Annotated in this window: 50 protein-coding genes (1 of these 50 only partly in view); 28 read left to right on the forward strand and 22 right to left on the reverse strand. The window is 72.8% G+C overall.

Annotated elements, in window-relative coordinates:
• Positions 1-2,304: PBP1A family penicillin-binding protein (locus ACLBYE_RS05900; protein WP_447693432.1), on the forward strand; the 2,304-nt coding region annotated here is incomplete at its 5' end.
• Positions 2,305-2,481: 177 nt separating this feature from the next.
• On the opposite strand, the gene ACLBYE_RS05905 is transcribed toward ACLBYE_RS05900, so the two are convergent.
• The gene (locus ACLBYE_RS05905; protein ID WP_447693433.1) at positions 2,482-2,910 is read right to left on the reverse strand and encodes a DUF1810 domain-containing protein; all 429 of its coding nucleotides are present in this window, start codon (positions 2,908-2,910) and stop codon (positions 2,482-2,484) included.
• 114 nt (positions 2,911-3,024) lie between these two features.
• Here ACLBYE_RS05905 and ACLBYE_RS05910 point away from each other — a divergent pair, with 114 nt between their 5' ends.
• Positions 3,025-3,405: a hypothetical protein gene (locus ACLBYE_RS05910; RefSeq protein WP_447693434.1), complete on the forward strand. Its 381-nt coding sequence runs from the start codon at positions 3,025-3,027 to the stop codon at positions 3,403-3,405.
• On the opposite strand, the gene ACLBYE_RS05915 is transcribed toward ACLBYE_RS05910, so the two are convergent.
• Positions 3,392-3,661 (reverse strand): hypothetical protein, encoded by a 270-nt coding sequence (locus ACLBYE_RS05915; RefSeq protein ID WP_447693435.1) that lies wholly within the window; start codon positions 3,659-3,661, stop codon positions 3,392-3,394. The genes ACLBYE_RS05910 and ACLBYE_RS05915 overlap by 14 nt on opposite strands.
• 207 nt (positions 3,662-3,868) lie before the next feature.
• Between ACLBYE_RS05915 and ACLBYE_RS05920 the strand changes: the two genes are divergently transcribed.
• Both ACLBYE_RS05920 and pcaD read left to right on the forward strand, forming a co-directional pair.
• Positions 3,869-4,117, forward strand: a complete 249-nt coding sequence (locus ACLBYE_RS05920) for a DUF2061 domain-containing protein (protein WP_447693436.1) — start codon at positions 3,869-3,871, stop codon at positions 4,115-4,117.
• 89 nt (positions 4,118-4,206) lie between these two features.
• Positions 4,207-5,004 (forward strand): 3-oxoadipate enol-lactonase, encoded by a 798-nt coding sequence (gene pcaD / locus ACLBYE_RS05925; RefSeq protein ID WP_447693437.1) that lies wholly within the window; start codon positions 4,207-4,209, stop codon positions 5,002-5,004.
• Between the two features lie 58 nt (positions 5,005-5,062).
• On the opposite strand, the gene ACLBYE_RS05930 is transcribed toward pcaD, so the two are convergent.
• The 7 genes from ACLBYE_RS05930 to ACLBYE_RS05960 all read right to left on the reverse strand — a co-directional run bounded on the left by ACLBYE_RS05930 (position 5,063) and on the right by ACLBYE_RS05960 (position 11,394).
• Entirely contained in the window at positions 5,063-5,377 is a 315-nt protein-coding gene (locus tag ACLBYE_RS05930; protein ID WP_447693438.1) for a hypothetical protein, read from the reverse strand.
• A gap of 313 nt (positions 5,378-5,690) precedes the next feature.
• A complete protein-coding gene (locus ACLBYE_RS05935) occupies positions 5,691-6,104 on the reverse strand; it encodes an EF-hand domain-containing protein (RefSeq protein WP_447693439.1) in 414 nt (137 codons plus the stop codon).
• A gap of 194 nt (positions 6,105-6,298) precedes the next feature.
• A complete protein-coding gene (locus ACLBYE_RS05940) occupies positions 6,299-6,544 on the reverse strand; it encodes a hypothetical protein (protein WP_091926210.1) in 246 nt (81 codons plus the stop codon).
• A gap of 98 nt (positions 6,545-6,642) precedes the next feature.
• The gene (locus tag ACLBYE_RS05945) at positions 6,643-8,262 is read right to left on the reverse strand and encodes an ABC transporter substrate-binding protein (protein WP_447693440.1); all 1,620 of its coding nucleotides are present in this window, start codon (positions 8,260-8,262) and stop codon (positions 6,643-6,645) included.
• Between the two features lie 154 nt (positions 8,263-8,416).
• Positions 8,417-9,478, reverse strand: coding sequence for an MBL fold metallo-hydrolase (locus ACLBYE_RS05950; protein WP_447693441.1), 1,062 nt, complete (start codon positions 9,476-9,478; stop codon positions 8,417-8,419).
• 128 nt (positions 9,479-9,606) lie between these two features.
• Entirely contained in the window at positions 9,607-9,843 is a 237-nt protein-coding gene (locus ACLBYE_RS05955; protein ID WP_020092591.1) for a DUF6894 family protein, read from the reverse strand.
• A gap of 294 nt (positions 9,844-10,137) precedes the next feature.
• Positions 10,138-11,394, reverse strand: a complete 1,257-nt coding sequence (locus ACLBYE_RS05960) for a transglycosylase SLT domain-containing protein (protein WP_447693475.1) — start codon at positions 11,392-11,394, stop codon at positions 10,138-10,140.
• A 339-nt stretch (positions 11,395-11,733) separates the two neighbouring features.
• On the opposite strand from ACLBYE_RS05960, the gene ACLBYE_RS05965 reads away from it, so the two are divergent.
• From ACLBYE_RS05965 to ACLBYE_RS06015, 11 genes are all read left to right on the forward strand, one after another.
• The gene (locus ACLBYE_RS05965) at positions 11,734-12,924 is read left to right on the forward strand and encodes an inositol-3-phosphate synthase (RefSeq protein WP_056526026.1); all 1,191 of its coding nucleotides are present in this window, start codon (positions 11,734-11,736) and stop codon (positions 12,922-12,924) included.
• A 245-nt stretch (positions 12,925-13,169) separates the two neighbouring features.
• Positions 13,170-14,099, forward strand: coding sequence for a hypothetical protein (locus ACLBYE_RS05970; RefSeq protein ID WP_447693442.1), 930 nt, complete (start codon positions 13,170-13,172; stop codon positions 14,097-14,099).
• 44 nt (positions 14,100-14,143) lie between these two features.
• Entirely contained in the window at positions 14,144-15,325 is a 1,182-nt protein-coding gene (locus ACLBYE_RS05975; protein WP_447693443.1) for a class I SAM-dependent methyltransferase, read from the forward strand.
• Positions 15,325-16,320, forward strand: coding sequence for a Gfo/Idh/MocA family protein (locus ACLBYE_RS05980; protein ID WP_447693444.1), 996 nt, complete (start codon positions 15,325-15,327; stop codon positions 16,318-16,320). Before ACLBYE_RS05975 ends, ACLBYE_RS05980 begins: the two co-directional genes overlap by 1 nt.
• A 219-nt stretch (positions 16,321-16,539) precedes the next feature.
• Entirely contained in the window at positions 16,540-18,141 is a 1,602-nt protein-coding gene (locus ACLBYE_RS05985) for a YcaO-like family protein (protein WP_447693445.1), read from the forward strand.
• Positions 18,138-19,010: a sugar phosphate isomerase/epimerase family protein gene (locus tag ACLBYE_RS05990; protein ID WP_447693446.1), complete on the forward strand. Its 873-nt coding sequence runs from the start codon at positions 18,138-18,140 to the stop codon at positions 19,008-19,010. The genes ACLBYE_RS05985 and ACLBYE_RS05990 overlap by 4 nt, the downstream gene beginning before the upstream one ends.
• 310 nt (positions 19,011-19,320) lie before the next feature.
• Positions 19,321-20,559 (forward strand): glycosyltransferase family 4 protein, encoded by a 1,239-nt coding sequence (locus ACLBYE_RS05995; protein ID WP_447693447.1) that lies wholly within the window; start codon positions 19,321-19,323, stop codon positions 20,557-20,559.
• A 42-nt stretch (positions 20,560-20,601) separates the two neighbouring features.
• The gene (locus ACLBYE_RS06000; RefSeq protein ID WP_447693448.1) at positions 20,602-21,360 is read left to right on the forward strand and encodes a PIG-L deacetylase family protein; all 759 of its coding nucleotides are present in this window, start codon (positions 20,602-20,604) and stop codon (positions 21,358-21,360) included.
• On the forward strand, positions 21,350-21,979 hold the full coding sequence (locus ACLBYE_RS06005) for a uracil-DNA glycosylase (protein ID WP_447693449.1): 630 nt from the start codon (positions 21,350-21,352) through the stop codon (positions 21,977-21,979). Before ACLBYE_RS06000 ends, ACLBYE_RS06005 begins: the two co-directional genes overlap by 11 nt.
• A gap of 152 nt (positions 21,980-22,131) precedes the next feature.
• Complete coding sequence (locus ACLBYE_RS06010; protein ID WP_447693450.1) at positions 22,132-23,220, forward strand: lysylphosphatidylglycerol synthase domain-containing protein; 1,089 nt, start codon at positions 22,132-22,134, stop codon at positions 23,218-23,220.
• A gap of 19 nt (positions 23,221-23,239) precedes the next feature.
• Complete coding sequence (locus ACLBYE_RS06015; protein WP_447693451.1) at positions 23,240-24,511, forward strand: ATP-binding protein; 1,272 nt, start codon at positions 23,240-23,242, stop codon at positions 24,509-24,511.
• Here ACLBYE_RS06015 and ACLBYE_RS06020 read toward each other — a convergent pair.
• Complete coding sequence (locus ACLBYE_RS06020) at positions 24,493-25,104, reverse strand: glutathione S-transferase family protein (RefSeq protein WP_447693452.1); 612 nt, start codon at positions 25,102-25,104, stop codon at positions 24,493-24,495. The two genes, ACLBYE_RS06015 and ACLBYE_RS06020, sit on opposite strands and share 19 nt — an antisense overlap.
• A gap of 174 nt (positions 25,105-25,278) precedes the next feature.
• On the opposite strand from ACLBYE_RS06020, the gene ACLBYE_RS06025 reads away from it, so the two are divergent.
• The 3 genes from ACLBYE_RS06025 (at position 25,279) to ACLBYE_RS06035 (ending at position 29,484) form a co-directional block, all read left to right on the forward strand.
• The gene (locus tag ACLBYE_RS06025) at positions 25,279-27,753 is read left to right on the forward strand and encodes a heavy metal translocating P-type ATPase (protein WP_447693453.1); all 2,475 of its coding nucleotides are present in this window, start codon (positions 25,279-25,281) and stop codon (positions 27,751-27,753) included.
• Positions 27,750-28,211 carry a Cu(I)-responsive transcriptional regulator gene (cueR, locus tag ACLBYE_RS06030; protein WP_056526064.1) on the forward strand — a complete coding sequence of 154 codons (462 nt, stop codon included), beginning with the start codon at positions 27,750-27,752 and terminating at the stop codon, positions 28,209-28,211. The genes ACLBYE_RS06025 and cueR overlap by 4 nt, the downstream gene beginning before the upstream one ends.
• Positions 28,212-28,311: 100 nt before the next feature.
• Positions 28,312-29,484 (forward strand): M20 aminoacylase family protein, encoded by a 1,173-nt coding sequence (locus ACLBYE_RS06035; RefSeq protein ID WP_020092575.1) that lies wholly within the window; start codon positions 28,312-28,314, stop codon positions 29,482-29,484.
• Positions 29,485-29,601: 117 nt separating this feature from the next.
• Here the strand turns inward: ACLBYE_RS06035 and ACLBYE_RS06040 are convergent, their stop codons facing one another.
• Positions 29,602-31,002, reverse strand: coding sequence for a leucyl aminopeptidase family protein (locus ACLBYE_RS06040; protein ID WP_447693454.1), 1,401 nt, complete (start codon positions 31,000-31,002; stop codon positions 29,602-29,604).
• 129 nt (positions 31,003-31,131) lie between these two features.
• Here ACLBYE_RS06040 and ACLBYE_RS06045 point away from each other — a divergent pair, with 129 nt between their 5' ends.
• The 5 genes from ACLBYE_RS06045 to ACLBYE_RS06065 all read left to right on the forward strand — a co-directional run bounded on the left by ACLBYE_RS06045 (position 31,132) and on the right by ACLBYE_RS06065 (position 38,800).
• Entirely contained in the window at positions 31,132-31,950 is an 819-nt protein-coding gene (locus ACLBYE_RS06045) for a hypothetical protein (protein WP_447693476.1), read from the forward strand.
• A 437-nt stretch (positions 31,951-32,387) separates the two neighbouring features.
• Positions 32,388-35,087, forward strand: coding sequence for an aconitate hydratase AcnA (gene acnA / locus ACLBYE_RS06050; RefSeq protein WP_447693455.1), 2,700 nt, complete (start codon positions 32,388-32,390; stop codon positions 35,085-35,087).
• A gap of 161 nt (positions 35,088-35,248) precedes the next feature.
• Positions 35,249-35,935, forward strand: a complete 687-nt coding sequence (locus ACLBYE_RS06055; protein ID WP_331298666.1) for a metal ABC transporter permease — start codon at positions 35,249-35,251, stop codon at positions 35,933-35,935.
• A gap of 209 nt (positions 35,936-36,144) precedes the next feature.
• Positions 36,145-37,806 carry an OFA family MFS transporter gene (locus ACLBYE_RS06060; protein WP_447693456.1) on the forward strand — a complete coding sequence of 554 codons (1,662 nt, stop codon included), beginning with the start codon at positions 36,145-36,147 and terminating at the stop codon, positions 37,804-37,806.
• Between the two features lie 76 nt (positions 37,807-37,882).
• Entirely contained in the window at positions 37,883-38,800 is a 918-nt protein-coding gene (locus tag ACLBYE_RS06065; protein WP_447693457.1) for a LysR family transcriptional regulator, read from the forward strand.
• A 390-nt stretch (positions 38,801-39,190) separates the two neighbouring features.
• Here ACLBYE_RS06065 and rpmG read toward each other — a convergent pair whose 3' ends face one another.
• From rpmG to ACLBYE_RS06095, 6 genes are all read right to left on the reverse strand, one after another.
• A complete protein-coding gene (rpmG, locus tag ACLBYE_RS06070; protein ID WP_020092568.1) occupies positions 39,191-39,358 on the reverse strand; it encodes a 50S ribosomal protein L33 in 168 nt (55 codons plus the stop codon).
• A 106-nt stretch (positions 39,359-39,464) separates the two neighbouring features.
• The gene (locus ACLBYE_RS06075) at positions 39,465-40,595 is read right to left on the reverse strand and encodes an MFS transporter (protein ID WP_447693458.1); all 1,131 of its coding nucleotides are present in this window, start codon (positions 40,593-40,595) and stop codon (positions 39,465-39,467) included.
• A gap of 50 nt (positions 40,596-40,645) precedes the next feature.
• Positions 40,646-41,389 (reverse strand): NUDIX hydrolase, encoded by a 744-nt coding sequence (locus ACLBYE_RS06080; protein ID WP_447693459.1) that lies wholly within the window; start codon positions 41,387-41,389, stop codon positions 40,646-40,648.
• Positions 41,346-41,810 carry a DUF983 domain-containing protein gene (locus tag ACLBYE_RS06085; protein ID WP_020092565.1) on the reverse strand — a complete coding sequence of 155 codons (465 nt, stop codon included), beginning with the start codon at positions 41,808-41,810 and terminating at the stop codon, positions 41,346-41,348. Before ACLBYE_RS06085 ends, ACLBYE_RS06080 begins: the two co-directional genes overlap by 44 nt.
• A gap of 23 nt (positions 41,811-41,833) precedes the next feature.
• The gene (gene rnr, locus ACLBYE_RS06090) at positions 41,834-44,155 is read right to left on the reverse strand and encodes a ribonuclease R (RefSeq protein ID WP_447693460.1); all 2,322 of its coding nucleotides are present in this window, start codon (positions 44,153-44,155) and stop codon (positions 41,834-41,836) included.
• A gap of 137 nt (positions 44,156-44,292) precedes the next feature.
• The gene (locus tag ACLBYE_RS06095) at positions 44,293-44,631 is read right to left on the reverse strand and encodes a hypothetical protein (RefSeq protein WP_447693461.1); all 339 of its coding nucleotides are present in this window, start codon (positions 44,629-44,631) and stop codon (positions 44,293-44,295) included.
• Between the two features lie 124 nt (positions 44,632-44,755).
• Here ACLBYE_RS06095 and ydiJ point away from each other — a divergent pair, with 124 nt between their 5' ends.
• Together ydiJ and ACLBYE_RS06105 are read left to right on the forward strand one after the other, a co-directional pair.
• Complete coding sequence (gene ydiJ, locus ACLBYE_RS06100; RefSeq protein WP_447693462.1) at positions 44,756-47,836, forward strand: D-2-hydroxyglutarate dehydrogenase YdiJ; 3,081 nt, start codon at positions 44,756-44,758, stop codon at positions 47,834-47,836.
• A 20-nt stretch (positions 47,837-47,856) separates the two neighbouring features.
• Positions 47,857-48,747, forward strand: a complete 891-nt coding sequence (locus tag ACLBYE_RS06105; protein ID WP_447693463.1) for a ketopantoate reductase family protein — start codon at positions 47,857-47,859, stop codon at positions 48,745-48,747.
• A 44-nt stretch (positions 48,748-48,791) separates the two neighbouring features.
• Here the strand turns inward: ACLBYE_RS06105 and ACLBYE_RS06110 are convergent, their stop codons facing one another.
• From ACLBYE_RS06110 to ACLBYE_RS06125, 4 genes are all read right to left on the reverse strand, one after another.
• On the reverse strand, positions 48,792-49,106 hold the full coding sequence (locus tag ACLBYE_RS06110) for a plasmid stabilization protein (protein WP_447693464.1): 315 nt from the start codon (positions 49,104-49,106) through the stop codon (positions 48,792-48,794).
• Between the two features lie 17 nt (positions 49,107-49,123).
• The gene (locus ACLBYE_RS06115; protein ID WP_091976851.1) at positions 49,124-50,743 is read right to left on the reverse strand and encodes a hybrid sensor histidine kinase/response regulator; all 1,620 of its coding nucleotides are present in this window, start codon (positions 50,741-50,743) and stop codon (positions 49,124-49,126) included.
• A 132-nt stretch (positions 50,744-50,875) separates the two neighbouring features.
• The gene (locus ACLBYE_RS06120) at positions 50,876-52,849 is read right to left on the reverse strand and encodes an AI-2E family transporter (protein WP_447693465.1); all 1,974 of its coding nucleotides are present in this window, start codon (positions 52,847-52,849) and stop codon (positions 50,876-50,878) included.
• Between the two features lie 87 nt (positions 52,850-52,936).
• Entirely contained in the window at positions 52,937-53,317 is a 381-nt protein-coding gene (locus ACLBYE_RS06125; RefSeq protein ID WP_012320502.1) for a response regulator, read from the reverse strand.
• A gap of 196 nt (positions 53,318-53,513) precedes the next feature.
• On the opposite strand from ACLBYE_RS06125, the gene ACLBYE_RS06130 reads away from it, so the two are divergent.
• From ACLBYE_RS06130 to ACLBYE_RS06140, 3 genes are all read left to right on the forward strand, one after another.
• Positions 53,514-54,149, forward strand: a complete 636-nt coding sequence (locus tag ACLBYE_RS06130) for a glutathione S-transferase family protein (protein WP_447693466.1) — start codon at positions 53,514-53,516, stop codon at positions 54,147-54,149.
• 115 nt (positions 54,150-54,264) lie between these two features.
• Positions 54,265-55,179, forward strand: coding sequence for an amino acid ABC transporter substrate-binding protein (locus ACLBYE_RS06135; RefSeq protein WP_447693467.1), 915 nt, complete (start codon positions 54,265-54,267; stop codon positions 55,177-55,179).
• An 81-nt stretch (positions 55,180-55,260) separates the two neighbouring features.
• Complete coding sequence (locus tag ACLBYE_RS06140) at positions 55,261-56,502, forward strand: MFS transporter (protein ID WP_447693468.1); 1,242 nt, start codon at positions 55,261-55,263, stop codon at positions 56,500-56,502.
• A 2-nt stretch (positions 56,503-56,504) separates the two neighbouring features.
• Here ACLBYE_RS06140 and ACLBYE_RS06145 read toward each other — a convergent pair whose 3' ends face one another.
• Positions 56,505-56,745 carry the final stretch of an NAD(P)/FAD-dependent oxidoreductase gene (locus tag ACLBYE_RS06145; RefSeq protein WP_447693469.1) on the reverse strand. 1,004 nt of this gene lie beyond the right edge of the window, so the window shows 241 of its 1,245 coding nt (coding positions 1,005-1,245); its start codon lies off the right edge, out of view; its stop codon occupies positions 56,505-56,507.

Genomic DNA, 56,745 nt, shown 5'->3' on the forward strand with positions numbered 1-56,745 from the left:
GCCGGGCTCGGCCTCGCGCGGACCGGCCGGGCCCTGTCGGCCCGCGCGGCGGAGCGCGCGGCGCGGGCGCGACGGGCACCGGCGGAGCGCCCGCCCGCCGTCGAGGAGACGGACGCGCGCGTCCTGGACCGGCGTTCCCGGTCGATCCTCGGCCGCCGGCACCCGGCCCTGCTCGCCGCCGCCCTGGTGGTCCTGCTGCCGGCCCTGGCGCTGGCGATCTACCTGTTCGCGGCCTTCGTGAGCCTGCCGCCGCTGGGCGGCGCCGTGGTCGAGACCGGCCAGCGGGCGATCACCGTCGAGGCCGACGACGGCCGGGTCTTCGCCACCCGCGGCAGCTTCCGCGGCCAGAAGCTCACCGCGGCCGACCTGCCGCCGCACCTCGCCCAGGCGATCGTGGCGATCGAGGACCGCCGCTTCTACAGCCACTGGGGCATCGACCTGCGCGGCCTCGCCCGGGCGGCGTGGCGCAATCTCCGCGGCGGCGGCGTGCGCGAGGGCGGCTCGACCATCACCCAGCAATATGTCCGCCTGACCTCCCTCAACCAGGAGAAGACGCTCTGGCGGAAGGTGCAGGAAGCCTTCCTGGCGCTGCGGGTCGAGTCGACCATGAGCAAGGACGCGATCCTGCTCGGCTACCTCGACTCCGCGTATTTCGGCGCCGGTGCCTACGGGGCGGACGCGGCGGCGCGGCGCTACTTCGGCAAGCCCGCCAAGGCGCTGAACCTGCCGGAATCGGCGATGCTGGCCGGTCTGGTGCGGGCGCCCTCGCAGCTCGCCCCGACCCGCAACCTCGGCGGCGCCAAGGAGCGCGCCGACGTGGTGCTCCAGGCCATGGTCGAGACCGGCGCGATCTCGCAGGCCGAGGCCGACGCCGCGCGCAAGCAGAGCGTGACCCTGAAATCGCCCCCCGAGGCGCCGCCCGGCACCAACTACTTCCTCGACATGATCGCGGGCGACGTGAAGCGCCTCGCCGGCACCGACGGCGACATGACGGTGCGCTCGACCCTCAACCTCGACCTGCAGAGCCTCGCCGAGGGCGTCGTGGCCCGCCGCCTCGACAAGGACGGCGCCCGCCGCAAGGTCGGCCAGGCCGCCATGGTGGTGCTGTCGAAGGAGGGCGCGATCCTCGCCATGGTCGGCGGCCGCGACTACGAGGACAGCCAGTTCAACCGCGCCGTCCAGGCCAAGCGCCAGCCCGGCTCCCTGTTCAAGCTCCTCGCCTACCTGACGGCCTACGAGAAGGGCTACACGCCGGAATCCGTGATGGTCGACCGCCCGGTCCAGATCGGCGACTGGCAGCCCGAGAACGACGACGGCCGCTACCGGGGGCCCGTGCCCCTGCGGACCGCCTTCGCGCTCTCGATCAACACCGTGGCGGCCCAGCTCGGGCAGGATGTCGGCATCCCGGCGGTGATCGCCACCGCCCGCAAGCTCGGGATCCAGTCGGACCTGCCCAACGTGCCGAGCCTCGTCCTCGGCTCGGGCGCCGTGAGCCTCCTGGAGATGACCCGCGCCTACGGCTCGGTCCTGTCCGGGCGCACCCCGCTCCAGTCCTACGGCATCCAGGCGATCCGCGGGGCCGCGCCGCAGCCGCTCTACGTCCGCACCGACGCGGCCCCGGGCGCGATGCTGGCGCAGGAGCCGCGCACCATGATGCTCGACTCGCTGCAGGCGGTGGTGGAATCCGGCACCGGCCGCGCCGCGCGGGTGCCCGGCCAGATCATCGGCGGCAAGACCGGCACGAGTCAGGATTTCCGCGACGCGTGGTTCGTCGGCATGACCCCCGACCTCGTGGTCGGGATCTGGGTCGGCAACGACGACGACAGCCCGATGAACCGCATGTTCGGCGGCGAGATGCCGGCCGGGATCTTCCACGACTTCGTCCAGCGGGCCGCCGAGAAGCTCGCGAAGGGCAAGGCTCGCCCCTCGGCGGAGCGGGCCGAGCCGGCCCGGCCCGCCGCCGCGCCCGCGGCCGAACCGGTCGCGGCCGGCGAGGTCCGCGGCGTGCCGGAGGTGATCGATACCGGCACCCTCAACCTGCGCGGGCGGGTCGTGCGCCTCCTCGGCGTGGTCGGCGAGCGCGGCCATCTCGCCCGCCAGCTCGCCAGCTACCTGCGCCGCCGCGAGGTGGTCTGCACCGGCCTGTCCGACGGGGCCACGGCCCGCTGCCGCATCGAGGGCGACGACCTCGCCGGCCTGATCCTGGCCGCCGGTGGCGCCCGCGCCTCCGAGGACGCCCCGCCGGACCTCCTGGGCGCGGAGGAGCAGGCGCGCGCTGAGCGGGTCGGGCTTTGGGGCCGGTGAGGCTCCAGGGTCGTTCCCGACCGGATCGTGACGGCCGCGATCGCCGAGCCTGAGCCGCACGGGGCGCGGGTCCCCTCTCCCGCACGGGAGAGGGGGCGTGGGAGCGAAGGAACGGCGAGGCTGCCTCGGCCGGAATCATCGTCCTTTCAAGCCGTCGCAACGCGATCGGGAACTGCGCTAGCCGGCCCCGAGCTTCGCCAGCGTCCGCGGGTCGGGGTCGGCGTCGAAGTAGCGCGCCAGCGCGTCGGCGAAGACCGGCTCCCCCGGCACGGCGCGCGCGAAGAGCGTCATGCTGGAGCGGAACTTCAGATCGTCGGGCGAGCCGAAGATCGCGTGGGCCGAGCGCCCGGCGACGGCGTTGACGGCCGCCGTGCAGGCGCGCAGGCGCGCGCCGAGCACCGGGTGCGCCGCGTAGGCCTGCGCCTCCGCGAGGGATCCGATGGCGTAGCGCTGCGCCATCGGGCTCGCGCCGAGGCCAGCGATCTGCGGGAAGATGAACCACATCCAGTGGCTGCGCTTGTCGCCGGCCTGCAATTCCGCCAGGGCGCGCCCGTGGACGCCCTCCTGCGCGGCGACGAAGCGGCCGAGGTCGTAGGTGTCGCTCATGCGCGGCTCCGTTATTCCGGTCCCGCACCGTCAACCGCGCGGCGCCCGCCGGGGATGCAGGCGCGGGTCCGGAGTGCCGCTGACGCCGTGCCGGGATTGGTGTAAGCGCCGCCCATGCTCGGAACACTCGTCGCCTTCATGGTCGCGAACCCGGCGATGAGCCACGCCCTGACGGCGATCCCCGAGACCGCCGGGGTGGCGGCCGCTCTCATCCTGCTGCGCAGTCCCCGACCGGAAGGCATCGCGGCGCTCGTGGTCTCGACCTACTATTACGGCCGCGAGGCCGGGCAGCGGGAACACGCCCTCAAGCACGCGGGCTGGGACGCCGTTCAGGCGCATCTCGGCGCCGAGTTCCTGTACGGCTGGTCCCTGCCGAACCTTCAGCAATGGGTGGCGCCGACCTGCGCGGCCTGGGCGGTCGCGGCGGTGATCCATCTGGTCCGGTCGCGGATGGCGCGGGCGGCTCCGCCGGGTGGCCGGCTCAGGCGCGGGTGAACGGTCCGTCCGACGGCCCGATCTCGCTGCGGTCCCCGAGGAGCCGCCGGCCCGAGGCGATGATCTGGACCGTCTCGCGGCTGGAGCACTGGCGCCGCGCCAGGGCCTCCAGGTCGCGCAGGTAGTCGATCACCGGGCCGCGGTGCTTGTCGGCGCGGCCGATCACCGGCTCGACCTTGGCGGTCACGAGGCCGCCGACCGTGTCCCAGAACTCCGCCGGTCGGATCGCGGCGTCGCCCATCGCAGGCTCGTGCATCCCCGGTCTCCTCTAGGCTCGCCACCGATGGTGTCGCGCGTTTCGGCCGCCCGCGCATTCACCCATGTTGAAGACGCTCCTCAGGAGCGCGGGCCTCGCGGCATCGTCATCCGCGCGCCGGGCGATCCGGCGGGGCGGCATCCGGTGCGCCGCCCCATAATGGACCGCGCCACCGCGCGTGTTTCGGATCGACCGCAGGGAGCCCGCATGCCCGCCGACGACGTCCCAACCCACGATGGCCGCGCGCCCCCGGCCGGGGAGAGCCGCCTCCGCTCGATCGCCAAGGCCGTGAGCTGGCGCGTCGTCGGGAGCCTCGACACGCTGCTGCTGTCCTACCTGTTCACCGGCAGCGTGCTGGTCGCCGGCTCGATCGCCTCGACCGAGACCGTGACCAAGACCGTGCTGTACTACCTCCACGAGCGCGGCTGGGGCCTGATTCCCCTCGGTCGCACCTGAGATCCGTCCGGGAGGCCGCGTTGCCCGCCAGCTCCGCCCCGCCGCCCGGCGGCGTGACATCCTCGAGAGCCCGAACCGGAGAGAGCCGCATGCCGCAGATCACCGTCGGAGGACTCGGCCTCCGCTACCACCTCGAGGGCCCGGAGGACGCCCCGGTCGTCGCCTTCTCGAACTCGCTGGGGGCGACCCTGGAGATGTGGGACGCGCTGATGCCGGCGCTGGCGGGGCGTTACCGGACGCTGCGCTACGACACGCGCGGCCACGGCGGCTCGGAGACGCGCGACCCGCCGGTCGCGATCGCGGATCTGGCCGGCGATCTCGCGGGCCTTCTGGACGCCCTCGGCATCGGACGCGCCCATCTCGTCGGCCTCTCGCTCGGCGGGATGACCGTGCAGGCGCTGGCGAGCGCCGATCCCGGACGCGCGCTCAGCGCCACCCTGATGGCGACGGCGGCCTTCCTGCCGAGCCTGCAGAGCTGGGACGAGCGCGCCGCGACCGTTCGCGCCCAGGGGACGGCGGCCGTGGTCGAGGCGACGCTGGGGCGCTGGTTCACGCCGGGTTTCGCGGAGCGCGCGCCCGAGACGGTGCGGGCTGTCCGCGAGCGATTCCTGGCCTGCGATCCGGCCGGCTACGCGGTGTGCTGCGGGGCGATCGGGCGCATGGATCTCCGTCCGGCGCTCGGAGCCATCACTGCGCCGACCCTGGTGATCGCCGGCCGCGACGATCCCTCGACGCCCCCGGCCATGGCCGAGGAGATCTGCGGCGGCATCGCCCAGGCCGAACTCGTCGTGCTGCCCCGGGCGGCGCACCTGCTCGCCGTCGAGCGCGCCGAGGCGGTCGGCGGCTACCTGCGCGCCTTCCTCGACCGCGCCGCGCCGGGCACGTAGGCGGGCCGCGGCGGCGCCGTCCCGTCAGTCGCCCGAGTGTCCGGGACCGAGCGCCGCTTCAGTGGCAGGCGATCCCGACATCGGCGGGCGACATCCCGCGCGCCAGGCGCCGCCCGGTCCGCAGCAGCGCCTGCCCGAGCAGCGATACGGTCAGCGCGTCGCCGTCCTGCTCGGCCAGCCGATAGGCCGCGAGCAGGGCGTCGCCGAGATCGCCGAGCGTTGCCGCCGGCTCCGCGTCCGCGCGCTCCGGCCGGCTCCCGGCAATCCGGTCGCGTCCGTCCGCCGCCGCCGCGCCGTGCGGTCCCTCGGTCAGCGCGACCTGTCTTGCGCGGCGTCTCGCGTTGCCGTCGTCCTCTGGTGAGCCGTTCCGCATCGTCTTGGTCCCTCAACCACCTCGAGGGTGCACCTACAGGTTGCGGACCGTCAACTCCCTCCGATCGCGCCCGGCGAGCGGTCGAGCGTCGCAGCCGGCGCGGCGGTCGGACGGGGTGTCGGATGTTCCGCCGGCGCGGGAGCGGCCGGAGCCCGCAGAACAATCGCCGCGATCCACAACTTTTACGTGCAGGCTCCATGGATCGGCGCGTCCGGGCGAAGGTTCAGGGTCGCCATGAACGCAGCAAGGCCCCCGCGGTCAGCGCCGCGGAGGCCTCGCTCATCCAGGCTCCATCAGGAGCGCGCGGACGGTTTTACTTGATGAGGGCCAGGAGAGCCTTGCCGGCCTTGGAGTTCAGCTCCTTAGCGTCGAGGGTGCCGTCGTTGTCCGGGTCGGCCAGCTTGAAGCGCTCGCCGACGGCCGCGAGGTACTCCTTCTTGTCGAGGGTGCCGTCGCTGTCCGGATCGGCCTGCTTCACGCCGGAGGAGCTCAGGCGGCCCTTCAGCTCCTTGGCGTCGAGGGTGCCGTCGGCGTCCTTCTCGAGACGGTCGAAGGTCGCCGAGGCCACCGCCTCCACTTCCTTCATGTCGACGGTGCCGTCGCTGTCGGTGTCGATCATCTTGACGGCGCTCGCCCCGCTCATCGGCTTGGCGAAGGCGGCCGGAGCGGAGAGGCCGCACACCGCGAGGGTGACCGCCGCGAAGCCACTGATGAAACGTGAGGTCATTGCCAGATGCTCCCGAAATTTGATGCCCGATCTTCCTAGTCTCCGACTCACCGTGCCGCAAGTGCGAAATTCGACCCTGTGGGTTGCGTGCTGTCCCGAGCCGCGCTTCGAAGACGCGGCATAGAAAAAGGGGCCGGCGCGAGCCGACCCCCGAAGAGAGCGCATAATCGCCGCTAGGCGATTCGCGCGGCGATTCAGTATCCGTAGCCGCGCCGCGTCACCGGGCGGTCGTCGTCGAACCGCTGGCGCCGGTAGAGACGATCCTCGTCGTAGGCGCGGTCGCGCCGATACTCTTCGCGGCGGAAGTCGCGCTCCCGCTGGGCGCGGGAGCGCAGGTCGACGCTCGGCCCGTCGGGACCGATATCGATTCGCTGCGCCGCAGCGGGGACGACGCTCGTCAGGGAGGCGGCCAGGACGGCGCCGGCAAGCAGGGTCTTCATGGGACTCTCCTTCGTGCGTTCGGGGTCCAACCCGTCCTCGCGCCGATCGTTCCCGATTTTCTCCCGTTCTTCCCGGAGCCGACACAGATCCCGTCGGATCAGGCGAGCGTCGCCAGGTCCTGAAACCAGTGCTGCGCCTGGACGTAGTTCTTCACCCGCGACGACAGGGCGTGCGGATTGGTGTCGTGAACGACCCAGACCTGCACGGCATCGTCCACGACGATTTCGTGGATGCGCGCGAGCAGCCGGTTCTGCTCGGCCACGTCGAGGCTCGCCTTCACCTTGTCGCAGAGGGCGTCGACCTCGGGATTGCGGTAGTGGCTCCAGTTCACGCCGTTCGGCGCGATCTGCCGCGAATCGTAGAAGCGCAGGATCGCGTAGAACGGGTCGGAGGTGACGTAGGCGATGTTGCCGGCGCTGACGCCCTTGAGGCTCGGATCCGCGGCGCCCTGGCGCCACGCCGTGTAGGCCACCTCCAGCTCCACGGTCTTGAACGCCACCTGGATGCCGATCTCGGCCCAGCTCTGCTGGACGAACTCGTTGATCGGCAGCGACAGCATCTGCCCGGTGCCGCCGGTCGGGATCAGGACCGTGGCCTTCACGGGGTTCTTCACCGAGTAGCCGGCCTCCTCGACGAGCTTGCGCGCCGCCTCGACGTCGGTCCGGATCTTGAAGCCCGGCTTGCCGAACCACGGGCTCGATTCCTGGACCTGGCCGACGGCGGGCTGGGCGAGGCCGCCCATCAGCTCGACGACGCCCGCGCGGTCGATGGCGAGGTTGGCGGCCTTGCGCAGGCGCAGGTCGCGCCAGGGCGAGCCCTCCACCATCGACAGGTGGTAGTTCCAGACATGGGGCGTCTCGTTGCCCACGACCCGCATGCCGGCGGCCTTCAGGCGCGGCACCGCGTCGGGCGCGGGCGTCTCGATCAGGTCGACGCTGCCGGACAGGAGCGCGTTCACCCGGGCGAGGTCCTCGGGCACGCAGGCGAGGGTCAGCTTCGCGAGCTTCGGGACCCGCTTCGGGTTCCAGTAGCCGGTGTTCGGCAGCAGCTCGAGGCGCACCCGCGGCACCAGCTGCCCCATCCGGAACGGCCCGGTCCCCGAGGGCTCGAAGGCGAACTTCGCCCAGTCCTTCCCGACCTTCTCGTACTGCGCCGGCGACGAGATCAGGAACCAGAGCATCTGGTAGGGGAACAGGCTGTCGGGCGTCTTGGTGACGACCTGGACGGTCTTGGCGTCGACCTTCCGGTAGCCCGCGACGCCGGGCAGGCGCGGGCGGACCTGGGACGCCTGCCGCTGGTCGAAGTGCGGCGCCTCCTTGTTCAGCACCTTGTCGAAGTTCCAGATCACCGCGTCGGCATCGAAGGCCGACCCGTCGTGGAAGGACACGCCCTCCCGCAGGTGGAACGTCCAGACCTTGGGGTCGGCCGGGTCGGCCTCCCACGCGGTGGCGAGGCCGGGCACCATCTTGCCCGGCCGGTCGGCGACGTCGAGTTCCCAGGCGACCAGGGGATCGTAGAGGGTCAGCCCGGTGAACTGGTAGCCGCCCGCGCCCCGGTCCGGCTGGCCGGTCGTGAGCGGCAGGTCGGTCATGGAGATGCCGTAGGTCAGGGTGCCGGGGGCCGCGCCCTGCGCGCCGGCGCGGCCCGCCGCCCCCAGCGCCGCCAGGGCGACGCCCCCGGCCATCAGGGATCGGCGTGTCGGCTTGATCGGGTTCATCGTGTCTCTCGGCTGAAGGCGCGGGCGCCGCACGGAACGGCACCCGCCCTCGGGTGCGCGGCGGCGCGGCCCGGGCCTCCACCCCATGCTGCATACAGAATGATGCACGCATCGTGCCCAATGGCCGCCGGCGTCCCCCCGGACAGCCCGGGGGTCAGGCCTCCCAGACTTGGCCGGGCCTCAGGGCGACGAAGCGCTCGGCCGGGATGCCGGCCCCGCCGAGGGCCGCCGCCAGCGCCTCGGCGGGCCGCTCGACGCCCTCGTCGGTGAGCTGGAACGTGCCCCAGTGGTGGCCGAGGGCCTGCTCGGCGCCGAGCAGGCCGAAGACCTTCACCGCCTCGGACGGGTCGACGTGCTGCGCCTGCATGAACCAGCGCGGCTCGTAGGCGCCGATCGGCAGCGTCGCGAGGCGCGGCGGCCCGAACCGCGCCCGCACGTCGGAGAAGAGGGCGCCGTCGCCGAAACCGGTGTCGCCGACATGGTAGTGCACGCCGCGGGGCGAGGTGATCACGAAGGCGCACCACAGCGCCATGCGCCGGTCGTTGACGCCCCGGGCCGACCAGTGATTCGCGGGCGTCAGGTGGACCTGCAGCCCGTCGCCGAGATCGACCGACTGTCCCCAGTCGCGAGTCTCGACATGCATCGTGTCGTCGTAGCCGCGCAGGATCGTGTCGTTGCCCAGCGGCGCCACGATCAGCGGCTGGTGCGCCTGCCAGAGCCGGGCGAGGCTCGGCCCGTCGAGATGGTCGTAGTGGTTGTGGGTGACCAGGATCGCGTCGATCGGCGGCAGGTCGGCGAAGGCGATGCCCGGCGGGTTGACGCGCTTCGGCCCGGCGAAGCGGACCGGGCTCGCGCGCTTGGCGAAGACCGGGTCGATCAGGATGTTCCGGCCGGCGACCTGCACGAGGTAGCTCGCGTGGCCGATCAGCACGACCCGCAGGCCCTCGACGCGCTCGGGCGGCCGGTCGGCCGGGTATGGGCTGGGGAAGCTCTTCGGCCAGGGCTCGCGCTGCCGCTTGGCCTGCCAGCGCAGCACGTCGGGGAGCGCCTTGTCGGTGGACTGACCGGGCAGGAAGAACCGCAACCCGTCGAAATGGTCGGAGGTCGGGCCGCGGTAGTACGGGTTCCGGCCGCGCCGGTGCGCGGCGTAGCCGACGCCGCCGAGCGTCATGACCGTGGCCGCACTCGCGACCGTGAGCAGGCTGCGCCGTTTCATGGGTCCGAGATGGCCGGAACCGGGGACCGGTCAAGCACTGCCGCGGCGCGGCGGGGAGCCTCAGGGCGGTTTCGGCGCTTTGTCAGGGACGTCCGCAGGGACGCATCAGGCGGGAGGAGCGCGCCGGCTCACTCCACCATCTCGGCAGCGAGCGACAGGCGCGCCCGGTAGACCACCTTGCCGACGCCGTCGCGGACGCAGGCCACGTAGTCCTGGCGCTCGACCTCCGGCAGCATGTCGCGGGCGATCGCCGACATGATCCGGGTGACCTTGGCGCGGGCCGCCGGAAGGTCCGGCAGGTCGAATCCGACCTCATCGTGGATCGGCTGGGAGCCGTCGTGCAGGTCGATGAAGTAGCGGGGCATCGGCGCCAAGCATCTCTAAGAGAAGTAGTCTGCCGACAGGATTGGTCTTGCTATGGTTAACAGTGCCTTAAAAGCCGAGCTTTGAGGCCGCTCGACGTGTGCGCGAGAGCGGGTCCCGGCCTCGCTGCGCCGCGCCCGACCCGCCCCGGCGTTTCGGGACGCCGCGGGCCGGCGCGGCCCGGCGCGGGAGGCTCCATCGGCGGACGCGGCCGGGTGAGCCGCCCATCCGGCGGATCCGGCGGGCCGAAGCCGCGATCCGGCCCGTTCAGGCGGGCCGGCGCCGCGATCCGGTCCTCACACGCCGTCCGGCGGCAGCGCCTCCGTCACCTCGACGCGACGGTTGCCGGCCACCGGAGCCGTCTCCTCGGTGGCGGCGACGTCGCTCTGAGCCGGCGCCCTGTCGAGCGCTTCGGCGACAGCCGCCACGCCCTGATAGCGGGTCAGCCGCCGGTCGATCATGCCGTCGATCCGGTCGTGCAACTCGGACACGGTCAGGCTACGGCGCTTGCCGCCCGTCTTCTCGGTAAACAGGCCGCGATTGGCCCGCGCCGCGGTGCGGAACTCGCGGCCGGCGACCTCGTCGGGCTTCTCGGAGGAGAGCGACAGGAAGCGCCCGGCGCTCGCGGTGCCGAGGAAATGGGCGAGGTACAGCTCGGTCGTGGTGAGCGCGCGCCCGACCCGGGCCTCGATTCGGTCGCGGTCGCGCTTGATCAGCTCGGCCGCCATCAGGGCGGCGACGCGCGGGTCGTTGCGCAGGCCGAGCACCCGGGCGCGCATGCTGCCCGTCACGGTGATCGCGGCGCCCCGGCCCTTCACGGCGGCGGCTTCCTCGGCGAGCCCGTAGCGCGCGCCGTAATCGCGGATCATCTCCAGCCAGGTGCGGGCGACGAACTGGAACAGGCCCTGCGCCGAGGAGGTCGCGGCCTTCGCCGCGGTGTCGAAGCTCGATTCCTTGTCGGCCAGCGCCATCATGTAGACGGGATCGACGCCGGCCTCGTCGGAGGCCTTGACGATCGTGTCGACCACCTTGCGCGGCACGCTGCGCTCGCCGAACTTGATCGCGTCCTGCTCCTGCGTCACCCGCGGCAGGGCCGCGAGGTCGTCCTGGATCAGGGCCGTGGTGGCGGGCTCCTGCTCCGGCACGGGCAGGCCGTTCCAGGCATCCTTCGCCGGGGCCGGCGCCGGTAGCGGTGCCTCTGCCGATGCCGCGGGCGTCTCGGCGGGAACCGCGGCCTCGGACGCGCGTTGAGCGAGTTCCTGAGCGGCGCGCGGGCTGGTGTCGACCCGGTCGTGGGCCTGGGCGGCCGGCGCGAAGTAGGCAGGCGCGAAGGCGGCCTGCGGCAGGCCGAACCCGGCGACGAGCCCGAGAGCCAGCGTCCCGGAGATCCGGCCGAGGCCGGTGCGGCGAAGTGACCGGCGCCCTGCGTCGCGCCCGGCCCGCGGCAGCCACGCCACGGCTTCATCCTCGAAATGCCCCGTGCCGGTCAGGGTCTGCGGCACGAGTCGGTTCACGTCGTCGGCGCAACGCGCCGGCTCCGGGAAAACCCCCATCATCGGTCCTCTTCTAGATCGGTCCTTGCGTCCGCCCGGCTCTGACGGCCGGGTTTTTTTCTGGAAGCGGCGGCCCTATCGACGCCGGCCGTGACCAGAATGGGACGGCCCCGTGATCCAAGCGTGGCACGGTCAAGGAAGGGTTAACCCTCCCGCTTAGGGCCGCGTTAACGCCGCGAACCGGCCTCGCGGGGGACGACGGCGGGGCGATGTTGTCGCATTCGGGTTGGAACGGAGCACCGCCGAGCCAGTTAGGTACGGCCCCGGGGGGGTGAACTTCCGTCCCAGGACGGACCCTTCAAGACGCCACCCGCGTCCCCACAAGGACATCATTTTCCGATGAGCATGCAGTCCGGTCGCCGCGTCGGTGTCGCCTTCGTTGGCATGGGAGGCGCCGTCGCCACCACCGCCATCGCCGGCATCGAGATGATCAAATCCGGCTCCAACCGTCTCGACGGGCTGCCGCTCGCCGGTCTCTCCGTGGCCGGCATGGCCGACTACAAGGACCTCGTCTTCGGGGGCTGGGACCTGAACGGCGACGACCTCGCCTCCGCGGCGAGCGGGCACGGCGTGCTCTCGAAGGACGACATCGAGAACGGCGCCCAGGTCCTGAAGGGCATCACGCCCTGGCCGGCGGTCGGCAGCGCCAAGTTCTGCAAGAACATCGACGGTCAGAACCGGATCGTCGCCAAGGACCACCGCGAGGCGGTCTCGGTGATCGCCAACGATCTCCGCCGCTTCCAGAAGGAGAGCAACCTCGACGACGTGGTCGTGGTGAACCTCGCCTCCACGGAACGCTGGCCCGACCTCAGCGACCCGACCCTGAACTCGACCGCCGCCTTCGAGAAGGGCCTGGATTCGAGCGACGAGGCGATCTCGCCGGCGATGCTCTACGCCTACGCGGCGATCAAGAGCGGCATCCCCTACGCCAACTTCACCCCGAGCGTGGCCGCCGACGTCCCGGCGCTCCTCGACCTCGCCAAGGAGCTGAACGTCCCGGTGGCCGGCAAGGACGGCAAGACCGGCCAGACCATGATGAAGACGGTCCTGGCCCCCGCCTTCAAGGCGCGCGCCCTCCACGTCGACGGCTGGTTCTCGACCAACATCCTGGGCAACCGCGACGGCCTCGCCCTGAACGACCCGAACTCGCTGCAGTCGAAGCTCAACACCAAGGGCACGGTGCTCGACTCGATCCTCGGCTACCCGGTCGAGGACCACCTCGTGCACATCCACTATTATCGCCCGCGCGGCGACGACAAGGAGGCCTGGGACAACATCGACGTCACCGGCTTCATGGGCCAGCGGATGCAGATCAAGGTCAACTTCCTCTGCAAGGACTCGATCCTGGCCGCGCCGCTCGTCATCGAGATCGCCCGCGTCCTCGACCTCGCGAGCAAGCGCGGCGACGGCGGCGTGCAGGAGCAGCTCTCGACCTTCTTCAAGGCGCCGATGGTCAAGAACGGCCACGGGCCGGAGCACGCCTTCGGCAAGCAGGAGCAGATGCTCCGCGACTGGCTGGGCGTGCACTGAGGCATCCCGCTTCGACGGGCACGGCACGATCTCGGTCTGGCCGCGTCGTCGACGACGGGCCGGAACCGGCCCCCTCTCCCGTGCGGGAGAGGGTTGGGGTGAGGGACCCGCTCTTTCCGGAGAGGTCGCATCCCTCACCCTGTCCCTCTCCCGCACGGGAGAGGGGACCCGCGTCCAACCGGACGACGGGCGAATCCGTCCCAGCCGCCTGTGAGGCCGTAAGCCTCATCCGGCCGAGAGAAATGATGCCCCGCGAGAACCACCCGCCGCAATCCGGTGCCGCAGCGCCCGAGGCGCTGCGCGACCTCATGGTCGAGATGAACGACCTCAAGCGCGTCCGCTCCGCGGGCCGTACGGGCTCGATCGCCGAGCGGCTGTTCGCGCAGGGGTGGGGGCTGCTGACCGGCGGCGGCGCGCCCGACGATGTCGCCCTCGACATCACCGCGATCACCCTCGCGGCGACGCGCCTCTGCGACCTCGACGCGGCCTTCCTGACCGCGGCGGGGCTCTCCGAGGCGGACGCCTCCGCGGTGCTGGTGGCGGGCTTCGACGCCGTCACCGGAGAGCTCGATCCGGAACTCCGCGAGCGCCTGCGCGCGCGGCTCGCGCCGCGTCCGGCGGGCCGGCCGGGGCCGCTGCCGGGCTTCGTCGGCGCCCTGGCGCAGCAGCCGCGGGCCGGTGTCACCTGCCCCGGCCGCGCCCGGATCCTGCTGGAGCCGCCGGAGAACCACGCCGAGCACTGCCTGATCGTGGCGGTCTACGGCGTCTGCCTCAGCCCGTTCTACCGGGCCGATCCCGGCACCGTGTTCCTGGCCGCGATGGCCCACCACTTCCACAACGCCGCGATGCCGGATGCCGGCTTCACCGGCGAGATGCTGCTCGGCGACCATCTCGGGCCGATCATGGCCACCACCACCGCCTGGGCGCTCAATGAACTCGACGAACCCCTGCGGGCCCAGGTCGAGCGCGCCCGCGCGGTGCTGCCGGACGACGCCACAGCCGAGGGCCGCGCCTTCCACGCGGCCGACTGCATCGACCGCGTCCTCCAGATCGCCCAGCACCTGCGCGGGGCCTCGACCACGATGGGGATGGTGCTCGACGAGTGGGAGCTGGTCCATGCCGGCCCGGTGAAGGGCTTCCACGATCGTGTCCTCGCCGACATGCGCATCCCTTGATCGCCGGACCCGGTCGCCCATCTGCCCGGGCGGCCCCGAGAACCATGATCCCGTTCGAACTCAGATCGCCGGACACCGGCAACCCGCTGAAGGCCGACGGCCCGCACGCCCTGCGCGACGCGGAGACCGGCGCGCGCTGGCCCGTGATCGACGGCATCCCGTACCTGCGGATCAACCGCGCGGCCCTGGTCGAGCGGGTACTCGCCCATCTCGACGCCGGCGAGCCCGACGAGGCGCTGGCCGCCCTGCTGGTCGATCAGGACGATTGGTGGAACGGGCCGCCGGCCGATCCCGCCGGGATCATCCGCCTGATCAAGACGCGCCGCGAGGCGACCCTGCGCGAGGCGGTCGAGCTCCTCGGCTGGGGCCGCGTCGGCGACTACTTCCTGCACCGCTGGAGCGACCCGACCTTCCTGGCCGGCCTGTCGCTGCTGGAGGCGCACTGGAACGAGCCCGTCTGCGTCTTCGAATTCGCCTGCGGCATCGGCCACTACCTGCGCGAGTTGCAGCGGCGCGGCTGCAAGGTCGCCGGCGCCGACGTGGTCTTCGCCAAGCTCTGGGTCGCGCGCCACTGGGTCGTGGCCGAGAAGGCGCAGCTCGTCTGCTTCGACGCCGGCTCGCCCCACTGGCCGATCCCGGGGGCGCCGGTCGACCTCGTCGTCTGCAACGACGCCTTCTACTTCCTCGAAGACAAGGCGGCGCTCCTCGAGAACCTTCGCCAGAACGCCGGCGACGACGGCTGGCTGGCGCTGAGCCACATCCACAACCGCGACTGCCCGGGTTTCTCGGCCGGCCGCGCGGTGACGGCCGAGGAGATCGCCGAGTTCTTCCCCGACGCCCTGGTCTACGACGACGCGGAGCTGACCCGGGCGCTGGTCGAGGCGCGGGCGCCGGGCCCGCAGGACCCCGCCGCCCTGCGAAGCTGCGAGGCGTTCTCGGTGGTGTGCGGCCCCGGGATGCGCCCGGCGCCGCGCGCCCTAATCGACGGCCTGACCCTGCCGAAGCCCGGCACCGTGCTGCGGCTCAACCCGCTCTACGCGCCCGAGGGCGACGGCTACGTCATCCGCTGGCCCTCGGAGCGCTACGAGGCGGAGTACGCCCCCCGCGCCACGTACCCGCTGCACTCCAAGGGACCGGAGTCGCTGACCTTCGACGAAAGCCTCGATGCGTCGGAGACGCAGCGCGTGCGCGTGCGCGAGTTCGTCGACCTGCCGGAGCGGTGGTGATGGACGCGGTCGGCTGGGGCATCGTCGGCTACGGTTGGGTCGCCCGCGACTACATGGAGCCCGGCATCCGCGCGGCCGGGCACCGGCTGGTGGCGGTCAGCGATCCGAACCCGGAGAGCCGCGCGGCGGCCGAGCGGGCCGGTGCCCGCGTCCACGCCGACCTCGCCGGCCTGATCGCCGAGCCCGCGGTCGAGGCGGTCTACGTGGCGACGCCGAACCACCTGCACCGCGGCGCCGTCGAGGCGCTGGCGGCGGCCGGCAAGGCGATCCTGTGCGAGAAGCCCATGGCGGCGACGCTGAGCGACGCCGAGGCGATCACCCAGGCCGTCGAGTCTCACAAGATCTTCTACGGGACGGCCTTCGACCAGCGGCACCACCCGGCCCACCGGGCGATCCGCGCGCAGGTCGAGGCCGGCCGACTCGGCACCGTGACGGCGGTGCGGATCGTCTACGCCTGCTGGCTCGGTCGCGACTGGTCGGAAGCCGGGCAGCCCAATTGGCGGATCGACGCCGCCCAGGCCGGCGGCGGCGCCCTGATGGACCTCGCCCCGCACGGGCTCGATCTCGTGGACTACCTGCTCGGCGAGCCGATCGCCGACCTCGCGGCCCTGACCCAGACCAAGGCTCAGGATTACGCCGTCGACGACGGCGCCCTGCTGATCGGGCGCACGCGGAGCGGCGTGCTGGCAAGCCTGCACGTCGCCTACAATTGCCCCGACGCGCTGCCCCGCCGCCGCCTGGAAATCGTCGGCACGAAGGGCATGCTCGTCGCCGAGAACACGATGGGCCAGACGGCCGGCGGCTCGCTGACCTTCGTCGACGGCGCGGGCGGCCGCGCGGAGCCGCTCGCCTTCGACGCCGACAGCTCGCCCTTCACCGAGCAGGTGCGCGCCTTCGGCTCGGCGCTGCGCCGGCCCGAGGAGCGGGCCGCGTACGCGGCGTCCCGCGACCTTCACACCATGCGGCTCGTCGCCCGTGCCTACGGGCAGGGGTAGCGGACACAGGATACGCAGCCACGGAATCACACCCCGGCATCTCCCACCCACGCCTTCATCCTGAGGTGCCCGCGTCAGCGGGCCTCGAAGGAGGGCTCCAGGGATCGCGCGTCCGGCTGGAGCCCTCCTTCGAGGCCTCCGCTGCGCTTCGGCACCTCGGGATGAGGGGATGAATGGGAGGGGGTGCGGCGCACGGTTCGAGGAAGACGGGAACACGACGTGACCAACGCAGACGCCTTCCACGACCAGGACGACCGCGCCCGCCACGAGCGGATCAAGGCGCCGCGCCCCTACCGTTTCGGCGCCAAGCGGCCGATCGAGGGCCTGCCCGAGACCTTGCCCGACCCGGTCAGGGCCTATCTCGACGTGCTGCCGGAGGGGCGCGTCGTCGGCTTCCCGCTGGCGCCGCTCGACCGCACCGGCATCCCAGTCTGGTTCGTGGCCCTGTTCCTCGACGACCCGTTCTTCGTGGGCGCGATGCCGTCGGGCATCGGCTACGGCGCCACCGACGACGAGGCGCTGATCGGCGCCGTCGCGGAGATCGCCGAGAACCTGATGCCCTCGCTCGCGGTGCTGCCGCGGGCGAAGGAGCGGGCGAGCTACACCGATCTCGCCCGCGTCTACGGCGCCAAGTCGGTCGCCGACCCGCTGACCCTGTGCCTGCCCGCCGGGTCCCCGGTCGGCCGCGACACGGTGCTCGAGTGGACGCCCGCCATCCGCCACGCCACCGGCGAGATCGTCCTGATGCCGCTCGACGTCGCCGCCACCGACTATTTCGAGCTGTCGGAGGGCTACAAACCCTTCACCAACCTGATCACCAACGGCCTGGGCGCCGGGCCCGACGTGCCCTTCGCGCTGGGCCACGGCGTGCTGGAGCTGCTCCAGCGGGACGGCAACGGCCTGCTGTTCCGGGCCCTCGACCAGGGCGTGATGCTCGACCTCGACGGCATCGGCTCGGAGAACGCCGCCATGCTGGCCCGGCTGAAGGCGCTGGGCATCCGGGCGCTGCCGAAATTCGCCACCGACCAGTTCGGGCTGACCAACCTCTACGTCGTCGGCTACGACGAGGACCCGGCGCGCACCCCGGCGCCGATCGCCCTCTCGGCCTGCGGCGAGGCCTGCGACCCGGACCGGGAGCGGGCGCTGCGCAAGGCGCTGCTGGAGTTCCAGGCGGCCCGGGTGCGCAAGACCTTCGGGCACGGCCCCCTCGACATGGCCGCCACGGTGACGCCGCCGGGCTACGTCGACGCCTTCATCCAGAAGGCGCTGCCCAGCCTGGACCTCGAGGAGAGCCGCGCCCTCCAGGCCATGCTCGAATGGATCGAGATGCCGGCGGCCGACCTGCGCGGCGTGCTCGCCGACACGGTCTATTCCGAGCGCAGCACGAAGCGATTTACGGACTTGCCCTCCACCCCGGCCGCCGACGGCCATGCGCGCGGGAAGATCGCCTGCGACCGGCTGCTGGAGGCCGGATTCGACGTGCTCTACGTCGACTGCACACCGCCGGGCGGCGGGGTCGGCGTCGTGAAGGCGATCGTGCCGGGGCTCGAGGTCGAGACCATGAGCTACTACCGGATCGGCGAGCGCAACACGAAGAAGCTCATCGACCGCGACCATCCGCTGATCCAGTTCGGCACCGAGAGCGAGACCCTGCGGCCGGTGCGGCTGACGCCCGAGGCCCTGGAGCGGTTCGGCGGCCAGCCGCTGTTCGACGTGGCCCTGGCCGAGCGGATCGTCGGGCGGCACTATCCGCTCTACCGCGAGCCGGAATCGCACCACGCGCCGTTCCGCCTCGCCCAGCGGAAGGGGAGGGCTGCGTGACGCTCCGGTTCGCCTACAACACCAACGGCGCGGCCAACCACCGCCTCGACGACGCGATCCACCTGATCAAAGCGGCGGGCTACGACGGCGTGGCGCTCACCCTCGACATCCACCACCTCGACCCCTTCGCCGACACCTGGGCGGCGGAGGCCGGCCGGGTGGCGAGCCTGCTGGAGAAGCTGGAGCTGACCTGCGTCATCGAGACGGGCGCCCGCTTCCTGCTCGATCCGTCCGCCAAGCACGAGCCGACGCTGGTGACCGCCGACGCCGCGGGCCGCGCCCGGCGGGTCGGCTTCCTCAAGCGGGCGATTGAGATCGGCGCCATGCTCTCCGCCGAGGCGGTCTCGTTCTGGGCCGGCGTGCCGAAGCCGGGCGTCGATCCCGGCGAGGCCCGGCGCTGGCTGGAGGAGGGGCTGCACGAGGTCGCCTCGTTCGCCGCGGAATCCGGTGTCGTGCCCTGCCTGGAGCCCGAGCCCGGCATGCTGATCGAGACGCTCGACGACTACGCTTCCCTCGCCGTCCCGGGCTTGAAGCTCGCCCTCGACACCGGCCACTGCCTCGTCACGGGCGAGCGCGAGCCGGCGGCGGCCGTGCGGGAATTCGCCGACCGGATCGGCACCGTGGCGATCGAGGACATGAAGCGCGGCAGCCACATCCACCTGCCGTTCGGCGAGGGCGACATGGACGTGCCGGGTGTCCTGGAGGCCCTGGAGGAGGTCGGCTTCGGCAAGCTGATCTGCGTCGAGCTCTCTCGCGAGAGTCACCGAGCGGACGTGATGATCCCGCAGGCGCTGGACTATCTCCGCGGCTGCCGGCGCCCCGGCCCGGTCCTGGCCGGCGAGCAGGAGACGCGGCGGCAATGGCAGTGAGCATGCCCGTCTCGGCCGATGGGACGCGAGCCGTCATCCCGGCACGGCGCGGGGTCCGGCCCCAGTCCGGCATGTTGGCTCCGACATTCACTCCGACCGCCCGGCTTCGAGATCGGGCGCGGGTCCCCTCTCCCGTGCGGCAGAGGGACAGGGTGAGGGAAGAGAGCTGTCCGAATGGGGCGCGACCGGCGGGCGCGTCGATGAGGCGCTCCATCCTCAACCGTCTCCCTCCTCACCCCGGCCCTCTCCCGCACGGGAGAAGGGGCAGGTCGCGCTCCGTCACCGGCGGAACGCGTCCCATGGTGCAACGATGAGAATCCTCTTCCTCAGCCGCCGCTACTTCCCGGCGATATCCGGCATGAGCGTCTACGCGCAGAACCTGCTGCGCGAGCTGGTCGGTGCCGGCCACGACGTCACGATGATCTCGCAGTACCGGGGCGACGCCTTCGGCACCCGGGTCTACGGGGGCGGGCCGCCGCCGCCGGTGCCGGGCGTGCGGGTGATCGGCCTGGAGCAGCTCGGCGAGCAGGCGTCGGGCGATTTCGAGCGCGACATCGCCGCGATGGTGGACGCGATCTGCCGCGAGCACGCCCGACAACCCTTCGACATCCTGCACGCCCAGTACGGCTACCCCACCGGCTGGGCCGTCCTGCTCGCCGCGCGCGAACTCGGAGTGCCGAGCGTCGTCTCGATCCAGGGCGGCGACGGCCACTGGGTCGGTTCCTGCTGCGAGACCCACCGGGTCGCCATGTGCGAGGTGCTGGCCCACGCCAACGCGCTGCTGATCGGCGGCGCCTCCTTCGTGGACGAGGTCTGCGAGCGGCTCGGGTCGGACCGTGCCCGCTTCACCATCGTGCCCGGCGCGGTCGACACCGACCGATTCGCGCAGGGCACGCCCGACGGGCTGCCCGCGCCCCATCCGGGCCCGGTGCGGCTGTTCTACCACGGCCGGGTCGACCGCCGGAAAGGCGTGCTCGACTTCATCGAGGCCCTGGCGATCCTGCGCGCGCAGGGCACGCCGTTCGCCGCCACCATCTCGGGGATCGGGCCCGACGTGGACCCGGCCAAGGCGCTCGCCGCCGAGCGCGCCTTCTCGGAGCGCGAGATCGCCTTCACGGGCTACGCCGAGTACGCCACCGTGCCGGACCTCTACCGCCGCGCCGACGTGTTCGTCTCGCCGACCTACGCGGAGGGCTTCTCCAACACGATCCTGGAGGCGCTCGCGGCCGGGCTCGCCACCGTCTCGTGCCACGCGGTCGGCGTCTCGGACTGCCTGCGCGACGGGGAGAACGGGTTGCTGGTGAACCCGGGCGACGTCCCGGCGCAGGCCGCCGCGCTGACCCGGATCATCACGGACGCGGATCTGCGCCGCCGCATCGCGACGGCCGGCCTGGAGGAGTGCCGGCGCGTCTACTCGTGGCACGCGGTCGGGCGGCAGATCATGGACGTCTACGCCCGCGTGCGCGGCGAGCGGCCGGCCACCGGCTTCTCGCCGGACCTGCCCCACGATCCGACCTGCCGCTTCCGCGCCGAGCCGCACCTGCTCTGAGCGCGCGGGTTGGAACCCATCGAGACCGTCGCACCCCGAACCATGCCTACCGCGCTCGCCCTCTCGCCCCATCTCGACGACGCGGCCTTCTCGTGCGGCGGCCTCCTGGCAAGCCTCGCGCAAGCTGGCTGGCGCGTGGTGATGGCGACCCTGTTCACCGGCAGCGTCGCCGAACCGAGGGGCTTCGCGCTCGCCTGCCAGCTGGACAAGGGGCTCGGACCGGAGGTCGACTACATGGCCCTGCGCCGGGACGAGGATGTCCGGGCTGCCGCGGCGCTCGGCATCGCGCCGCCCGTCCACCTGCCGTTCCGCGAGGCGCCGCACCGGGGCTACGGCTCGGCGCCGGAGCTCTTCGCCGACACGCGCGCCGACGACGGCGTCGCGGCCGAGCTCGCGCCGGCCATCGCGGGGCTGATCGCCGCCGGGAGCCCTGATCTCCTCCTGGCCCCGCAGGCGATCGGCGGGCACGTCGATCACGTCCAGACCGTGCGGGCGCTGCGCGGCCTCGCGCCCGCGCAGCCGATCCTGTGGTGGCGCGACTTTCCCTACACGGTGCGGGAGGCCGCCCCGAAGGCACCCCTCGCCGACCTGTTCGCCGACCTCGCCGAGCCGGCGATGCGCCTCGCCGCGGACGCCCAGGCCCGGAAGCGCGCCGCCTGCGCGGCCTATGCCAGCCAGATCGGCTTCCAGTTCGGCGGCGTGGCCGGCCTCGACGCGCGCCTCGCCCGGGAGGAGGGCACCGAGCGCTTCCGCTGGTCGGGCCGCCTCGGCCCCGCGATCCCCGGCCTCGATGCCGGCTGAGCCGCGGGCGCCGAAGGCGCTGGCCGATCCGGAAGCCCTCGCGGCCCGCCGCGCCCTGATCGACAGCCCCCACATCGCACCGATCCGGGCGCTGGCGGCGCGCATCTCGGCCGAGCGCGGCGCCCCGGTCCCGGCGCCCGACCCCCTGGACGGCGGTGTCGGCGCGCGGATGCTCCTCCTCCTCGAGACCCCCGGCCCGGCGGTCCTGCGCACCGGCTTCGTCACCCGCGACAGCGCGAACGGCACGGCCGCGAACCTGTTCCGCTTCCTCGCCGAGGCCGGGCTCAGCCGGGCCGACACGCTGATCTGGAACGCGGTCCCCTGGCTCATCCACGCCGAGGGCGCCCGCAACCGGGCGCCCCGCCGGGCGGAGGTCGCGGCGGCCGCGCCCTATCTGGCCCCGCTCCTCGACCTGCTGCCGCGCCTCGCCGTGGCGGTGCTGGCCGGCCGCTTCGCCGGGGAGGCCGCGCCCGCCCTCGCGGCGCTGCGTCCCGACCTGCCGGTGGTCCGGGTGCCGCACCCGAGCCCGACCTATGTCTGCACCGCGCCGGAGGTGCAGGAGCGGATCCGGCGCGGCCTCGCGGAGGCGGCCGCGATCCTCGAGCGGACCTCCGGCTGAGGATAGATCGCCCGTCACGGGCCTGCCTTCCCTGGCCTTGCGCCCCGGTTCGGCCTACATGCGGGGCAACGGGCCGCGGTCCGGGAGATTCCGGCACGGGCTGACGGCCTTCGGGCCGGGCCGCGCAGCCGGAAGGGCGGACGCCGATCGGCATGAATTTTCAGGGACAGCACCGGAGCCCGACCGAGCCGGTCGAGCCGGTCCAGCACGATGCCGAGGCGGGCTCGAAGCGGAAGAGCCGGCGCAGCCGCTATGCCTGGATCGGCACGGCGGCCAGCATCGTGCTGTTCGCCGTCTCCCTCGGCGTCCTGTGGAAGCTCGTGCAGAGCGTCAGCTGGGCGGAGGTGCGCAGCGCCATCGCGGCCGCGACCGCCGAGCAGCTCGGGCTCGCCTTCCTGTTCGTCGGCATCAGCTACCTGTTCCTGACCGGCTACGACGCGCTGGCCCTGCGCCAGCTCAAGATCAAGGTGCCGTACCGGATCACCGCGCTCGCCTCCTTCACGAGCTACGCGGTGAGCTTCACCCTCGGCTTCCCGCTGCTCACCGCCGGGACGATCCGCTACTGGATCTACGCCCGGCAGGGGCTCTCGACGGCCAAGATCGCCGCGCTCACCGTCATCGCCGGCTTCACCTTCTGGCTCGGCATGGGCGTGGTGCTGGGCCTGAGCCTGATCATCGAGGCCGGCCAGCTCGCCGGTCTCGCCTTCACGTCGATCCGGATCAACCAGGGCGTCGGCCTCGCGGCGCTCGCCCTGGTGCTCGGCTACCTCGCCTGGGTCTCGGCCAAGAAGCGCAGCATCACCGTCAAGCAGTGGCGCCTGGAGTTGCCGGGCGCCTCGGTCTCCATCGGCCAGATGATCGTCGGGATCGGCGACGTCTGCGCGGCGGCGGCGGTGCTCTACGTCCTGCTGCCCCAGGAGACGACGCTCGGCTTCACCACCTTCCTGGCGATCTACGTGCTCGCCGCCATGCTGGGGATCGCGTCAAACGCGCCGGGCGGGATCGGGGTGTTCGAGGCGACGATCCTGCTCGCCCTGTCGAGCCTGCCGCGCAACGAGGTGCTGACCTCGCTGCTGCTGTTCCGGGGCTGCTACTACGTCGTGCCGTTCGTGACCGCCCTGGCGATGCTCGGGCTGTACGAGATCGTCAAGCGCGCGGGCGGCGCCCGCGATCCCGGGCCTCCGGAGGGCACGGCCGGCCCGTCCGGTCGGGCGTGGCACGACGAGTCCGAGCCCCGCTGAGCGGCCGGCCGCGCCCGCCATGTCCGGCCGCCTGCGCAGCTCCCCCGCCTGGACCGGCGCCGCGATCGCCGCGGGCCTGCTCGGGCTCGCCACCGCGCTGGCCGGGCGGCTCGATCTCCCGCTGATCCTGATCGGCCTCGCGGCGGTCTGCCTGGGCGGCTGGCTCGGCGGGCGCGGCCGCGAGGCGCCCGTGCCGCGCCCGGCCACCACCACGCCGCGCCACGCCGTCGCCGAGGCGCTGCTCGCCCACGTGCCGGACCCGGTCATCCTGGTCGACCGGCGCACCCTGGTGCTGGAGGCCAATCCCGCCGCCCGGGCGCTCCTGCCGGCCCTCCATCAGGCCCGGCCGCTGTCCTTCGCGCTCCGCGACCCGGAGGTCCTCGACGGCATCGAAGCGGTGCTGAGTTCGGGCCTCCCCCGCCGCGTCGCGCTGTCGACCCGGGTGCCGCTGGAGCGGACCTTCGATGTCCAGATCGGCGCCCTGCCGATGCCCGACGGGTCGGGCGTCAGCGCGCTGCTGTTCCTGCGCGACCTCACCGCGGCCCGGCGCCTGGAGGCGATGCGGGTCGACTTCGTCGCCAACGCCAGCCACGAGCTGCGCACGCCGCTCGCCACCCTGATCGGGTTCATCGAGACCCTGCAGGGGCCGGCCCGCGACGACGCGCAGGCCCGGGAGCGCTTCCTGGAGATCATGCGCGTCCAGGCCCTGCGGATGACGCGGCTGATCGACGACCTGCTGTCGCTGTCGCGGATCGAGCTGCGCGAGCACGTCGCCCCCACCGCGGTGGTCGATCTCGGGGCGCTCGCCCGCCAGATGGTCGACGCCCAGGGTCCGCCCGCCGAGGCGCGGGGCGCCGCGATTCGGCTGGAGGAGGGGGCGGGGCCCTACGCGGTCCCCGGCGACGCCGACGAGCTGGCGCGGGTGATCGAGAACCTGATCGAGAACGCCGTGAAGTACGGCGGCGGCCGGATCAGCGTCGGGCTCGCCCGCGAGGACGACCCGCGCCTCGGGCGCCGCGTCGTCCTGTCGGTCGCCGATGACGGGCCAGGCATCCCGCCCGAGCACATCCCGCGGCTGACGGAGCGCTTCTACCGGGTCGACGTCGCCTCCAGTCGCGCCCGCGGCGGCACGGGGCTGGGGCTCGCCATCGTCAAGCACAGCCTCAACCGCCACCGCGGCCGCCTCGCCATCGAGAGCGCGGCCGGCGAGGGGACGACCGTGCGGGTCAGCCTGCCCGAGTACGGCGCCCCGCCGCCTCGGTTCGCGGCCGATCAGGCCGGCCCGGTATAGGGGCCGATTCCGAGCCCGGCCTCGACGCGCCTGACCCAGGCGCGGATCGCCGGGTAATCCGTCAGGTCGAAGCCCCCCTCGTGGGCCATGCGCGTGTAGGCGACGAGTGCCGCGTCGGCGAGGGTCAGGGTCTCGCCCGCCATGAAGGCCGAGCGCCCGAGGGTGTCCTCCATCAGCCGCAGCGCGTCGGCGCCGCGCTCGGCGAGCTTCGGGTCGAGATCCTCGGGCGCCCGCTCGAGGTAGTGGAGCTGATAGCGGCGGACCGCGATGTAGGGCTCGTGGCTGTACTGCTCCCAGAACATCCACTGCAGCATGCGGGCGCGGGGCAGGGGCTCCGCGGGTACCAGCGCGGAGCCCTCCGCGAGGTAGACGATGATCGCGTTCGATTCCGACAGCACGGTGCCGTCGGGCAGGACGACGATGGGCACGCGGCCGGCGGGGTTCAGGGCGAGGAAATCGGGCCGGCGCGTCCCGCCGCCCGGGACGTCGACGTCGCGCCAGACCGCCGGGATGCCGAGATGCGCCGCGACCCACTTGACCTTGAGGCAGTTGCCGGAACCCGGGTCGCCGTAGATCGTCAGCGGCTCGCTCATCTGTTTCCCCGTCGCTCCGGTGGGCGGCAACCTTGGCCGGGCGGGCGCGATTCGACAACGGCCGCGGCCCGCATCGACCGGCCGGATCCGCAGCCTCGCCCGCGGGCCCTTGACCTTCCCATCATGGGAAGCCCCATCTGACCGGGCATGGATGCTTCCAACCGGACCACCGCCATGTCGAGATCCGTCGCCCTGACCCTCCCCGTCGAGGGCATGTCCTGCGCCTCCTGCGTCGGCCGCGTCGAGCGCGCCCTCGCGGCGCTGCCCGGCGCCCGGGACGTGGCGGTGAACCTCGCCACCCACCGCGCCAGCCTCGTCCTCGACGGGGCGGCGAGCCCGGGCGACGTCGCGACGGCGCTCGCGGATGCCGGCTACCCCGTCCCAGAGACGCAGAGCCTGCTGGCCGTGGACGGGATGTCCTGCGCGAGCTGCGTCGGCCGCGTCGAGCGGGCGCTGGCCGCCGTTCCGGGGGTGACCGGGGCCAGCGTCAACCTCGCCGCGGGCCGGGCCGCGATCCGCCATCCCGAGGGCGTGGTGCCGATGGACGCGCTGGTGGCGGCCGTCGAGACGGCCGGCTACGAGGCCCGGCCGGTCGAGGCCGGCCACCCGGTCGACCCCGCCGCCCGTCAGGCCGAGGAGGGGCGCGCCCTGCGCCGCGACCTGATCGCCGCCGCCCTGCTGTCGGTGCCCGTCGTGGTCCTCGACATGGGCGGCCACCTGCTGCCGGCGCTGCACGGCGGCCCCGTGACGGCCCTGGTCCAGGCCGCGCTGGCCACCCTGGTCCTCGCCGGCCCGGGGCGGCGCTTCTTCCTGCGCGGCGTACCGGGCCTGCTGCGCGGCCATCCCGACATGAACGCCCTGGTCGCCCTCGGGGCCGGCGCCGCCTACCTGTACTCGCTGGTCTCGACCCTGGCTCCGGACCTCCTGCCGGCCGGGGCGGCGCACCTCTACTTCGAGGCGAGCGTCCTGATCGTCACGCTGATCCTGCTCGGCCGGACGCTGGAGGCCCGCGCCAAGGGACGCACGGGCCAGGCGATCGCGCGGCTTATGGACCTGACGCCGAAGACCGCTCGGGTCGTCCGCGACGGCGCGGAGACCGAGGTTCCCCTCGACGCCCTGCGCCTCGGCGACGTCGTCCGGGTGCGTCCGGGCGAGCGGGTGGCGGCGGACGGCGCCGTGGTCTCCGGCACCAGCCACGTCGACGAGAGCATGGTGACGGGCGAGCCGGCGCCGGTGCGCAAGGGCCCGGGCGATCCCGTAATCGGCGGGACGCTCAACGGCCGCGGCAGTCTCGACCTGCGGGTCGAGGCCGTGGGCGGCGCCACCGTGGTGGCGCAGATCGCCGCCATGGTGGAGCGCGCCCAGGGCGGCAAGCTGCCGATCCAGGCGCTGGTCGACCGCGTCACCGGTCGGTTCGTCCCGGCGGTGATCGGCATCGCCGCGGTGACCTTCCTGGCCTGGCTGGCGCTGGCGCCGGCCCCGGCGCTGGGTCCGGCCCTGGTCAACGCCGTCGCGGTGCTGATCATCGCCTGCCCCTGCGCGATGGGACTGGCGACGCCGACCGCCATCATGGTCGGCACCGGGCGCGCGGCGGCGCGCGGCGTGCTGTTCCGCGACGGCGCGGCACTGCAGGGCCTGCGCGACGTGCGGGTGGTGGCCCTCGACAAGACCGGCACCCTGACCGAGGGCCGCCCTCGCCTCACCGAGATCGTCCCGGCCGCGGGCGTCGCGGAGGACGCGGTGCTGGCCCTCGCCGCCGCTCTGGAGACCCGCTCCGAGCACCCGCTGGCCGGCGCCGTCGTGGCGGCCGCCCGCGAGCGCGGCCTCGACCTGCCGGAACCGGACAGCTTCGAGGCGGTGGCGGGCTTCGGGATCTCCGGACAGGTCGCGGGCCGGGCCGTGGCCCTCGGCGCGCCGCGCTACCTGGAGCGCCTCGGCGTCGCCCTCGACCCGGATCTCGCCGTCCGGGCCGAGGCGCTGGCGGGCGCGGGGCGGAGCCCGATCCACCTCGTCCTCGACGGCCGCCACGCCGCGATCCTGGCGGTGGCCGATCCCGTGAAGCCGGGCGCCCGCGCGGCGGTCGCGGCCCTGAAGGCGCGCGGCCTCGCGGTGGCGATGGTCACGGGCGACGATCCCGTCACCGCCGCCGGCGTGGCGCAGAGCCTCGGCATCGACGCCGTGGCCGCCGGGGTGCTGCCCGGCGGGAAGGTCGAGGCGGTCCAGCGATTCCGGGCCGCGCACGGGCCGGTGGCCTTCGTGGGCGACGGCATCAACGACGCGCCGGCGCTGGCCGAGGCCGATGTCGGACTGGCGATCGGCACCGGCACCGACATCGCCGTCGAGAGCGCCGACGTGGTGCTGATGTCGGGCGATCTGGAGGCCCTGGTCGAGGCCCTGGCGCTGTCGCGGGCGGTGATGGCCAACATCCGCCAGAACCTGTTCTGGGCCTTCGCCTACAACGCCGCGCTGATCCCGGTGGCGGCCGGCGTGCTGGTGCCGTTCGGCGGGCCGGCCCTGTCGCCGATCCTGGCCGCGGGCGCCATGGCCTTCTCGAGCGTGTTCGTCCTGGGCAACGCCCTGCGGCTGCGCCGGGCCGGCGGGCGTCCCGCGGCGGCCGAGGGGCCGGCGCTCGCCGCGAGGCCGGCATGAGCGCGGCGACGCTCACGATCGGCGAGGCGGCCCGCCGGACCGGCGTCTCGGCCAAGATGATCCGCTGGTACGAGGCGACCGGCCTGCTGCCGCCGGCCGCCCGGTCCGAATCCGGCTACCGCCATTACGGCGAGGCGGACCTGCACACGCTGCGCTTCATCCGCCGCGCCCGCGACCTCGGCTTCAGCGTGGACGCGATCGCGGATCTCCTGGCGCTCTGGCGCGACCGCGCCCGGCCGAGCGCCGGGGTGAAGGCGATCGCGCAGGAGCAGATCGCCGATCTGCGCCGCCGCATCGCCGAGATGGAGGGCATGGCCCGCACCCTGGAGCACCTGGCGGAGGCCTGCTGCGGCGACGCGCGGCCGGACTGCCCGATCCTGGACGACCTCGCCGCGGGCGACCATCCACCCGCGCCGCGGCGGCGCGGGCGCGGGATCACGGGGCGGGGTGCGGCGTGAGCGGAGCGGACGCGGATACCGAGCTTGGCCGTTGACGGCGGCTCTGGCCCCGGCTTTGCTGGTCCGGCCCACCCGCCAAGGCCACGAGAGCCCCGCCCCGATGCCCGTCCTCGAACGGATCCGCGCCTTCGCCGACACGATGACGGCGTGGCGGCACGACCTGCACGCCCATCCCGAGCTGCTCTACGACGTCGACCGCACCGCCGGCTTCGTCGCCGAGACGCTGCGGTCCTTCGGCTGCGACGAGGTCGTCACCGGCATCGGCCGCACCGGGGTGGTGGGCGTCATCCGCGGCCGGGGACGCAGCTCCAACCGCGCCATCGGCCTGCGCGCCGACATGGACGCCCTGCCGATCCAGGAGGTGCGCGACCTGCCCTACCGCTCCACCGTGCCGGGCAAGATGCACGCCTGCGGCCACGACGGTCACACGACCATGCTCCTCGGCGCCGCCAAGTACCTCGCCGAGACCCGGGATTTCGACGGGGCGGCCGTGCTGATCTTCCAGCCCGCCGAGGAGGGCGGCGGCGGCGGCGAGGCGATGGTCGACGACGGAATGATGGAGCGGTTCGGGGTCGAGTCGGTCTACGGGATGCACAACATCCCCGGCATGGCGGTCGGCACCTTCGCGATCCGGCCGGGGCCGATCATGGCCTCGACCGACCGCTTCACGATCACGATCGAGGGACGGGGCGGCCACGCGGCCCTGCCGCAGAACGCCGTCGACAGCGTGCTCGTGTCGAGCCACGTGATCATCGCCCTGCAGAGCATCGTGTCGCGCAACCTCGACCCGGTGCAGTCGGCCGTGGTCTCGGTCTGCGCGCTGGAGGCCGGCGAGGCCTTCAACGTCCTGCCGCAGACCGTCACCATGCGCGGCACCATGCGCACGCTGTCCCAGGCCGTGCGCGGCGAGATCAAGGCGCGGATCGAGACCCTGGTGGCCGAGATCGCCGGCGGCTTCGGCGCGCGGGGCGGGGTCGCCTACGGAGCGAGCTACCCGGTGACCGAGAACCACCCCGCCGAGACCGACTTCATGGCCGGCGTCGCCGAGGCGCTGGTGGGTGAGGAGAACGTCGACCGGACGGTGGCGCCGATGATGACCGCCGAGGACTTCTCCTACATGCTCGCCCGCCGTCCCGGCGCCTACATGTTCATCGGCAACGGCGACAGCGCCTCGCTCCACCACCCGCACTACGATTTCAACGACGCGGCCGCGCCGTACGGGGCTTCCCTGTGGGCGCGACTGATCGAGACCGGGCTGCCGCGCACCGCCTGAGCGCGCCCCCATCCGCACCGTCATCGCGCGCGCAGCGAAGCGACCCAGGGCTGCGCGACATCTGTCAGCGGGGTGCCGACTGGATCGCTTCGCTGCGCTCGCGACGACGGGAGGCGATCAGCCGCCGTAGCGGGCCTTGAGCAGCGCGTAGGTCAGCCGCGCCGTCTGGACCTCGCCGCCCTCCGGCCGGCCGGGCTTGGTGGAGGGGTTCCAGCCGTAGAGGTCGAAATGGCCGTGCGCCTTCGTGTTGGGCGCGAAGCGCCGCAGGAACAGGGCCGCGGTGATCGCCCCCGCGAACGGCCCGCCGGAGACGTTGTTCAGGTCGGCGACCTTGGAATCGAGCAGGCTCGCGTAGGGCGCGTGCAGCGGCATGCGCCAGACCGGATCGATCGCCGCCCGGCCGGCCCGCGCCACCGCCTCGGCCAGCGCGTCGTCCTCCGTGAAGAAGGCCGGCAGGTCCGGCCCGAGCGCCACGCGGGCCGCGCCGGTGAGGGTCGAGAAGTCGAGGATCAGGTCGGGGGAATCCGCGTCCGCGAGGGCGAGGGCGTCGGCGAGGATCAGCCGGCCCTCCGCGTCGGTGTTGCCGATCTCGACGCTGAGCCCGGCCCGGCTCGGCAGCACGTCGCCGGGGCGGAAGGCGTTGCCCGCGACCGCGTTCTCCACCGCGGGGATCAGCAGGCGCAGGCGCAGGTTCAGGCCCGCGCCCATGACCATGTCGGCGGCGGCCAGCGCCGCGGCGGCGCCGCCCATGTCCTTCTTCATCAGCAGCATCGCGGCCGACGGCTTCAGGTCGAGGCCGCCTGTGTCGAAGGCCACGCCCTTGCCGACCAGGGTCACGCGCGGCGCGTCCGCCGGCCCCCAGGTCAGGTCGATCAGCCGCGGGGCCCGGGGCGACGCGGCGCCGACCGCGTGGATCAGCGGGTACCCCTCGGCGAGGGCCGCGCCTTCCGTGACGGCGACGGAGGCGCCGTGGCGCTCGGCCACCGCCCGGGCGGCCGCCTCGATCTCGGCGGGTCCGAGATCGTTGGCCGGCGTGTTGACGAGATCCCGGCCCAGCGCGACCGCGGCGGCGATCCGCTCCACCTCGGCCGTGTCGATGCCGGCGGGTGCCGCGAGCCGGGCCTTCGTGCCGCCGCCGGACCGGTAGCGGCCGAAGCGGTAGCTCCCCATCAGCCAGGCGAGGGCGGCCTCGGCCAGCTCGGGGGCGTCGTCCAGGTGGAAGGCCCCCTCCGGCAGCAGCCCCGGCAGCTTGCCGGCGAGGAGCCTGTCGTAGGCCGCGGCCTCCGGATCGCCGAGGCCGAACAAGACCCGCGCGAGGCCGCCGTCCGGGCCGGGCAGGAGCGCGAGGCTGCCCGCCTTCGGCTTGAAGCCGATGGCCCGGGCGAAGCTCCGCTGGGCGGGCTCCAGGCCGGACTCGACCGCCGCCCAGCCCCCGGTGGTGACCAGCGTCACCGGTACGGCCTGCGTGTCGCCGGGCAGCAGCCCGCGGGTCGTCGCCGGAATCTCGGCCTGGGTCATGTGCCTCTCGCGTGCCGCCCGGACCGGCGGCTTAACCGGTGATTAGGGTTAACGCTCTATCACCGGCCGGCCGGGAGCGTGAAGCGCGTGCCATCGCGTCCGGTCCCGATGCCGGCGGAGCGCACCATGATGACGGCCCTGTTCCGGGTCACCCGATCCCAGGCACGCCCCGGACGCCGCGCCGCCCTCGCGGCCGCCGTCGTCGCGCTGGGCCTGGCCGGCTGCAACACCCGCTCGCCCGAGACGACCGGGTCGATCGGCCCCCTCGGCGGGCCGTCCGCGGCCGCCGCGGCGCCCTCGCGGCAGGACATCGACCGGCTGGCCGAGCGCTACAATGCCGACCCCGCCGACGGGCGCACGGCGATGGCCTACGCCCGCGCCCTGCGGGCCACAGACCAGATTGGCCAGGCCTCGGCGGTGCTGCAGCAGGCCGCCCTGCGCAACCCGCGCGACCAGGCCCTGCTCGGTGCCTACGGAAAGTCGCTGGTCGAGGCGGGCCGCTTCCGCGAGGCGATCGACGTGCTCGCCAACGCGCACACGCCCGCCAATCCCGACTGGCGCATCCTGTCGGCGCAGGGCTCGGCCTCCGCCCAGCTCGGCGAGCAGGCCCGCGCCCAGGGCTTCTACGAGGCCGCCCTCAAGATCCGCCCGAACGAGCCCTCGCTCCTGTCCAATCTCGGCCTGTCCTACGCGCTGTCGCGCAACCTCGATCAGGCCGAGCAGACCCTGCGCCTCGCCGCCGACCAGCCCGGCGCCGACGCGCGGGTGCGGGCCAACCTCGCCATGGTGCTCGGCCTCAAGGGCCGCTTCGCCGATGCCGAGGCCGTCCTGCGCCGCGACATGAGCGCCGAGGAGGCGGCCACGAACGTCGCGTCCCTGCGCAGGCTCGCGGCCCAGCCGAATCGGTCGAAGGCCCTGTCCGTCGCGGGCATGCCCGGGCAAGGGTAGGGCGCCCGCCCCACGCGACTCCCTCCCTGCTGCGGGCTCGCGGACTCACGTAACGGGTCCGGCAACACCGGTGCAGCTCTCCGCTCCCCCTCGGGAGAGGGAGCCTGCCGCGCTCGGCCGCCACCGCCGATGGCCCGCCGGAGATGCGCGAGTCGCGCAGGCCTGCGCGGCGCGCGCCCAGTCGCCGCCACGCTCCCCGACAGGAAAACGCACCTGTCATGACGACCCGGTAGCGGCCAGATTCGAAAAGTTCTATATCCCTCCGCGGCTGCGCCGCGCGGCATCACGGGCGTCCAAATCGCCCCCGCGCATCGTCCTGCCCGGGCACTCCCGGGGCGGCGCGCGCCCGTCGGGCGCTACACAGGCCGAACACGGATCTCGTAGCGCAGGTCTTGCCTGCGCGTGTTCGACAACCCGCAGCGAGGATAGAACCAGCCGTGCCCTCACTCGACAGCTTCAAGGCCCGCCAGACGCTCGAAGCCGGCGGCAAGACCTACACCTACTATTCCATTCCCGCGGCCGAGAAGAACGGCCTCGCCTCGGCGGCCGCGCTGCCCTTCTCCATGAAGGTGATCCTGGAGAACCTGCTCCGCTACGAGGACGACCGCTCGGTCAAGAAGGCCGATATCGAGGCCGCCGTCGGCTGGCTCGACCAGAAGGGCAAGGCCGAGGTCGAGATCGCGTTCCGCCCCTCCCGCGTGCTGATGCAGGACTTCACCGGAGTGCCGGCGGTGGTCGACCTCGCGGCCATGCGCGACGCCATGGTGGCGCTCGGCGGCGACCCGCAGAAGATCAACCCGCTGGTGCCGGTGGACCTCGTCATCGACCACTCGGTGATCGTCGACGAGTTCGGCACCCCGAAGGCGCTGGCCGACAACGTCGCCCTGGAATACGAGCGCAACGGCGAGCGCTACACCTTCCTGAAGTGGGGCCAGTCGGCCTTCGACAACTTCTCGGTGGTCCCCCCGGGCACCGGCATCTGCCACCAGGTGAACCTGGAATACCTTGCCCAGACCGTCTGGACGAAGTCGGAGAACGGCGCCGACGTCGCCTATCCCGACTCGCTCGTCGGCACCGATTCGCACACCACCATGGTCAACGGCATGGCCGTGCTGGGCTGGGGCGTCGGCGGCATCGAGGCCGAGGCGGCCATGCTCGGCCAGCCGCTGTCGATGCTGATCCCCGAGGTCGTGGGCTTCAAGCTGTCGGGCAAGCTGCCCGAGGGCACCACCGCCACCGACCTCGTGCTCACCGTCACCCAGATGCTGCGCAAGAAGGGCGTGGTCGGCAAGTTCGTGGAGTTCTACGGCCCCGGCCTCGACGACATGGCGGTGGCCGACCGGGCCACGATCTCCAACATGGCCCCCGAGTACGGCGCGACCTGCGGCTTCTTCCCGGTCGACCAGAAGACCATCGACTTCCTGAAGGTCACCGGCCGCTCCGACGACCGGATCGCCCTGGTCGAGGCCTACGCCAAGGCGCAGGGCATGTGGCGCGACGCTCAGACCCCCGACCCGGTCTTCACCGACACGCTGGAGCTCGACATGGGCCAGGTCCGGCCCTCGCTCGCCGGCCCGAAGCGCCCGCAGGACCGGGTGCTGCTCGACGGCGCCAAGCCCGGCTTCGCCGCCTCGATGGAGACCGAGTTCAAGAAGGCCGCCGACCTCGCGCGCCGCTACCCGGTCGAGGGCACCAACTTCGACATCGGGCACGGTGACGTGGTGATCGCCGCGATCACGAGCTGCACCAACACGTCGAACCCCTCGGTGATGATCGGCGCCGGGCTGCTCGCCCGCAACGCCGTCGCCAAGGGCCTGCGCTCCAAGCCGTGGGTGAAGACCTCGCTCGCGCCCGGATCGCAGGTGGTCGGCGAGTACCTGGAGAAGTCCGGCCTGCAGGAGCCGCTGGACGCGCTCGGCTTCAACCTCGTGGGCTTCGGCTGCACGACCTGCATCGGCAATTCCGGCCCGCTGCCGGAGGCGATCTCGAAGGCGATCAACGACAACGACGTCGTCGCCGCCGCGGTGCTCTCGGGCAACCGCAACTTCGAGGGACGCGTGAACCCGGACGTGCGGGCGAACTACCTCGCCTCGCCGCCGCTGGTCGTCGCCTACGCGCTGGCCGGCTCGCTCCAGATCGACATCACCACGGAGCCGCTGGGCCAGGGCTCGGACGGCAAGCCCGTCTACCTCAAGGACATCTGGCCGTCCTCGGCCGAGGTCCAGCAGTTCATCGAGGAGAACATCACCTCCGCGCTGTTCAAGTCCCGCTACGCGGACGTGTTCGGCGGCGACCAGAACTGGAAGGACGTCGAGGTCACCGAGGCCGAGACCTTCGCGTGGAACCCGGGCTCCACCTACGTGCAGAACCCGCCCTACTTCGTCGGCATGGAGAAGACCCCGAAGCCGGTCGAGGACATCGAGGGCGCGCGCATCCTCGGCCTGTTCCTCGACTCGATCACCACCGACCACATCTCGCCGGCGGGCAACATCCGCGCGGCCTCGCCGGCCGGCGAGTACCTGCAGTCGCACCAGGTGCGCGTGCAGGACTTCAACCAGTACGGCACGCGGCGCGGCAACCACGAGGTGATGATGCGGGGCACCTTCGCCAACATCCGCATCAAGAACCAGATGGTGAAGGACGCCTCCGGCGGCGTGGTCGAGGGCGGGTGGACGCACTTCCAGCCGTCCGGCGAGAAGATGTTCATCTACGACGCGGCGATGAAGTACGCGGAAGCCGGTACCCCGCTCGTCATCTTCGCCGGCAAGGAGTACGGCACCGGCTCGTCGCGCGACTGGGCCGCGAAGGGCACGAAGCTGCTCGGCGTCCGCGCCGTGGTGGCCGAGAGCTTCGAGCGCATCCACCGCTCGAACCTCGTCGGGATGGGCGTGGTGCCGCTGGTCTTCCAGGGCGACACGAGCTGGCAGTCGCTGGGCCTGAAGGGTGACGAGACCGTCACCATCAAGGGCCTCGCCGGCGAGCTGAAGCCCCGCCAGACGCTCACCGCGGAGATCAAGTCCGCCGACGGCTCGGTGAAGCAGGTCCCGCTGACCTGCCGCATCGATACGCTCGACGAACTCGAGTACTTCCGCAACGGCGGCATCCTGCCCTACGTGCTGCGCTCGCTCGCGGCGTGATCCTCATCGGGCGGCCCCCGGGCCGCCCACACGACCGATGAGGTGGCGTCCCCGGACGCCGCCTTATTTGTTTCACAGCACAGGCATTTCGCTTGCGCGCAACCTTGTTCCGCGTCTGGGCCGCCCCATAACCCGGCTCCTGAAGCCAGGATGGGACCCCGATGAAGCACCTCAGCAAGACACTCGTCGCCGCCGGCCTGACGGCCCTGCTGTCGAGTGCGGCCTTCGCCGCGCAGGTCGAGCGCGTCCGCGGGACCGTCGACAAGGCCGACGGCGGCACGGTCACGATCAAGACCGACGACGGCAAGACCGAGACCGTCGACGTGAGCGGCGCCAAGTTCGCCTGGGTTGTCCCGTCGAGCCTCGACGCGATCAAGGACGGCGTCTTCATCGGCACCGCCACCAAGGGCGAGAACCCGATGACCGCCCTGGAGGTCGTGCTCTTCCCCGAATCGATGCGCGGCACCGGCGAGGGGCATTACGGCTGGGACTCGATCACCGACCACACCGCGGGCGCCGGCGCCAAGGTGAAGAGCGCGATGACCAACGGCACCGTGAAGGCCGAGTCGTCGAACGCCCCGAAGGTGAAGAGCGCGATGACGAACGGCACCGTGAAGGCCGACAAGGCGGCCTCAGGCGGGGAGCGCACGTTGACGGTGAGCTACGGCAAGGACGGCTCCAAGGAGATCGTGGTGCCGGCCTCGGCGCCGATCGTGGCCTTCGAGCCCGCCGACAAGGCGATCCTGACCCCCGGGTCGAAGGTGTTCGCCGTGGTCGCCAAGGACGGCAGCAAGGCCGAGGGCAAGCTCGTGGCGGTCGGCAAGGACGGCCTGACCCCGCCCATGTGAGGACGATCGCCGGTGGGGCGCCGGAGGGAACCGGTGCCCCGCCTCCGACCGTTCCCGGCGGCTTGGTATACCAAGATACGCATACAGACTGCGCCGAAAGGGATTAAAATCGCCGCTTCGACGTGCCGTGCGCTGGCACCCTGCACACAAATCGCGCATGTTCGCGCGCCGACCGGCCCGCCATCGAGGTCGTCGCGGAGGAGTCCATCATGGGTGCTGGAGTGGCAGGCGCGATCGCGCCTGACGGGATGCCGGGTCTGTTGTCGCGCGAGCGGATCGTGGCCAAGCCGGGCTTCAACCGGTGGCTGGTGCCGCCGGCGGCGTTGGCGATCCATCTCTGCATCGGGATGGCCTACGGACTGTCGGTGTTCTGGCTGCCGCTGACCCGGGCGCTCTCCGTGGGCAAGCCGGCGCCCGCCGCCTGCCCCGACATGGGCGTGATGACGGCCCTGTTCACCACCACCTGCGACTGGCGGGTCAGCGACCTCGTCACGGTCTTCTCCATCGGCATCGTCGTGCTCGGCCTCTCGGCCGCCCTGTTCGGCGGCTGGCTGGAGCGCGCCGGACCGCGCAAGGCCGGCATCGCGGCGGCCCTCTGCTGGGGCGGCGGCTTCCTGATCGGCGCCTTCGGCGTCTACATCCACCAGCTCTGGCTGGTCTGGCTCGGCATGGGCCTGATCGGCGGCATCGGCCTCGGGCTCGGCTACATCTCGCCGGTTTCGACCCTGATCAAGTGGTTCCCGGACCGCCGCGGCATGGCGACCGGCATGGCGATCATGGGCTTCGGCGGCGGCGCGATGATCGGCTCGCCCCTGGCCGACAGCCTGATCAAGAGCTTCCGGACCGCCGATTCGGCCGGCGTCTGGCAGACCCTCGCGGTGATGGGCTTGGGATACATCCTGTTCATGCTGGGCGGCGCGTTCGGCTACCGGGTGCCGCCGGCCGGCTGGCGCCCGGACGGCTGGACCAGCCCGACCGCCAAGAACGCCATGATCGCCTCGGGGCACGTCCACCTGCGCGACGCCCACAAGACCGTCCAGTTCTGGATGATCTGGCTCGTCCTGTTCCTCAACGTGTCGGCCGGCATCGGCGTGCTGGCGCTGGCCTCGCCGATGCTCCAGGAGATCTTCGGCGGCGAGCTGATCGGCCTGCCCGGCACCGGCTTCTCGGCCCTCGACGCCGGCCAGAAGGCGCAGGTCGCGGCCATCGCGGCCGGCTTCGTCGGCCTGCTCTCGCTGTTCAACATCCTGGGCCGGTTCTTCTGGGCCTCGATGTCGGACCGCATCGGGCGGAAGGTCACCTACGCGATCTTCTTCGCCCTGGGCGGCCTCCTGTACGCGGCCGCGCCCTGGGCCGCCGGCATCGGCTCGCAGGCGCTGTTCGTCGCCATCTTCTGCGTGATCCTGTCCATGTACGGCGGCGGCTTCGCGACCGTGCCGGCCTACCTCGCCGACGTGTTCGGCACGCAGTTCGTGGGCGCCATCCACGGGCGCCTGCTCACCGCGTGGTCGATGGCCGGCATCGTCGGGCCCTTCGTCATCACCAAGATCCGCGAGGCGCAGGTCGCCGCGGGCGTGCAGGGGGCCGATCTCTACGGCCGGACCATGTACGTGCTGGCGAGCTTCCTGGCGGTCGGCTTCCTCTGCAACCTGCTCGTCCGGCCCCTGGCGCAACGCTGGTTCATGTCTGATTCCGAGCGGGCCTCCTTGGACGTCCGCGCGGGCGCCACGGCCTCGGGGCCGTCCGGCTCCTTCGGGATCGGCCGCGGCGGCTTCAGCGCCGGCGCCGCCCTGGCCTGGGCGGTGGTCGGCATCCCGATCGTCTGGGGCATCGGCATCACCCTGTCGAAGGCGTTCATCCTGTTCCGCTGAGCGGGCACGCTCGGTTGTGGCGGGCCCGGCGGGCCGCTAGGTTTCCGGCGCCTCGCCGTGCCGGGATGCCTTCGTCGTGATCGACAAGCTGGACTTCCTGCTCGCGCTCGCGCGCGAGCAGCATTTCGGGCACGCCGCCGAAGCCTGCGGCGTGACCCAGCAGACTCTCTCGGCCGGCGTGAAGCAGCTGGAGAACCGGTTCGGCGTGCAGCTCGTGCTACGCGGCTCCCGCTTCCAGGGCTTCACCCCCGAGGGCGAGCGGGTCCTCGAATGGGCGCGGCGCATCGTGGCCGACGCGCGGGCCATGCACGAGGAGGTCACCGGCCTGCGCCGGGGCCTGACCGGCCATCTCCGCATCGCCGCGATCCCGACGGCGCTGCCGATGATCGTGAACCTCACGACGCCCTACCGCGAGCGGCACCCGGACGTGCGGCTGACGGTCGAATCGGCCACCTCCGCCGACATCTTCTCGCTGATCGAGAACCTCGAGGCGGATGCGGGCCTGACCTACCTCGACAACGAGCCCCTCGGGCGGGTGATCTCCGTCCCGCTCTACCGGGAGCGCTACCGCCTCGTGACGGCGATCGGCGGGCCCTTCGAGGGTCGCGCCAGCGTCACCTGGGCCGAGACCAGCCGCCTGCCCCTCTGCCTGCTCACGCCGAACATGCAGAACCGGCGGATCATCGACCAGCAGATCCGCGAGGCGGGTGCGGATCCCGCCGCGACCCTCGAGTCGAACTCGATGATCGTGCTGCTGACCCACGTGCGCACCCTGCGCTGGGCCTCGATCATGCCGGAGATCCTGGTCGACGCCCTGGGCCCCATGGAGGGCGTGCGCACGATCCCGATCACCGCGCCCGACCTGGAGCACACGATCGGCCTCGTCGCCCCGCGGCGCGAGCCGTCCACGCCGATGGTGACGGCGCTGGTGGCTATCGCGCGGTCCCTGGCGCGGACGCTCGATCCGGATCTGGCCGCGCCGGGCCCTGCCTGAGCGGTCGGCTCCGGGCGCGGGCCGGGGCGCGGCGTTCCGCGAGCAGCCCGCGGGCCGCCCGGAGCGCGTGCGCCGGCAGCGTCAGGACGCGCCAGAGCGCGAGGATCGCCGCGGTGATGCGGATCGCCAGCAGGATCCGCTGCATCGAGCCCGCCCTCCGCCCGCCGCGCTGGCCGAGAACACGGGCCGGTGATCGGCCGGCGAGTCGGGCAGCGTCCGGGACGTGCGAAGGTCAGCACGCCGTGCTGGCGCCGGGCTGTCGGCCGGTCAGGTCGTGGTTCAAGAGGTCCCGGCGACGCCGCGCGCGAGGCGGTGCCGGGCATGGAAAAAGCCGCCCCGTCTCCGGAGCGGCTTCCCGTCGGCGGTCAGGCCGCGATGCGGCCCGCGGCCTTACTTGATCTTGGTCTCCTTGAAGTCGACGTGCTTGCGCGCGACCGGGTCGTACTTGCGCATCGTCAGCTTCTCGGTCTGCGTGCGGGAGTTCTTCTTGGTGACGTAGAAATAGCCCGTGTCGGCGGTGGAGACGAGCTTGATCTTGACGGTGACGGCCTTGGCCATGGCGCGGCGCTCCTGCAGGGTGCGGCATTCCGCGTGAGCGAAACGCAAATGGCCGGGAGGACCCGGCCGAATACGGGCGGGTGAATGCCCGATCGGGCCCGGCAGGTCAAGAGCGGACGCGCCGGCGCTCCGTCGCGGCGAGCCAGCCCGCGAAGGCCAGGAATAGGGCGAGCAGCGCCAGCGCGAACCCGTTCGGCGGCACGAGGTCGAGCCCGCCGCCGATCACCGGCGGCCCCAGCATCAGCCCGACATTGTAGAGCACCACGAAGGCCGCGTTGGCGCCCGCGAGGTCGTTCGGCGGCGTGCGGTCGCCCAGCATCGCGAGGCCGACCGTGTAGAGGGTCCCGGCGATGCCGCCCCAGACGAGGAGCAGCGCGCCGAACGCCGCCGGATGGCCGGCCGCGAGGGGGATCAGGGCCGAGCCCGCCGCCCCCGCGAGGCCCGCGCCGAGCAGCACCGCGCCCCGGTCGAGGCGGTCGGCGAGCCAGCCGAACGGGATCTGGAAGAGCACGTTGCCCAGGGCGATCAGGCTGACGAGGCCGGCCGCCCCTTGCGCGTCGTAGCCGAGGCGCAGGCCGTAGAGCGGCAGGATGGCGAAGATGCCGGTCTCCACCGCCCCGTAGGCCAGGGCCGCCGCCAGGGCGCCGGGGGCGAGCCGGACGTAGCCGAGGATGCCGCGGCCGGAGCCCGTCTCGATCGTCGGCGACAGCCCGCGGGCCAGGGCGATGGGCAGGCCGCCGGCCAGCATGAGGGCGGCCCCCGTCGCGTAGGGCGCCAGCCCCTCGGTCCCGACCAGGGCCAGCAGCAGCGGGCCGACCGCGAAGCCCGCCGCCAGCACGGTGGCGTAGATGCCCATCACCAGGCCGCGCCGCTCCGGCGGGGCGGCGGCGTTGATCCAGTACTCGGAGAGGACGAACAGCGCCCCGAGCGTCGCCGAGAACACGAAGCGCAGGGGGAACCACAGGGCGATGCCCGGCAGCAGCGGGAACAGCGCGAGGCTGATCGCCCCCACGAGGAGCGCCAGCCCGAGCAGCGGGGCGACGCCGATCCGCGCGGCGAGGCGCGGCACGAACGGCACCGTGCAGATGCTGGCGATGCCCGCCACCGCGGTGTTGAGCCCGATCAGCGTGCTCGACGCGCCGCGTCGCTCCATCTCGATCGAGAGGAGCGGGATCGACAGGCTGAGGCCGATGCCGACGACGGTGACGCAGGTCACGGCCGCCGAGATCGCCGCCACATCCTCCGAACTGATCCCCCGCCGCCCGTCCTGCAATCCGTCCGGACCGCTCACAAGGCCACCCGTTCGCGCCGCCCGTAGCGCTCGTAATGGAACGGAATCGTCCGGTAGGGCGCGAAATCGGCGGCGATCTGCGCCTCCAGATCGTCGAGGATCGCGCGGGTGATGTAGGGCAGGTCGAGCTTGCGGGCGGCGTCGAGCCGGACCCAGGCGAGTTCGGTGAACTCGGCATCGGCCTCGACCCGCCCCGGCTCCTCGGCCGCCACCATCCGGCGGTCGATCGCGAAGAAGCGCGTGTCGAAGCGGCGCACGCGCTTCGGTGGGGTGATCGCGCGGGCGACGAGGTGCAGCGCCTCGAGGTCGGGCAGGACGCCGTGGCGGACGAAGCCCTCCCAACCCGCCGGGACGTCCTCGGGCGCACCGTGCTCGGTCGTGCCGAGGAGCAGGCCGGTCTCCTCGTAGGTCTCGCGGATCGCGGCGAGCGCCAGCGCCCGGCCGAGATGGTGCGGGGGCCGGGACACCTGCCGGGTCAGCGCCGCCTCGGCGTAGTCCGGGAGCGCCCCGGCCACCGGCATGTGGCGGTCGCCGAGCTCGATCCGGCCGCCCGGGAAGACGAACTTGCCCGGCATGAAGGCGAGGTTCGGGTTGCGCCGGCCCATCAGGACCTTCGGGCCGCCCCGTCCGCGCCGGTCGATCACGATCATGGTCGCGGCGTCGCGCGGACGCAGGCGCGCCGCGGCGGGCTTCCGCTCAGGAGCTGTGACGATCGGGGGCTCCCGCTGCGGCTCCGGCAAGGCGCGTCTCCTCAAGCCCCGGGGCGGGGCGGCTCCGCGGTAGCGTGGCGAAGCCGTGCATGCCAAGGGCGTATTGCAGCCCGACGACGGCGCCCTTCACGGGTTGGAGCAGGGCCAGCGCGAAGACGAGGGTGAAGACCGGCCAGACGCCCATCTCGACCCAGAGCGGCACGTCGTAGGCGCTCTCGGTCTCCAGGATCAGGTAGCCGACGATGTGGGCGACGATGAAGATCACCACGTAGGGCGGCAGGTCGTCGGCCCGGTGATGGTGCAGCTCCAGGCCGCACACGTCGCATTCCGGCCGCACCTTGAGGAAGCGGCCGAAGATCCGGCCCTGGCCGCAATGCGGGCAGCGGCCGACGAAGCCCCGGGCCATCGCGGGGATCAGGCGGGTGCGCTCGGGAATCGCGTCGGCGGCCATGCCCCGGCTGTACACCGCCCGGGTCAGCGGCGCGAGCCGCGGTGGCGCGACCCGGTGTTGCGGATACCCGGGGGGCGACCGGGCGGCGCGGTCTTGAAGGGCCGCCCGCCGGACTTCTTCCCCGGCCCGGCGGACCGGGCGCCGGAGCGGGTCCGGCCCTCGCTGAGCAGCTCGAAGCGCAGCGCCCCGGCCACCGGCGCGGCCTCGACGAGCCGCACCTCGACCCGGTCGCCGAGGCGGAACGTCTCCCCGGTGCGCTCGCCGACCAGGGCGTGGCGGCCCTCCTCGTGGCGGAAATAGTCCGCGCCGAGCTGCGAGACCGGCACGAAGCCGTCCGCGCCGGTCTCGTCGAGCTTGATGAACAGGCCGGCCCGGGTGACGCCGGCGATCTGGCCCGCGAAGGTGGCACCGACCTGGTCGGCGAGGTGGTGGGCGATGAGCCGGTCGATGGTCTCGCGCTCGGCCGCCATGGCGCGGCGCTCGGCCGCCGAGATCTGCTCGCCGATCTGCGCCAGCTCGCCGAGGGAGACGTCGCCCGCGAGCCCGTCCGAGCCGAGCCGGCAGGCGGTGATCAGCGCCCGGTGCACGATCAGGTCGGCGTAGCGCCGGATCGGCGAGGTGAAGTGCGCGTAGCGGCGCAGGTTCAGGCCGAAATGCCCGAGATTCTCGGGGGCGTAGACCGCCTGGGCCTGGCTGCGCAGGATCACCTCGTTGAGGAAGACGCCGTGCTCGGTCTCGGCCGCCGTGGCGAGGATCCGGTTGAACAGGGCGGGGCGCAGCGCCCCCTCCTTCGGCAGCTTGATGCCCACTGAGGCCAGGACCTCGCCGAGCGCCCGCATCTTCTCCAGGGCGGGCTCGTCGTGGACGCGGTAGATCAGCGGCTGGCGCGCCTGCTCCAGGGTCTCGGCGGCGGCGACGTTCGCCTGGATCATGAACTCCTCGATCAGCCGGTGGGCGTCGAGGCGCTCCGGCACGATCACCCGGTCGACCGCGCCCTCGGGGCTCAGGAGGACCTTGCGCTCGGGCAGGTCGAGGGCCAGCGGCCCGCGGCGGTCGCGGGCCGCGCGCAGGGCCGCGTAGGCCGCCCAGAGGGGGCGGAGCGCCGTCTCCAGCAGCGGCCCGGTCGCGTCGTCCGGCCGCCCGTCGATTGCGGCCTGCGCCTGCGCGTAGGCGAGCTTGGCGCGGGAGCGCATCATCACCCGGTGGAAGCCGTGGCGGCGCTTCTCGCCGTCGGCGGCGATGACCATCCGCACCGCCAGCGCCGGCCGGTCCTCGCCCTCGCGGAGCGAGCAGAGGTCGTTCGAGATCCGCTCGGGCAGCATCGGCACGACCCGGTCGGGGAAGTAGACCGAGTTGCCCCGCTCCAGCGCCTCGCGGTCGAGGCTGGAGCCCGGCCGGACATAGGCAGCCACGTCCGCGATGGCGACGGTGAGGATGAAGCCGCCGGGATTGGCCGGGTCGGGATCGGCCTCGGCCATGACGGCGTCGTCGTGGTCCTTGGCGTCCGGCGGGTCGATGGTCACGAGCGGCCGGTCGCGCCAGTCCTCGCGGCCCTTCAGGGTGGCGGGCTTCGCGGAATCGGCCTCCGCCAGCGTCGCGTCGGCGAAGACGTGCGGGATGTTGTGGAGGTGCAGGGCGATCAGGCTCACCGCCTTCTCGGAACCGAGCGAGCCGAGCCGCTCCCGCACACGCCCCTTCGGCAGGCCGAACCGGGTCTCGCGCTCCAGCGAGACGCTGACGAGGTCGCCGTCGCGGGCCTGCCCCTCCTCGCCGGGCGGGATCAGGATCTCGCGGCCCTGCGCGCGCTTCTCGACGGGCACGATCCGGCCGCCCTGCGCGCCGGCCCGGTAGACGCCGATGATCTCGGCCTTGTTCTTCCCGATGACCTTGACGACCCGGCCGGTGTAGCCGCCCTCCGCGTCGCGCTCGACCCGGATCAGGGCGCGGTCGCCGATGCCCGGGGCCGGGCGGTTGCCCTTCCGGGGGCCGCGGGGCTGCGTCAGCACGATGGCGGGCGGCTTGCCGGTGCCGGTCCACTCCACCGGGACCGCCAGGAAATCGCCGTGGCGGTCGCGGGAGCGGATGTCGGCCAGCACGACCGGCGGCAGGTGACCCGCCGGGGCGAGGCCGCCGCGGCCGCGGTCGAGGGCGCCGTCCTCCTCGATCTCCTTGAGGACGCGCTTCAGGTCGATCTTGGCGGCGCCCTTGATGCCGAAGGCCTTGGCGATCTCCCGCTTGCCGACGCGCTCCTTCGACTCGGCCACGAAGGCGAGGATCTGCTCACGGGTGGGGAAGGGCTGCGGAGCGGCGGGCTCGGCCGCCGGGGCGGTGGTGCGTCGTGCCAAAAGGGGGGTGCCGGAGAGTTCTGCGATAGACGGGACCCGCGTGCGGGCGCGGGACCGAGGCGTCGGTCCTGTGAGGCTAACATGGGTGTCCGGCCCGCGCGCGGCAACGCCGTGCCGGCACTCCTCAACAGGCGCGATCAGCCGGTCGAGGCGCTCTTGCGGATGCGCGCCACGGCCTGATCCACGTCGAGGCCGGGTGCGAGGAGCTCGTCCAGGGTGAAGGGGCAGGCGCGCGGCAGGGTCAGGTTCACACGGCCCTCCAGCGGCGCGAGTTCCGGACTCTCCGCCGCCTGGACGGCGAGCGTCCAGGCACCGTCCATCCGCAGGCTCTCGGGCTCGGGCGGATCGCCCGCGAGGGCGGCGAGCTTGGCGCGACCCGCGTCGCGGCAGGCGCGGCTCAGTCCGTCGTCCGAGAGGAGGGCGGCCTTGATCAGCTCGGCCAGGGCGTCCCTGACCCGTTCGAGGCTCGCGTTCATGGGCATCCGTTCCGGAGATTGCGGGAAGTCGCGGGAAGTCGCGGGTGCGTGGCAAGCCGGATGCCAGCGCGCCCCGTCCCGTCGCCGATGGTCTCCCGCGATCCGCCGGGTGTAGAAGGCGCGGATGATCCCGGTCCTGACCCGCCACACCGAGGCCGTGCCGCTCTACGCCGCGGCCTGCGCCGAGCTGCGCCTGCGCGGCTTCGAGGGCGACCTGACGCTCTCGGACGCCGACCGCACGGTCTTCTCCACCGACAACTCGATCTACCAGGTGGCGCCGGGGGCCGTGGCCTTTCCGCGCACCCGCGACGACCTCGTGCGCGTCACCAAGCTCCTCGCGGATCCGCGCTTCGCCGAGATCGTGATCCGGCCCCGGGGCGGGGCGACCGGAACCAACGGCCAGTCGCTGGGCCACGGCCTCGTCGTCGACACCTCGCGGCACATGAACCGCATCTTGGAGATCGACGTCGCGAACCGCGTCGTCCGGGTCGAGCCGGGGGTGGTGAAGGACCAGCTCAACCGGGAACTCGCCAAGCACGGCCTGTTCTTCGCGCCGGAACTCTCCACGTCGAACCGCGCCACGATCGGCGGGATGATCTCGACCGATGCCTGCGGGCAGGGCTCGTGCCTCTACGGCAAGACCCGGGACCACGTCCTCGCGCTGACCTGCGTGCTCACCGACGGCACGGTCTGGACCGCCGAGCCGCTGGACCCGGCCGGGCTCGCCGCCGCCAAGGGCCGCGACGACCGCGTCGGCGCCATCCACCGCACCGTCGACGCCGTCGTCACCGAGAACGCGGCGCTGATCGCCGAGCGCTTTCCGAAGCTCAACCGCTGCCTCACGGGCTACGATCTCGCGCATCTGCGCGACGCGGGCGGCCGGTTCGACCTCAAGAGCGTGATCTGCGGCTCGGAAGGCACGCTGGCGCTGATCGCCGAGGCGCGGCTCAACGTGCTGCCGATCCCGAAGGCCGCGGTGCTGGTCGCGCTCTCGTACATCGATTTCGACGCGGCGCTGCGGGACGCGCAGGCGCTGCTGCCGTTCGGCGCCGCCTCGGTGGAGACGATCGACTCCACGGTCCTGGCGCTGGCCCGCAAGGACCCGATCTGGGCCGAGGTGCGGGCCTTCTTCCCCGACGATCCGGCCGGGCGGCCGGTGGACGGCATCAACCTCGTGGAGTTCGTCGGCGACGACGCCGCGACCGTGGAGGCGGCCCTCGCGCGGCTCACCGGGATGCTGGAGGCCGAGCGCGGCACCGACACGAAGCGCCTCGGCTTCACCATCGCCCGGGGCGACGCGATCGAGCGGCTCTGGACCATGCGCAAGAAGGCGGTGGGTCTGCTGGGCGCCGCCAAGGGCGACGCGCGCCCGATCCCGTTCGTGGAGGACACGGCGGTCCCGCCGGAGCGGCTCGCCGACTACATCGCGGAGTTCCGCGCGCTCCTCGACGGCAAGGGGCTGCGCTACGGCATGTTCGGCCACGTCGATGCCGGCGTGCTGCACGTCCGGCCGGCCATCGACCTCAAGGACCCGGCCCAGAACGGCCTAATCCGCGAGGTCACGGAGGGGGTGGTCGCGCTCACCGCCAAGTACGGCGGCCTGCTCTGGGGCGAGCACGGCAAGGGCTTCCGCTCGGAATTCGTGCCGGAGACGTTCGGGCCGCTGATGCCGGCGCTGGAGGCGGTCAAGCGCGCCTTCGACCCGGACGACCGGATGAACCCGGGCAAGATCGCCTCGGCCAGGGGCGCGGGCCTGACCCGGATCGACGGCGTGCCGCGCCGGGGCGAGCGGGATCGCACCATCCCGGCGCCGGTCCGGGAGGATTTCGACGAAGCGCTCCACTGCAACGGCAACGGTGCCTGCTTCAGCTTCGACGCGGACGAGGCCATGTGCCCGTCCTGGAAGGCGACGCGGGAGCGGCGCCACTCGCCCAAGGGTCGCGCCTCGCTGATGCGCGAGTGGCTGCGCCGCGCGGCGGAGGCCGGGATCGACCCGGCCGCCGAGCTGGCGCGGCAGCCTGCCGGGTGGCTGCGCGACGTGGCGGCGACCCTGCGGAGCCGCCTCCGCGGCCGGTCCGAGGCCGACGACTTCTCCCACGCCGTCAAGGAGGCGATGGACGGCTGCCTCGCCTGCAAGTCCTGCACGGGGGCCTGCCCGATCAAGGTGGACGTGCCGACCTTCCGGGCGAAGTTCCTGGCGCTCTACCACACGCGCTACGCGCGGCCGCTGAAGGACCATCTCGTGGCGGCGCTGGAGTCGCTGCTGCCGCTGGCGGCACGGGCGCCGCGCCTGAGCAACGCGGTCCTGGCCAACCCGCTGGCCCGGCTGATCCTGGCCCGGGCCGGACTGGTGGCGATCCCGGCCCTGTCACCCGTCGCGCTCACGGCGCGGCTGGCGGAACGCGGCGTCGCCGTCGCGACCCCGGACGCCCTGGCCCGGCTGGACCCGCAGGAGCGCGCGCGGTCCGTGCTGGTGGTGCAGGACGCCTTCACCAGCCACTTCGACGCGGCGGTCGTGGCCGACAGCTGCGACCTCCTCGCCGCCCTCGGCTTCCGGCCCTGGCTGGTGCCCTACCGGCCGAACGGCAAGCCGCTGCACGTGCACGGTTTCCTGGCGCGGTTCGCCGCCGTCGCCCGGTCGAACGCCGCGATGCTGCGCGACCTCGCCGGGCACGGCGTGCCCCTGGTCGGGATCGACCCGTCGATGACGCTGACCTACCGGTCCGAGTACCCGCAGGTGCTGGGCGGCGATCTCCCGAAGGTCCACCTCCTGCAGGAATGGCTCGCCGCCCGGCTCGACCGGATCGCGCCGGGGCAGGGCGGGCGCACGATGCGGCTGCTGCCCCACTGCACCGAGCGCACCAACGCGCCGGGCGCGGTGCGGGACTGGCAGGCCGTGTTCGCCCATCTCGGCCTGCGACTCGAGGTGCCGGCCGCCGGCTGCTGCGGCATGGCGGGGACCTACGGGCACGAGGCGCGCCACCGCGCCACCTCCGAGGCTATCTACGGCCTGAGCTGGGCCCGCCACGTCGCCGAGGCGCCCGGCTGCACCCTTCTGGCGGACGGCTATTCCTGCCGGTCCCAGGCCAAGCTGGTCGACGGCGTGCGGCTTCGCCACCCGGCCCAGGCGCTGCTGGAGCATGTCCGCGCGGCCGCGGGCGCGGCGCCCTTCCATCCCGAGCGCGCCGCGGCGGTGGCGCCGTGAGCGCCGCCGTGAGTCCCGCCATGACCGTCGCCGTCGTGGGGGCCGGCGCTGTCGGCTGCTACTACGGGTTCCTCCTGGCGCGGGCCGGCCACGCGGTGACGCTGATCGGCCGTCCCGCCCTGGTCGAGGCGGTGGAGAAGGCCGGTCTCGTGCTGGAGAGCGCGACCGGGACGGCCTCGGTGCCCGTCCGGGCGACCGATACGGGGGCGGGCGTGTCGGGTGCCGACCTCGTGCTGGTCTGCGTGAAGTCGGGCGACACCGAGGCGGCGGGTGCGATGATCGCCCCCCATCTCGATCCGGCCGCCACGGTCCTCAGCCTCCAGAACGGCGTCGACAACGCCGAGCGGCTCGCCGCCGTGCTGGGCCGCCCGGTCGTGCCGGTGGCGGTCTACGTCGCCACCGCGATGGCGGGCCCCGGCCACGTCCGGCACAACGGGCGCGGCGACCTGATCCTCGGCGCGTCGGAGACGAGCGGGCGCGTCGCCGCCGCGTTCGCGGCGGCCGGCATCCCGACCACCGTCTCGGAGAAGGCCGTCGACGCGCTCTGGGCGAAGCTGATCATCAACTGCGCCTACAATGCCCTGTCGGCCCTGACACAGCTGCCCTACGGCCGCCTGGTGGAGGGCGAGGGCGTGGCCGCGGTCATCGCCGACGTCGTGCAGGAATGCGCGCGCGTTGCGGAGGCCGAGGGCGTGTCCGTGTCGCCCGGCATCCTCGAGGACGTGATGGCGCTCAGCGCCGCCATGGCCGGACAGCGCTCGTCCACCGCCCAGGACCTGGCCCGCGGCCGGCCGAGCGAGATCGACCACCTCAACGGCACCATCGTGCGCCGGGGCGCGGCGCACGGGATCCCGACGCCGGCGAACCGGCTGCTGCACGCGCTGGTCAAGCTCGCCGAGCGGCGGGACTGAGATCGACCCCGCACCGGCACGGAGGCCCGGCTCGCGACGGTCGGTCAGGCCCGCGCGGCGGCGTTGGCCTTGCGGGTCGCGGCGGCCTTCCGGGCTGAGGCGGAGCGCTCCGCGGCCGTCCGCCCGGCCGAGGCCTCGCCGCCGGACGCGCCGCCCTTGTGGGCGGCCGGGTGACCGGTGGCCTTGCCGCGGCCCGATCCGCCCGGCTTCTTGCCGCCGCCGTCGTCCTTGTTGACGGTGGCCCAGGCCCGGGCCTCCGCCTCCTTCTCCGGCACGCCGCGGGACTCGTACGAGTCGGCGATGTGCTCGGCCTTGCGCTTCTGCTTGTCGGTGTATTTCGACTTGTCGCCCTGGGACATGGGCCGTCTCCCGAAGCTCAGCCCACCCCGGTCGGACCGTCGAGGATCGCGCGGACGCGGCGGACCAGCTCCGTGCGCCGGTAGGGCTTGTTCAGGAGATCAAACTCCGAGCCGCCGATATCGGTTCGCTCCAGGCTCGCCTCCGCGTAGCCCGTGGCGAGCAGCACCTTGAGCTTGGGCTGGCGGCGCCGGGCCTCGCGGGCCAGGAGCACCCCGTTCATGCCCCCCGGCATGATCAGGTCGGTGAAGAGCAGATCGACCTTCCCGCTCGAGTCCAGGATCTCCAGCGCCTCGCGGGCGTTGCTCGCCACCAGCGTCGTGTAGCCGAAGTCCCGCAGGATGGTGCGGGCGAGCTCGGCGACGTCCTCGCGGTCGTCGACGATCAGGATCGTCTCGGTGCCCTGGCGGTCCACGGCCCGCAGCGAGACCTTCGCGGGGGCGTTGACGTCGCCGTCGGTCGCGGGGAACGACAGGCGCACCGTCGTGCCGGATCCGACCGCCGACTCGATCTGCGCGGCGCCGCCCGACTGCTTGGCGAAGCCGTAGACCATCGACAGGCCGAGACCCGTGCCCTTGCCCTCCTCCTTGGTGGTGAAGAACGGGTCCATCACCCGGGCGAGCACGGCGGGCGGGATGCCGGTGCCGCTGTCCTTGATGGCGATGCTGACGTAGCGGCCGTCGCGCAGCGGCCCGATCTCCCGGCCGCGCGCGGCGATCTCGCTGTTCTCGGTGGAGATCCGGACGGTGCCGCCCTCCGGCATCGCGTCGCGGGCGTTGATCAGCACGTTCAGGATCGCGACCTCGGCCTGGGTCGGGTCGACGCGGCAGTTCCAGAGATCGGGCGCGAGGTCGAGTTCGACCTTCACGGCCTCGCCCACCGAGCGGGCGACCATCTCGCCCATCCCCTCGATCAGGGTGTTGAGATTGACCGCGCGGCCGTCCAGCCGCTGCTTGCGGGCGAAGGCCAGCAATTGCTGGGTCAGCGTCGTGGCGCGCTCGGCCGCCTGCCGGATGTTCTCGGTGGCGCGGCCGAGCCGCGCGCGGTCGGCGTCGGGCTTCTCCAGGCCGGCCGCCAGGATGTCGACGTAGCCGACGATCACCTGCAGCAGGTTGTTGAAATCGTGCGCGATGCCGCCGGTGAGCTGGCCGAGCGCCTCCATCTTCTGGGCCTGGCCCAGCGCCTCCTCGGCGTCGCGGCGGCGCGAGACGTCGAGCTGCGAGCCGAAGTAGTACACGAGCTCGCCGTCGGCGTTGTAGACCGGCGAGACGAACAGGGCGTTCCAGAAGGTCGAGCCGTTCTTGCGGTAGTTCAGGATCTCGGTGGCGAACTCGCGCTTCTCGGCGATCGCCGCGCGGACCTGCGCGACGCTCTCGCGGTCGGTGTCGGGACCCTGGAGGAAGCGGCAGTTGCGCCCGATCAGCTCTTCCGGCGTGTAGCCGGTCATCGCCAGGAACGCCCGGTTGGCGAAGATGATCGGGTTGTCGGGCTGGCGCGGATCGGTGACGATCATCGGCATCCGCGTCGTCTCCACGGCCGCGAAGAAGATGTCGCTCTTGCGGTCGGTGATGTCGCTCGGGGCGCCGTCCCGGATCGGCGGACTCGGCCCGGAGGGCGGTGTTTCTGGCGTCTCAGACATGCGAGGCGGTCGTCACCTTCCTGGCCGGGAAAGACCTCTGCGCGCGGTCGATCACGAAATGCGTGAGCGAGACTAGCGGCCGGACGGCCGAAGTCGACCTTGTATCCCCAGCGGCGGTGTCGCGCGACGCTCTCATGCCGCGGCCGGCCGCGCGGCCTCGGAGGGCGCGCCCACGGGGGCCGGGACGAGCCGGGGCGGCGCGGCCTCGCGGCAGGCGCCCAGCACCGCCGACAGCGCCTCGTTCAGCGACGTCACCAGGAAGTCGGCCGAGGTCGCCCGGCGCAGCCGCTCCAGGGTCGCGGGATCGCGCTCGCGCCAGAAGCCGACCAGGATGCGGACACCCGGCACCGCGGCCCGGGCCTGCCGGACGGTGAACCGGATCTGCGACAGGCTCACCGGCTCCAGGTAGGAGAAGCAGATCAGCGCGAGGCCGTCCGGGTTCTCCGGCCGCTCGCCGGCGCGGATCGCCGCCATGGACAGGATCTGCGAGGCCAGCCCGTGGCGCGCGAGGATCTGGCTCAGCATCAGCGTCGCCGCCTCGTCGAACGGGCCGCGGCTCGACACGCACAGGACCGGCGTCTCGCCGCGCCAGTTGGGCGCGAGGTCCTCGCGCTCGAGGACGATGCCGGCCACCTGCCGGTCGGGCCCGACGGCGGCGAGCGCCGCCGCGGTCTCGGTGTCGGGGCCGCGGCCGGATCCCCGCCGGGCGCGGCGCCCGACCGGCGCCGTGCCGAGGCGGTCCACCACCGTCCGGATCGCCCCGCCGACCTCCTCCTGCCGCGCACGGTCCAGGGTGCCGCGGGACAGATCCTCCTGCGCCAGCAGGAGGCCCGCGAGGGCGACCTCGTCGTAGTAGGTGACGAGGGCGCGCTCCTTCAGGAACTGCCAGCCCTGATCGATCGCCTCGACCGGGTCGCCGGCCAGCATGCGCTGGTAGAAGATCTCGGGCGGCGACAGGGCGGGCTGATCGCCGAGCAGCACGTCGAGGTACCAGAGCCGCTCCACGTGCCGGCCGAGCACCACGAGGCAGACGGTGAGGGGCGTGGCCAGCACGAGGCCGATCGGACCCCACAGGAACGTCCAGATCGTCGCGGCCAGGATGACGGCGACCGGCGAGAGGCCGGTGGAGTGCCCGTAGAGCAGCGGCTCGATCACGTGGCCGCAGATCGGCTCGACCACAAGGAAGAGGGCCGCGGTGGCGATCACCATGCTCCAGCCGGGATCGACGGCGGCCGCGAGGATCAGCGGCAGCAGGGCGCTGATCGCCGCGCCGATATAGGGCACGAACCGCAGGATCGCGGCGAGGACGCCGAACAGGGTCGGGCTCGGCACGCCGATCAGCCAGAGGCCGATGCCGATCACCAGCCCGAAGGCGATGTTGAGGGCGAGCTGGGCCAGGAAGAACCGGCTCAGCCGGCTCGTGGCGTCGTCGATCGCCGCCGTCGTGCGCCGCAGATCGCCCGAGCCGCCGGCGAGCCGGATCGCCCGGTTCCGCAGGTCCTCGCGCTGGAGCAGGATGAAGATCGTGAAGATCAGGATCAGGCCTGTCGTCGCCAGCGGGTGCAGGATCGGGCCCGCGAAGGTCTGAAGCGTGTCGACGACGCTGGCGCGGGCGGGGGTGAGCTCGACCGTGAGCGGGTGCGTGCGCGATCCCGGCTCGCCGCGGACCTCCGCGGCCGGCGGCGGCTGCAGGGTGGCGCTGAGATCCTGCACCATGTCGACGATCCGCGAGAGCGTGCCGGTCCCGGCCGTCGCCCCGCGCAGATCCTTGATCTTGGTGCGCATCACCTGGGTGTAGCGCGGCAGGTCGGAGGCGAGCTGGGACGCCTCGCTGGCAATCAGGCTGCCGATGCCGAACAGCGCGCCGAAGACGATCACCACGACGAGCAGGACCGCCGGCGCGCGCGGCACGCGCAGCCGTCGCAGCATCCGCACCGCCGGCACGAGGACGAAGCTCAGGAGGATCGCCAGCGTCACCGGCACGAGGATCTCGCGCCCGAGGTAGAGGGCCGCCATCGTGGCGACCACGAGGAGGATCGACGCCAGCGCCACGAAGATCGGCAGGCCCTGCCGCAGGCGCTGGGCAGTGACGGGATCCTCGCTCACGGACACGCTCCACTCACATCAGGTCTCGGGGCCGCAGATCTTGGGGCCGCAGGTCTCGGGGCGGCAGGTCGCGCGTCCGCTGCCGGGTCAGCTCGCCTGCGCGGTCTCGCCCAGGGCGGCGCTGATCTGGCTGAGCAGCTTCGAGAAATCGACGGGCTTCGGGTGATAGTCGTCGCAGCCCGCCTGGATGGCCTTGTCGCGGTCGCCCGACATGGCGTGGGCCGTGAGCGCGATGATCGGGATCGCCCGGGTGTCGGTGCCGGATTTCAGCGTCCGCGCGACCGACCAGCCGTCGAGGACCGGCAGGTTCATGTCGAGGAGGATGACGTCGGGCTGGCCCGAGCGGGCCTGCCGGACGCCGGCCTCGCCGTCATGCGCGAGGATCACCTCGTAGCCGCGCCGCTTGAGGCGGCGCGAGAGGAAATCCCATATCTCTTCGTGGTCCTCGACCAGCAGTATCTTCGCCATCAGAACTCGTAACCCCCGGCTCGCGTCGTGCCGGTCGGAAGCCCAACGCGCGGCAACGCACAATCGCCCAACGTTCCTGCCGCGATTCCGGTCCCTGAGGAAGTGGCGCTCCGGTCCGCGGTTGACCCGTCGCTCCGCCGGTAAGAGCGTGCAATCCGCCGAATCGACAATTCTCGGACGGGGCGGAATGGCCAGCATGCCTGACATCGAGTTCTATCATTCGCCCAATACCCGCTCGTCGGGCGTGCGCGTGCTGCTCGAGGAGCTCGGGGTCCCGTACCGGCTGCACGCGCTCAACATGCGCGCCGGCGAGCACCTCCAGGACGCCTATCGCGCCGTGAACCCGATGGCGAAGGTGCCGGCGATCCGCCACGGCGACGCCCTGGTGACCGAGCAGGCGGCCGTCTACCTCTACCTCGCCGACCTGTTCCCCGAGGCGGGGCTCGCCCCGGCGCCGACCGAGCCCGACCGGGCCACCTACCTGCGCTGGATGGTGTTCTACGGCTCCTGCTTCGAGCCCGCGGTGATCGACCGGTACCTGAAGCGGGAGCCGGGCCCGCGCGCCATGTCGGCCTACGCCGATTACGACAGCGTCATCGCCCGGGTGAAGGAGGCCCTGACGCCCGGCCCGTACCTGCTCGGCGCGCGCTTCAGCGCCGCCGACGTGCTGTGGGGCGGCGCCCTCGGCTGGACGACGGGCTTCGGCCTCGTCGCGCCCGACCCGGTGCTGGCGGCCTACGTGGAGCGCATCCGGTCCCGCCCGGCCTCCCGGAAGGTCGCGGCCGCGGACGCGCAGCTCGCCGAGGCGCACCAGGCGGCCGCGTCCGCCTGAGCGCGGCCGGACTCTTGCTGGGGCTCCGGCCGGGGGCCGGCCCCGGCGCGCGGTCCGGTCTCCCGCCGCCGGCGCACCGCGGGCGGCCCCTCGCGCGACCGGAACCCGTCGGCCCATGCGTCTGCTCGCTCCCTGCCTCGCCGCGCTCCTCCTGGCCGCCCCCGTCGGGGCCGCGAAGGCCACCGACCTCACCGGCACCCTCAGGAAGATCCACGACAGCAACAGGCTGGTCCTCGGCGTGCGCGATACCGCCACCCCGTTCAGCTACCTGGACCAGAACCAGAAGGTCGTCGGCTTCGCGGTCGACATCTGCCTGAGGATCGCCGACGCGGTGAAGCGCGAACTGAAGATGCCGGGCCTCGAGGTCGGGATGGAGTTCGTGAACTCCTCCTCCCGCATCCCGCTGATGACCAACGGCACGATCGACCTCGAATGCGGGACGACCACCAACAACGCCGAGCGCAAGAAGCAGGTGGACTTCACCAACACGCACTTCCTGACGGCGACCCGCTTCGTCTCCCGCAAGGACCAGCACATCGCCGGCCTGGACGACCTGCGCGGCAAGACGGTCTCGTCGGTCGCCGGCTCGACCAACATCCTGATGCTGATCAAGGCCAACAACGAGCGCAAGCTCGGCATCACGGTGATCGCCGCCAAGGACGTTCCGGAGGGGTTCCTCATGGTCGAGACCGGCCGGGCGGCGGCCTTCGTCATGGACGACGTGCAGCTCAGCGTGGTCGCGGCCCAGTCCAAGGAGCCCGCCGCCTACGCGGTCAGCGACGAGACCCTGTCCAACCCGGAGCCTTACGGGATCATGCTGCGCAAGGACGACCCGGCCTTCAAGGCGGTGGTCGACCGGGCGACGGCCGACCTCTACCGGAGCCCCGAGATCACGGTGCTCTACGACCGCTGGTTCCTGAAGCCCGTGCCGCCGCGCGGCCTCAACTACAGCGTGCCGCTGTCGTCGGCCCTGCGCTGGGCCTTCGCGCACCCGACCGACAATTCGGATCCCGCGTTCTACGCGCACTGATCTGTCGCGCGGCGGGGTTCCGCTCCGGCGAGGGAGATGCGATGCCGCGGGTCTGATCCCGCCCGCCTCGCGAAGCGTGCCATGACCGACAGCACAGAGCCGGCCCTCCCGTCCAGCGCGGCCGTCGCCCCGCCGCCGGCCACGTCGATCCCGCGCCTGATCGTCGTCCTGGCCTGCGCGGGGTTCGGCAGCACCTTCGCGCTCCGCTCGGTCGAGCCCCTGGTCGGCGTGCTCGCCCGGGATCTCGCGAGCGACGCCCACACGGTGGCGCTCCTCTCCACCGCCTTCGCGCTGCCCTACGCGTTCATCCAGCCGGTGCTCGGCCCGATCGGCGACGCGCTCGGCAAGGAGCGGGTGATGAGCACCTGCCTCGCGGTGCTCGCCGTCGCGCTGACCCTGTGCAGCGTCGCGCCGGATATCGGCAGCCTGTTCGGCCTGCGCATGCTGGCGGGGGCGGCCGCGGGCGGCTGCATCCCGCTCTCGCTGGCCCTCCTGGGCGACCGCGTGCCGATGGAGAGCCGCCAGGTGGCGATCGGGCGGTTCCTCGTGGCGGTGATCCTCGGCCAGCTCTCGGGCTCGACCTTCGCGGGCCTGATCGAGGCGGCGATCGGCTGGCGCGGCGTCTTCGCGGTCACCGCCGCGGTGGCGGCGCTCGCCTGCGCGGCGACCGTCCTCGGCTTCGACCGGGCCGGCCGGGCGCCGGGCCGCCGCCCCGCCTTCGGCGAGGCGGTGACGCGCTACCGCACGATCCTGGGCAATCCCCGGGCGCGGGTGCTGTTCTCGGCGGTGTTCATCGAGGCGATCGCGATCTTCGGCGTCTTCCCGCACCTCGCCCCGCTGATCGAGGCGCGGGGCGAGGGCGGCCCGCGCGAGGCCGGGCTGGTGCTGGCGGGGTTCGCGGTCGGCGGCCTGCTCTACTCGGCCCTGGTCGGGCTGCTGGTGCGGCTGCTCGGCCTGCCGCGGATGCTGATCGGCGGCGGGCTGATCTGCGGCGCGTCGCTCACCGTGGTCGGGCTCGCGGGCTCCTGGCAGGTCGACTGCGCCGCGCTCACCGCCATGGGCCTCGGCTTCTACATGCTGCACAACACCTACCAGACGCAGGTCACCGAGGTCGCGCCCAAGGCCCGCGCCTCCGCGGTGGCGCTCCACGCCTTCTCGTTCTTCTGCGGTCAGGCGCTCGGGGTCGCGGTGATCGGGCAGGCGCTGCTCCGGTTCGGCCAACTCGGGGCGCTGCTCGGATGCGCCGTCACCATCCTGGCGCTCGGGATCGCCACCGCCATCGCCCTGCGGCAGAAGCCGGCGCCGGTGGCGTTCCCGGGCTGAGGTCAGGCTCGCCGCAGCGCGAGACCCTTCAGGTCGAAATCCGGGTCGGCCGCCTGATCGGGCGTCAGCGGCGTCCCGGCCGCGAGCAGGCGCCGCGCGATCATGTGGTCGCCCGCGCGGTCGACGGATTCCACCGCGCTCAGGCGCCCGTCGCGGAAGCGGAAGACCGAGAAGGCGTCGCCGGTCCCGCGGACGACGCCGGCATCGCCGGGCCCGGACAGGCCCGCGATCTGCAGCTTGTGC

It is taken from the genome of Methylobacterium sp. A52T (assembly GCF_053346095.1).

Coding starts and splice junctions, on each gene's coding strand:
- ACLBYE_RS05970 (WP_447693442.1), top strand. CDS start 13,170: ATGCCCCGCGAGAACCACCCGCCGCAATCCGGTGCCGCAGCGCCCGAG.
- ACLBYE_RS06140 (WP_447693468.1), top strand. CDS start 55,261: ATGACCGACAGCACAGAGCCGGCCCTCCCGTCCAGCGCGGCCGTCGCC.
- cueR (WP_056526064.1), top strand. CDS start 27,750: ATGAGCGCGGCGACGCTCACGATCGGCGAGGCGGCCCGCCGGACCGGC.
- ACLBYE_RS05975 (WP_447693443.1), top strand. CDS start 14,144: ATGATCCCGTTCGAACTCAGATCGCCGGACACCGGCAACCCGCTGAAG.
- ACLBYE_RS06025 (WP_447693453.1), top strand. CDS start 25,279: ATGTCGAGATCCGTCGCCCTGACCCTCCCCGTCGAGGGCATGTCCTGC.
- ACLBYE_RS05945 (WP_447693440.1), bottom strand. CDS start 8,262: ATGAACCCGATCAAGCCGACACGCCGATCCCTGATGGCCGGGGGCGTC.
- pcaD (WP_447693437.1), top strand. CDS start 4,207: ATGCCGCAGATCACCGTCGGAGGACTCGGCCTCCGCTACCACCTCGAG.
- ACLBYE_RS05965 (WP_056526026.1), top strand. CDS start 11,734: ATGAGCATGCAGTCCGGTCGCCGCGTCGGTGTCGCCTTCGTTGGCATG.
- ACLBYE_RS05955 (WP_020092591.1), bottom strand. CDS start 9,843: ATGCCCCGCTACTTCATCGACCTGCACGACGGCTCCCAGCCGATCCAC.
- ACLBYE_RS05905 (WP_447693433.1), bottom strand. CDS start 2,910: ATGAGCGACACCTACGACCTCGGCCGCTTCGTCGCCGCGCAGGAGGGC.
- ACLBYE_RS05910 (WP_447693434.1), top strand. CDS start 3,025: ATGCTCGGAACACTCGTCGCCTTCATGGTCGCGAACCCGGCGATGAGC.
- rpmG (WP_020092568.1), bottom strand. CDS start 39,358: ATGGCCAAGGCCGTCACCGTCAAGATCAAGCTCGTCTCCACCGCCGAC.
- ACLBYE_RS06125 (WP_012320502.1), bottom strand. CDS start 53,317: ATGGCGAAGATACTGCTGGTCGAGGACCACGAAGAGATATGGGATTTC.
- ACLBYE_RS06085 (WP_020092565.1), bottom strand. CDS start 41,810: ATGGCCGCCGACGCGATTCCCGAGCGCACCCGCCTGATCCCCGCGATG.
- ACLBYE_RS06005 (WP_447693449.1), top strand. CDS start 21,350: ATGCCGGCTGAGCCGCGGGCGCCGAAGGCGCTGGCCGATCCGGAAGCC.
- ACLBYE_RS06000 (WP_447693448.1), top strand. CDS start 20,602: ATGCCTACCGCGCTCGCCCTCTCGCCCCATCTCGACGACGCGGCCTTC.
- ACLBYE_RS06035 (WP_020092575.1), top strand. CDS start 28,312: ATGCCCGTCCTCGAACGGATCCGCGCCTTCGCCGACACGATGACGGCG.
- ACLBYE_RS06045 (WP_447693476.1), top strand. CDS start 31,132: ATGACGGCCCTGTTCCGGGTCACCCGATCCCAGGCACGCCCCGGACGC.
- ACLBYE_RS06110 (WP_447693464.1), bottom strand. CDS start 49,106: ATGTCCCAGGGCGACAAGTCGAAATACACCGACAAGCAGAAGCGCAAG.
- ACLBYE_RS05950 (WP_447693441.1), bottom strand. CDS start 9,478: ATGAAACGGCGCAGCCTGCTCACGGTCGCGAGTGCGGCCACGGTCATG.
- ACLBYE_RS05935 (WP_447693439.1), bottom strand. CDS start 6,104: ATGACCTCACGTTTCATCAGTGGCTTCGCGGCGGTCACCCTCGCGGTG.
- ACLBYE_RS06015 (WP_447693451.1), top strand. CDS start 23,240: ATGTCCGGCCGCCTGCGCAGCTCCCCCGCCTGGACCGGCGCCGCGATC.
- ydiJ (WP_447693462.1), top strand. CDS start 44,756: ATGATCCCGGTCCTGACCCGCCACACCGAGGCCGTGCCGCTCTACGCC.
- ACLBYE_RS06040 (WP_447693454.1), bottom strand. CDS start 31,002: ATGACCCAGGCCGAGATTCCGGCGACGACCCGCGGGCTGCTGCCCGGC.
- ACLBYE_RS06115 (WP_091976851.1), bottom strand. CDS start 50,743: ATGTCTGAGACGCCAGAAACACCGCCCTCCGGGCCGAGTCCGCCGATC.
- ACLBYE_RS05980 (WP_447693444.1), top strand. CDS start 15,325: ATGGACGCGGTCGGCTGGGGCATCGTCGGCTACGGTTGGGTCGCCCGC.
- ACLBYE_RS06130 (WP_447693466.1), top strand. CDS start 53,514: ATGCCTGACATCGAGTTCTATCATTCGCCCAATACCCGCTCGTCGGGC.
- ACLBYE_RS05920 (WP_447693436.1), top strand. CDS start 3,869: ATGCCCGCCGACGACGTCCCAACCCACGATGGCCGCGCGCCCCCGGCC.
- ACLBYE_RS05940 (WP_091926210.1), bottom strand. CDS start 6,544: ATGAAGACCCTGCTTGCCGGCGCCGTCCTGGCCGCCTCCCTGACGAGC.
- ACLBYE_RS05995 (WP_447693447.1), top strand. CDS start 19,321: ATGAGAATCCTCTTCCTCAGCCGCCGCTACTTCCCGGCGATATCCGGC.
- ACLBYE_RS06135 (WP_447693467.1), top strand. CDS start 54,265: ATGCGTCTGCTCGCTCCCTGCCTCGCCGCGCTCCTCCTGGCCGCCCCC.
- ACLBYE_RS06105 (WP_447693463.1), top strand. CDS start 47,857: ATGACCGTCGCCGTCGTGGGGGCCGGCGCTGTCGGCTGCTACTACGGG.
- ACLBYE_RS05930 (WP_447693438.1), bottom strand. CDS start 5,377: ATGCGGAACGGCTCACCAGAGGACGACGGCAACGCGAGACGCCGCGCA.
- ACLBYE_RS06055 (WP_331298666.1), top strand. CDS start 35,249: ATGAAGCACCTCAGCAAGACACTCGTCGCCGCCGGCCTGACGGCCCTG.
- ACLBYE_RS05915 (WP_447693435.1), bottom strand. CDS start 3,661: ATGCACGAGCCTGCGATGGGCGACGCCGCGATCCGACCGGCGGAGTTC.
- ACLBYE_RS06060 (WP_447693456.1), top strand. CDS start 36,145: ATGGGTGCTGGAGTGGCAGGCGCGATCGCGCCTGACGGGATGCCGGGT.
- ACLBYE_RS06020 (WP_447693452.1), bottom strand. CDS start 25,104: ATGAGCGAGCCGCTGACGATCTACGGCGACCCGGGTTCCGGCAACTGC.
- ACLBYE_RS05960 (WP_447693475.1), bottom strand. CDS start 11,394: ATGGGGGTTTTCCCGGAGCCGGCGCGTTGCGCCGACGACGTGAACCGA.
- ACLBYE_RS06010 (WP_447693450.1), top strand. CDS start 22,132: ATGAATTTTCAGGGACAGCACCGGAGCCCGACCGAGCCGGTCGAGCCG.
- ACLBYE_RS06095 (WP_447693461.1), bottom strand. CDS start 44,631: ATGAACGCGAGCCTCGAACGGGTCAGGGACGCCCTGGCCGAGCTGATC.